Origin of the sequence: Blastomonas sp. CCH9-A1 (assembly GCF_001557175.1) — a bacterium.
Lineage (GTDB): Bacteria > Pseudomonadota > Alphaproteobacteria > Sphingomonadales > Sphingomonadaceae > Blastomonas > Blastomonas delafieldii_A.
Window position 1 is genome coordinate 1 of record NZ_LSHM01000016.1, and the last position, 50,891, is coordinate 50,891.

62 protein-coding genes, 2 tRNA genes and 1 riboswitch are annotated in these 50,891 nt (G+C 64.0%); of the genes, 41 read left to right on the forward strand and 23 right to left on the reverse strand.

The window, feature by feature from the left end:
* Positions 1-239, reverse strand: a 239-nt coding sequence (locus AX725_RS05715; protein WP_156458490.1) for an AAA family ATPase, incomplete at its 3' end; no start/stop codon positions are given.
* A 258-nt stretch (positions 240-497) separates the two neighbouring features.
* Between AX725_RS05715 and AX725_RS21620 the strand changes: the two genes are divergently transcribed.
* Both AX725_RS21620 and AX725_RS05725 read left to right on the forward strand, forming a co-directional pair.
* Entirely contained in the window at positions 498-626 is a 129-nt protein-coding gene (locus AX725_RS21620) for a hypothetical protein (RefSeq protein WP_269454088.1), read from the forward strand.
* 46 nt (positions 627-672) lie between these two features.
* Positions 673-861: a PspC domain-containing protein gene (locus AX725_RS05725; RefSeq protein ID WP_060977982.1), complete on the forward strand. Its 189-nt coding sequence runs from the start codon at positions 673-675 to the stop codon at positions 859-861.
* A gap of 22 nt (positions 862-883) precedes the next feature.
* Here AX725_RS05725 and AX725_RS05730 read toward each other — a convergent pair whose 3' ends face one another.
* Entirely contained in the window at positions 884-1,642 is a 759-nt protein-coding gene (locus tag AX725_RS05730) for a queuosine precursor transporter (protein ID WP_208597894.1), read from the reverse strand.
* Positions 1,643-1,708: 66 nt separating this feature from the next.
* Here AX725_RS05730 and AX725_RS05735 point away from each other — a divergent pair.
* Positions 1,709-1,785: transfer RNA gene (locus tag AX725_RS05735), tRNA-Arg, on the forward strand.
* 47 nt (positions 1,786-1,832) lie between these two features.
* Here the strand turns inward: AX725_RS05735 and AX725_RS05740 are convergent.
* The gene (locus AX725_RS05740; protein ID WP_060977983.1) at positions 1,833-3,230 is read right to left on the reverse strand and encodes a methyl-accepting chemotaxis protein; all 1,398 of its coding nucleotides are present in this window, start codon (positions 3,228-3,230) and stop codon (positions 1,833-1,835) included.
* A 607-nt stretch (positions 3,231-3,837) separates the two neighbouring features.
* On the opposite strand from AX725_RS05740, the gene AX725_RS05745 reads away from it, so the two are divergent.
* Complete coding sequence (locus tag AX725_RS05745; protein WP_060977984.1) at positions 3,838-4,590, forward strand: ferredoxin--NADP reductase; 753 nt, start codon at positions 3,838-3,840, stop codon at positions 4,588-4,590.
* A gap of 3 nt (positions 4,591-4,593) precedes the next feature.
* Here AX725_RS05745 and AX725_RS05750 read toward each other — a convergent pair whose 3' ends face one another.
* The 6 genes from AX725_RS05750 to AX725_RS05775 all read right to left on the reverse strand — a co-directional run bounded on the left by AX725_RS05750 (position 4,594) and on the right by AX725_RS05775 (position 9,606).
* Complete coding sequence (locus AX725_RS05750) at positions 4,594-5,028, reverse strand: acyl-CoA thioesterase (protein ID WP_060977985.1); 435 nt, start codon at positions 5,026-5,028, stop codon at positions 4,594-4,596.
* Complete coding sequence (locus AX725_RS05755; protein WP_060977986.1) at positions 5,025-6,569, reverse strand: TLP1 C-terminal extension domain-containing protein; 1,545 nt, start codon at positions 6,567-6,569, stop codon at positions 5,025-5,027. Before AX725_RS05755 ends, AX725_RS05750 begins: the two co-directional genes overlap by 4 nt.
* Positions 6,570-6,728: 159 nt before the next feature.
* Positions 6,729-7,448 (reverse strand): type II secretion system protein N, encoded by a 720-nt coding sequence (gene gspN / locus AX725_RS05760; protein WP_066115008.1) that lies wholly within the window; start codon positions 7,446-7,448, stop codon positions 6,729-6,731.
* Positions 7,445-7,924, reverse strand: coding sequence for a type II secretion system protein M (locus AX725_RS05765; protein ID WP_060977988.1), 480 nt, complete (start codon positions 7,922-7,924; stop codon positions 7,445-7,447). The genes gspN and AX725_RS05765 overlap by 4 nt, the downstream gene beginning before the upstream one ends.
* Positions 7,921-9,039, reverse strand: a complete 1,119-nt coding sequence (gene gspL / locus AX725_RS05770; RefSeq protein WP_060977989.1) for a type II secretion system protein GspL — start codon at positions 9,037-9,039, stop codon at positions 7,921-7,923. The genes AX725_RS05765 and gspL overlap by 4 nt, the downstream gene beginning before the upstream one ends.
* Before the next feature lie 90 nt (positions 9,040-9,129).
* On the reverse strand, positions 9,130-9,606 hold the full coding sequence (locus AX725_RS05775; RefSeq protein WP_060977990.1) for a DUF4345 family protein: 477 nt from the start codon (positions 9,604-9,606) through the stop codon (positions 9,130-9,132).
* Between the two features lie 226 nt (positions 9,607-9,832).
* Between AX725_RS05775 and AX725_RS05780 the strand changes: the two genes are divergently transcribed.
* From AX725_RS05780 to AX725_RS05800, 5 genes are read left to right on the forward strand one after another with little or no spacing between them, the layout of a single operon-like run.
* Entirely contained in the window at positions 9,833-10,597 is a 765-nt protein-coding gene (locus AX725_RS05780) for an SDR family NAD(P)-dependent oxidoreductase (protein WP_060977991.1), read from the forward strand.
* A gap of 20 nt (positions 10,598-10,617) precedes the next feature.
* The gene (locus AX725_RS05785) at positions 10,618-11,259 is read left to right on the forward strand and encodes a glutathione S-transferase family protein (RefSeq protein ID WP_066115005.1); all 642 of its coding nucleotides are present in this window, start codon (positions 10,618-10,620) and stop codon (positions 11,257-11,259) included.
* Positions 11,256-12,227, forward strand: a complete 972-nt coding sequence (locus tag AX725_RS05790; protein ID WP_060977993.1) for a thiamine pyrophosphate-dependent dehydrogenase E1 component subunit alpha — start codon at positions 11,256-11,258, stop codon at positions 12,225-12,227. Before AX725_RS05785 ends, AX725_RS05790 begins: the two co-directional genes overlap by 4 nt.
* Positions 12,224-13,261, forward strand: a complete 1,038-nt coding sequence (locus AX725_RS05795) for an alpha-ketoacid dehydrogenase subunit beta (protein ID WP_060977994.1) — start codon at positions 12,224-12,226, stop codon at positions 13,259-13,261. The genes AX725_RS05790 and AX725_RS05795 overlap by 4 nt, the downstream gene beginning before the upstream one ends.
* A complete protein-coding gene (locus AX725_RS05800) occupies positions 13,261-13,491 on the forward strand; it encodes a biotin/lipoyl-containing protein (protein WP_060977995.1) in 231 nt (76 codons plus the stop codon). The genes AX725_RS05795 and AX725_RS05800 overlap by 1 nt, the downstream gene beginning before the upstream one ends.
* On the opposite strand, the gene AX725_RS05805 is transcribed toward AX725_RS05800, so the two are convergent.
* A complete protein-coding gene (locus AX725_RS05805; RefSeq protein WP_060977996.1) occupies positions 13,492-14,355 on the reverse strand; it encodes a sterol desaturase family protein in 864 nt (287 codons plus the stop codon).
* 422 nt (positions 14,356-14,777) lie between these two features.
* Positions 14,778-15,953 (reverse strand): lycopene beta-cyclase CrtY, encoded by a 1,176-nt coding sequence (crtY, locus tag AX725_RS05810; protein ID WP_060977997.1) that lies wholly within the window; start codon positions 15,951-15,953, stop codon positions 14,778-14,780.
* Positions 15,954-16,041: 88 nt separating this feature from the next.
* On the opposite strand from crtY, the gene AX725_RS05815 reads away from it, so the two are divergent.
* The 5 genes from AX725_RS05815 to AX725_RS05835 all read left to right on the forward strand — a co-directional run bounded on the left by AX725_RS05815 (position 16,042) and on the right by AX725_RS05835 (position 20,231).
* A complete protein-coding gene (locus AX725_RS05815; RefSeq protein ID WP_060977998.1) occupies positions 16,042-16,821 on the forward strand; it encodes a sterol desaturase family protein in 780 nt (259 codons plus the stop codon).
* Positions 16,822-16,834: 13 nt separating this feature from the next.
* Complete coding sequence (locus AX725_RS05820; RefSeq protein ID WP_060977999.1) at positions 16,835-17,272, forward strand: DUF2141 domain-containing protein; 438 nt, start codon at positions 16,835-16,837, stop codon at positions 17,270-17,272.
* 187 nt (positions 17,273-17,459) lie between these two features.
* Positions 17,460-18,728, forward strand: a complete 1,269-nt coding sequence (locus AX725_RS05825) for a glycosyltransferase family 87 protein (protein WP_060978000.1) — start codon at positions 17,460-17,462, stop codon at positions 18,726-18,728.
* Positions 18,729-19,141: 413 nt separating this feature from the next.
* Positions 19,142-19,864: a hypothetical protein gene (locus tag AX725_RS05830; RefSeq protein ID WP_066044300.1), complete on the forward strand. Its 723-nt coding sequence runs from the start codon at positions 19,142-19,144 to the stop codon at positions 19,862-19,864.
* A gap of 1 nt (position 19,865) precedes the next feature.
* Positions 19,866-20,231, forward strand: a complete 366-nt coding sequence (locus AX725_RS05835; RefSeq protein ID WP_060978589.1) for a hypothetical protein — start codon at positions 19,866-19,868, stop codon at positions 20,229-20,231.
* 13 nt (positions 20,232-20,244) lie between these two features.
* Here the strand turns inward: AX725_RS05835 and AX725_RS05840 are convergent, their stop codons facing one another.
* The 5 genes from AX725_RS05840 to thiC form a co-directional block, all read right to left on the reverse strand.
* Positions 20,245-20,679, reverse strand: coding sequence for a hypothetical protein (locus AX725_RS05840; protein ID WP_067511911.1), 435 nt, complete (start codon positions 20,677-20,679; stop codon positions 20,245-20,247).
* 314 nt (positions 20,680-20,993) lie between these two features.
* Positions 20,994-21,335 carry a cystatin family protein gene (locus tag AX725_RS05845; protein ID WP_066114772.1) on the reverse strand — a complete coding sequence of 114 codons (342 nt, stop codon included), beginning with the start codon at positions 21,333-21,335 and terminating at the stop codon, positions 20,994-20,996.
* A 148-nt stretch (positions 21,336-21,483) separates the two neighbouring features.
* On the reverse strand, positions 21,484-21,744 hold the full coding sequence (locus AX725_RS05850; RefSeq protein ID WP_060978592.1) for a DUF2442 domain-containing protein: 261 nt from the start codon (positions 21,742-21,744) through the stop codon (positions 21,484-21,486).
* Positions 21,728-21,961: a DUF4160 domain-containing protein gene (locus AX725_RS20425; protein ID WP_066044302.1), complete on the reverse strand. Its 234-nt coding sequence runs from the start codon at positions 21,959-21,961 to the stop codon at positions 21,728-21,730. Before AX725_RS20425 ends, AX725_RS05850 begins: the two co-directional genes overlap by 17 nt.
* Before the next feature lie 6 nt (positions 21,962-21,967).
* Positions 21,968-23,857, reverse strand: coding sequence for a phosphomethylpyrimidine synthase ThiC (thiC, locus tag AX725_RS05860; protein ID WP_066114774.1), 1,890 nt, complete (start codon positions 23,855-23,857; stop codon positions 21,968-21,970).
* Between the two features lie 47 nt (positions 23,858-23,904).
* Positions 23,905-24,009: riboswitch (TPP riboswitch) on the reverse strand.
* 77 nt (positions 24,010-24,086) lie between these two features.
* Here thiC and AX725_RS05865 point away from each other — a divergent pair.
* From AX725_RS05865 to AX725_RS05875, 3 genes are all read left to right on the forward strand, one after another.
* Positions 24,087-24,722 (forward strand): ATP-binding cassette domain-containing protein, encoded by a 636-nt coding sequence (locus tag AX725_RS05865; RefSeq protein WP_060978595.1) that lies wholly within the window; start codon positions 24,087-24,089, stop codon positions 24,720-24,722.
* Positions 24,719-26,128 (forward strand): hypothetical protein, encoded by a 1,410-nt coding sequence (locus tag AX725_RS05870; protein WP_060978596.1) that lies wholly within the window; start codon positions 24,719-24,721, stop codon positions 26,126-26,128. Before AX725_RS05865 ends, AX725_RS05870 begins: the two co-directional genes overlap by 4 nt.
* A gap of 127 nt (positions 26,129-26,255) precedes the next feature.
* Complete coding sequence (locus tag AX725_RS05875; RefSeq protein WP_060978597.1) at positions 26,256-27,053, forward strand: TIGR00266 family protein; 798 nt, start codon at positions 26,256-26,258, stop codon at positions 27,051-27,053.
* A 49-nt stretch (positions 27,054-27,102) separates the two neighbouring features.
* On the opposite strand, the gene AX725_RS05880 is transcribed toward AX725_RS05875, so the two are convergent.
* Positions 27,103-28,050: a MipA/OmpV family protein gene (locus AX725_RS05880; RefSeq protein WP_060978598.1), complete on the reverse strand. Its 948-nt coding sequence runs from the start codon at positions 28,048-28,050 to the stop codon at positions 27,103-27,105.
* Between the two features lie 279 nt (positions 28,051-28,329).
* Here AX725_RS05880 and AX725_RS05885 point away from each other — a divergent pair, with 279 nt between their 5' ends.
* The 5 genes from AX725_RS05885 (at position 28,330) to AX725_RS05905 (ending at position 32,214) form a co-directional block, all read left to right on the forward strand.
* Positions 28,330-29,922: an isocitrate lyase gene (locus AX725_RS05885; protein ID WP_060978599.1), complete on the forward strand. Its 1,593-nt coding sequence runs from the start codon at positions 28,330-28,332 to the stop codon at positions 29,920-29,922.
* Positions 29,923-30,092: 170 nt separating this feature from the next.
* A complete protein-coding gene (locus AX725_RS05890) occupies positions 30,093-30,476 on the forward strand; it encodes a VOC family protein (RefSeq protein ID WP_060978600.1) in 384 nt (127 codons plus the stop codon).
* A 60-nt stretch (positions 30,477-30,536) separates the two neighbouring features.
* Complete coding sequence (locus AX725_RS05895) at positions 30,537-31,109, forward strand: hypothetical protein (protein WP_060978601.1); 573 nt, start codon at positions 30,537-30,539, stop codon at positions 31,107-31,109.
* 40 nt (positions 31,110-31,149) lie between these two features.
* Complete coding sequence (locus AX725_RS05900; protein WP_060978602.1) at positions 31,150-31,554, forward strand: DUF2177 family protein; 405 nt, start codon at positions 31,150-31,152, stop codon at positions 31,552-31,554.
* Positions 31,555-31,647: 93 nt separating this feature from the next.
* The gene (locus tag AX725_RS05905; RefSeq protein WP_066270850.1) at positions 31,648-32,214 is read left to right on the forward strand and encodes a peptidoglycan recognition protein family protein; all 567 of its coding nucleotides are present in this window, start codon (positions 31,648-31,650) and stop codon (positions 32,212-32,214) included.
* Here the strand turns inward: AX725_RS05905 and ung are convergent.
* Complete coding sequence (gene ung / locus AX725_RS05910) at positions 32,211-32,939, reverse strand: uracil-DNA glycosylase (RefSeq protein WP_060978604.1); 729 nt, start codon at positions 32,937-32,939, stop codon at positions 32,211-32,213. The two genes, AX725_RS05905 and ung, sit on opposite strands and share 4 nt — an antisense overlap.
* 120 nt (positions 32,940-33,059) lie before the next feature.
* Here ung and AX725_RS05915 point away from each other — a divergent pair, with 120 nt between their 5' ends.
* On the forward strand, positions 33,060-33,440 hold the full coding sequence (locus AX725_RS05915; protein WP_066209308.1) for a VOC family protein: 381 nt from the start codon (positions 33,060-33,062) through the stop codon (positions 33,438-33,440).
* Between the two features lie 6 nt (positions 33,441-33,446).
* Here AX725_RS05915 and AX725_RS05920 read toward each other — a convergent pair whose 3' ends face one another.
* Both AX725_RS05920 and AX725_RS05925 read right to left on the reverse strand, forming a co-directional pair.
* The gene (locus AX725_RS05920) at positions 33,447-34,202 is read right to left on the reverse strand and encodes an SDR family NAD(P)-dependent oxidoreductase (protein ID WP_060978606.1); all 756 of its coding nucleotides are present in this window, start codon (positions 34,200-34,202) and stop codon (positions 33,447-33,449) included.
* Positions 34,199-35,383, reverse strand: coding sequence for an acyl-CoA dehydrogenase family protein (locus tag AX725_RS05925; RefSeq protein WP_060978607.1), 1,185 nt, complete (start codon positions 35,381-35,383; stop codon positions 34,199-34,201). Before AX725_RS05925 ends, AX725_RS05920 begins: the two co-directional genes overlap by 4 nt.
* 353 nt (positions 35,384-35,736) lie before the next feature.
* Between AX725_RS05925 and AX725_RS05930 the strand changes: the two genes are divergently transcribed.
* Complete coding sequence (locus AX725_RS05930) at positions 35,737-36,417, forward strand: phytanoyl-CoA dioxygenase family protein (protein WP_060978608.1); 681 nt, start codon at positions 35,737-35,739, stop codon at positions 36,415-36,417.
* A 103-nt stretch (positions 36,418-36,520) separates the two neighbouring features.
* Here AX725_RS05930 and AX725_RS21625 read toward each other — a convergent pair whose 3' ends face one another.
* A complete protein-coding gene (locus AX725_RS21625) occupies positions 36,521-37,291 on the reverse strand; it encodes a cold-shock protein (RefSeq protein ID WP_066044305.1) in 771 nt (256 codons plus the stop codon).
* Positions 37,292-37,773: 482 nt separating this feature from the next.
* Between AX725_RS21625 and AX725_RS05940 the strand changes: the two genes are divergently transcribed.
* From AX725_RS05940 to rpoN, 6 genes are all read left to right on the forward strand, one after another.
* On the forward strand, positions 37,774-38,589 hold the full coding sequence (locus tag AX725_RS05940) for a TerC family protein (protein ID WP_060977975.1): 816 nt from the start codon (positions 37,774-37,776) through the stop codon (positions 38,587-38,589).
* A complete protein-coding gene (locus AX725_RS05945) occupies positions 38,586-39,203 on the forward strand; it encodes a ribonuclease D (RefSeq protein ID WP_060977976.1) in 618 nt (205 codons plus the stop codon). The genes AX725_RS05940 and AX725_RS05945 overlap by 4 nt, the downstream gene beginning before the upstream one ends.
* Before the next feature lie 68 nt (positions 39,204-39,271).
* Positions 39,272-39,910: an LPS export ABC transporter periplasmic protein LptC gene (gene lptC / locus AX725_RS05950; RefSeq protein WP_060977977.1), complete on the forward strand. Its 639-nt coding sequence runs from the start codon at positions 39,272-39,274 to the stop codon at positions 39,908-39,910.
* Positions 39,911-39,936: 26 nt separating this feature from the next.
* Positions 39,937-40,506: an LptA/OstA family protein gene (locus AX725_RS05955; protein WP_060977978.1), complete on the forward strand. Its 570-nt coding sequence runs from the start codon at positions 39,937-39,939 to the stop codon at positions 40,504-40,506.
* Positions 40,507-40,765: 259 nt separating this feature from the next.
* Complete coding sequence (gene lptB / locus AX725_RS05960) at positions 40,766-41,548, forward strand: LPS export ABC transporter ATP-binding protein (RefSeq protein ID WP_060977979.1); 783 nt, start codon at positions 40,766-40,768, stop codon at positions 41,546-41,548.
* 30 nt (positions 41,549-41,578) lie between these two features.
* Positions 41,579-43,126, forward strand: coding sequence for an RNA polymerase factor sigma-54 (rpoN, locus tag AX725_RS05965; RefSeq protein WP_060977980.1), 1,548 nt, complete (start codon positions 41,579-41,581; stop codon positions 43,124-43,126).
* A 201-nt stretch (positions 43,127-43,327) separates the two neighbouring features.
* On the opposite strand, the gene AX725_RS05970 is transcribed toward rpoN, so the two are convergent.
* Positions 43,328-43,945 (reverse strand): LON peptidase substrate-binding domain-containing protein, encoded by a 618-nt coding sequence (locus AX725_RS05970; RefSeq protein ID WP_060978097.1) that lies wholly within the window; start codon positions 43,943-43,945, stop codon positions 43,328-43,330.
* 14 nt (positions 43,946-43,959) lie between these two features.
* On the reverse strand, positions 43,960-44,865 hold the full coding sequence (locus tag AX725_RS05975; protein WP_060978096.1) for a tetratricopeptide repeat protein: 906 nt from the start codon (positions 44,863-44,865) through the stop codon (positions 43,960-43,962).
* A 245-nt stretch (positions 44,866-45,110) separates the two neighbouring features.
* Between AX725_RS05975 and AX725_RS05980 the strand changes: the two genes are divergently transcribed.
* The 11 genes from AX725_RS05980 to AX725_RS06025 all read left to right on the forward strand — a co-directional run bounded on the left by AX725_RS05980 (position 45,111) and on the right by AX725_RS06025 (position 50,758).
* A tRNA-Gly gene (locus AX725_RS05980) sits at positions 45,111-45,185 on the forward strand.
* A 424-nt stretch (positions 45,186-45,609) separates the two neighbouring features.
* A complete protein-coding gene (locus AX725_RS21225; RefSeq protein ID WP_165362082.1) occupies positions 45,610-45,774 on the forward strand; it encodes a hypothetical protein in 165 nt (54 codons plus the stop codon).
* Positions 45,775-45,879: 105 nt separating this feature from the next.
* A complete protein-coding gene (locus tag AX725_RS05990) occupies positions 45,880-46,335 on the forward strand; it encodes a hypothetical protein (protein ID WP_066117303.1) in 456 nt (151 codons plus the stop codon).
* A 403-nt stretch (positions 46,336-46,738) separates the two neighbouring features.
* Positions 46,739-47,056 carry a DUF736 domain-containing protein gene (locus tag AX725_RS05995; protein WP_066114776.1) on the forward strand — a complete coding sequence of 106 codons (318 nt, stop codon included), beginning with the start codon at positions 46,739-46,741 and terminating at the stop codon, positions 47,054-47,056.
* Between the two features lie 165 nt (positions 47,057-47,221).
* Positions 47,222-47,368 carry a helix-turn-helix domain-containing protein gene (locus AX725_RS06000; protein ID WP_231733281.1) on the forward strand — a complete coding sequence of 49 codons (147 nt, stop codon included), beginning with the start codon at positions 47,222-47,224 and terminating at the stop codon, positions 47,366-47,368.
* A gap of 226 nt (positions 47,369-47,594) precedes the next feature.
* The gene (locus AX725_RS06005; RefSeq protein WP_066114778.1) at positions 47,595-47,858 is read left to right on the forward strand and encodes a DNA -binding domain-containing protein; all 264 of its coding nucleotides are present in this window, start codon (positions 47,595-47,597) and stop codon (positions 47,856-47,858) included.
* Positions 47,859-47,993: 135 nt separating this feature from the next.
* Positions 47,994-48,191, forward strand: coding sequence for a transcriptional regulator domain-containing protein (locus AX725_RS06010; RefSeq protein ID WP_066114780.1), 198 nt, complete (start codon positions 47,994-47,996; stop codon positions 48,189-48,191).
* A gap of 97 nt (positions 48,192-48,288) precedes the next feature.
* The gene (locus AX725_RS06015; protein WP_066114781.1) at positions 48,289-48,765 is read left to right on the forward strand and encodes a DUF2285 domain-containing protein; all 477 of its coding nucleotides are present in this window, start codon (positions 48,289-48,291) and stop codon (positions 48,763-48,765) included.
* 118 nt (positions 48,766-48,883) lie between these two features.
* Positions 48,884-49,135: a helix-turn-helix transcriptional regulator gene (locus AX725_RS20430; RefSeq protein WP_081097054.1), complete on the forward strand. Its 252-nt coding sequence runs from the start codon at positions 48,884-48,886 to the stop codon at positions 49,133-49,135.
* The gene (locus tag AX725_RS06020; protein ID WP_066114784.1) at positions 49,135-50,001 is read left to right on the forward strand and encodes a replication initiator protein A; all 867 of its coding nucleotides are present in this window, start codon (positions 49,135-49,137) and stop codon (positions 49,999-50,001) included. Before AX725_RS20430 ends, AX725_RS06020 begins: the two co-directional genes overlap by 1 nt.
* A gap of 247 nt (positions 50,002-50,248) precedes the next feature.
* Positions 50,249-50,758, forward strand: a complete 510-nt coding sequence (locus AX725_RS06025; protein WP_066114786.1) for a DUF2840 domain-containing protein — start codon at positions 50,249-50,251, stop codon at positions 50,756-50,758.
* Positions 50,759-50,891 lie beyond the last annotated feature (133 nt).

Sequence of the window (50,891 nt, forward strand, 5' to 3'; positions counted from 1 at the left end):
GGCAAGACCAATATCCTCGAGGCGATCTCGCTGCTCGCGCCCGGCCCGCCCTGCCGCGCCATCTGCTCGATTGCCGCTCGGCGCATGCCCCGACCGGGCGCGAGCAGCGAGATCGCCTCGAGGATATTGGTCTTGCCCGCGCCATTATCGCCCCAGATCACGTTGAACCGCGCCCCCGCCTGAAGCCGGGTCGCCTCATGGTTGCGAAACTGGGTCAGCGAGAGGGAAGAAAGCGCCATCTGTGGCCCGCTATAGCGGCTTGGACGGACCCATGCGCGCAAAATCGGCGCGGCGCGGCAACGAGCAAATGGCGTCGCGCCAAAACATCGTGGATATTCCCAAGATTTCGCATTCAGCTGCGGGCAAGAATTGCTTCATCGTGTATAACGTGTTGAGAAGCAATGATCTTTCAGTTTGGCACGCGCTGTGCAGAGTATCTGGCATCTCCCGACGGACAGCCCGGAGGGACACACAGACACTCTGAAAGGACCCGCATCATGTTCTCGCTCTCGCAATTCAACACGAACCTCGTCGCTGCCATCTGCGCTTTCGCTACCTCGGCACTTTTCATCGGCCTGAGCGTAGTTCCGGCGGAAATTGGTACGATGTCGGCGATGATCGTCTGATCGCCGGCACGCCGCCATCACATTCAAGGTTTAAAGGGGAACCATCATGAACAACCGCTCTTTCCATCTCGACAAGTCGAACGGCAAGCTGATGGGCGTGTGCTCAGGGCTAGCCAATTATTTCGACTGGGATGTGAACCTGATCCGCATCGCCTTCGTGCTCGCCGCGCTGTTCGGCATCGGCGCGCCGGTGCTGATCTATCTGGTCATCGGCCTGATCGCCTCGGACCGCTGACCGGCGAGGGCAGGATGCCGGGTCAGACTTTGGTGCTGAACGGCGTGAAATCGGTGGCGGTATCGAACACCTCCACCCCTTCGCGCCGCTTCAGCCAGCCGACCACGGCATAGGTCACCGGCGTCAGCACCACTTCCCAGCTCACCTTGAGCAGCCAGTTGGTGATCATCACGGTGATGACTTGGGCGGTCTCCCATTCGCCGTAAAAGGCCAGCGGATAAAAGATCAGGCTGTCGACGCCCTGGCCGACCACCGTCGAGCCGATGGTGCGGGTCCAGAGCAGCTTGCCCGCCGTCCAGATCTTCATCCGCGCCATCACGTAACTGTTGACGAATTCGCCTGCCCAGAAGGCGACGATCGAGGCGAGCACGATCCGCGGGACCTGGCCGAAAACCGATTCATAGGCCGCCTGACCGTCCCAGCCCTCTGCCGGTGGCAGGCTCACCACCACCCAGCTCATGAACGCCATGAACAGCAGCGCGCCGAAGCCTGCCCAGATCACGCGGCGCGCGCGGGCATAGCCATAGATTTCGGTCAGAACGTCGCCGATGACATAGCCCAGCGGGAAGAACAGGATGCCCGCGCCATAGACCCATTGCTGTCCGGCGATGGTGATGAAGGTCGGCTTGGCCGCGCCGATCACGTTCGACAGCAGCAGCACCGTGACGAACGCCGCCATCACGAAATCATAATAGCGGAAGCGGTGCGTGGCGGGGTCGAAGCCCAAGCCCGGTTCGAGGCTGTGGCTGATGGCGGCGGGTTCGGCAGGGGGGCTTTGCATCGCGCGCAGCCATATCGCGGTTTGCACCCACCTGCAAAGCCCGCTATTGCGCCCTCACCAAGGCGCGCGCCCTTAGCTCAGCTGGATAGAGCACGAGACTTCTAATCTTGAGGCCGCAGGTTCGACTCCTGCAGGGCGCGCCAATCGCCTGGATGGCCCGTTGCGCCGGTCGATAAGTCCCAGCGGGCCCTCAGAATTCCGACCAGTCCTCTGCATCCGCCTTGAGCGCCAGATTGCCGGTCACCATCGGCACGCGGGCGGCAGGTGCCGGGCGGGGCATCGGCCTGGACATGGCGGGTGCGCCGGATTTCTGGCCGGCATTGAACTGATCGACGACCTGCGACAGGTTGGTGGCCTCCCCTGCCAGGCTGCGTGCCGCGGCGTTGGTTTCCTCGACCATCGCGGCATTCTGCTGGGTCATCTTGTCCATCTCGCCGACGGCAATGTTGACCTGCTGCAAGCGCGCGGCCTGCGCCTGGGCCGAGGTGGAGATCTCCGAAATGCGCGTGTTGATCGCGGCGACGCGGTCGCTGATCTGCAGCAGGACCGAACCGGTCTCATCGACAAGGGCAACCCCATCCGACACCCCGGTGGTCGACGCGGTGATGAGTTCCTTGATGTCCTTGGCGGCATCGGCGGAACGCTGCGCGAGCGCGCGCACCTCGTTGGCAACCACGGCAAAGCCCTTGCCTGCGTCCCCGGCACGCGCGGCTTCGACCCCGGCATTGAGTGCAAGCAGATTGGTCTGGAAGGCGATGCCGTCGATCACGTCGATGATGTTGGTGATCTGGCCGGACGATTTCTGGATCGCGTCCATTGCCTGCACGGCTCTGCGGACAACCGCACCGCCATTGTCGGCTGCGGCATGCGCCTCCCCGACCTGCTTGCCGACCTCTGCCGCATTCTGCGCGGTCTGCTGCACCATGGTGGTCACCTCGCGCATGGCGGCCGCGCTTTCCTCCAGGCTGGCCGCCTGCTGCTCGGTGCGGCTTGCAAGATCGTCCGAGGCCGAGCGGATCTCGGTGGCGCCGGTCAGAACGTGCGAGGCGGCGGACGCGGTCTGCGTCAGAAGCTCGCTGAGCCTCGAAGTGGTATCGTTGAAGCTGGTCCGCAGGCTGTCATGGTCGGCATCGAAGGCGCGCTCGATCCGATACGCGAGATTGCCGCTCTTCATCTGCTCCAGCCCGGTGGTGATCTCGGACACGACCGTGTTCAGGCTCATTTCCGCGCGGTTGCGTTCTGCGGCATTGTCGCGGAACACCAGCATCGAACGGTTCATCCGGCCGACGCAATCCTGGTGTTCGGTAAACGCGAGCGGACTTTCGATATCCCCGGCAGCAAGCCCCTCCATGCGGACAACGGTGCTGACATAGGGGTCACAGATCAGCTGCTTGGCCTTGAGCAGGAGAAGCGCGATACAACCCATCGCGGCAAGCGAAAGGCCCGTCTGGCCAGCACCCGGAGCCGCGCCAAGCCCGCCCGTCAACCCGGCCGCGATCGGGATCGCCATCAATCCCAGCACCAGGATTATGATCCAGTCGAATTTCTTGCGGATCGGCATGTGAGCGTAGAACTGGTGGATCATCATGAACCTGTGCTGCGAAACGTGGATGAGGTCGCATGCCGTTCATCGACTGCAATCGATAAGCACTGGTTAACGAAGAGGCCGTTGACATGGCACCCGGATGGCGATTGAACGCCGGAATTGGGAGGCGCCACTGCGTATTACTTCACCATTACTTGAGCATCGGCGCATGCGGTCATGTTCCTAAATGGCGAGAATACCGGCAAATTCCGACCGGTATGCTGTGCTTGCCGCCAGGGCTCCACTGATATCCGTGTAGCGATTCAAATATATATACCTGCAGTGACTTGCAGCTTTAGATGTGACCGATGTTAACCGCTGGCGACTGTCCACAAAATTGGACACCTGCGAAACTGACATCTTTGCGGGTTTCGCAACTGCGCTTCCCCCACGGCCCGTCTTCGCCCGGGCAGCGATTGCCCAAATTTTTTTTTCGATATTTGCAGGATGCCGGGCGGGTCATCGTCGCATCAGCGCTCTAGCGCAGTTCCGGTTTGCCGAATCGCCAATCCGCCAAGCCAAAATTTTGCCGCGGATAACAATCCTTCCTCACACTTTGCGATTCATGCTGCTAGAGGGCACGCATTCACATCAGTTAATCGGACGGATAATGGCTTTCACCCCCGCCAAGGTTTTGACCACGCATCATTGGAACGAAGGGCTTTTCTCCTTCACCGTCGAGCGGCCCAGCTCGTTCCGGTTCGTCAGCGGACAGTTCGTGATGCTGGGGCTGATGGTCGATGGCAAGCCGCTGCTGCGCGCCTATTCGGTCGCCTCGCCGATGTGGGACGAATCGCTCGAGTTCCTCAGCATCATCGTGCCCGATGGCCCGCTGACCAGCCGCCTCTACAAGATCCAGCCCGGCGACGAGATCCTGCTCGGCGGCAAGCCCACCGGCACGCTCACGCTCGATGCGCTGCTGCCCGGCAAGCGGCTGCACCTGATCGGCACCGGCACGGGGCTTGCGCCCTGGATGTCGATCATCCGCGATCCGGAAGCCTATGAGCGGTTCGAGCAGATTACCGTGCAGCACACCGTGCGCCAGATCCAGGACCTGGCCTATCGCGACCTGCTCGAAAGCAAGCTCAAGGACGATCCGCTGGTCGCCGAGGAAGCCGCCAAGCAGCTGGTCTATGATTGCTCGGTCACCAAATGCCCGACCTGGGTGGACGAGAACCGTCGCATCACCACGCGCATCGAGGCGGGCGATTATCCGCTTGATCCGGCGACCGACCGCGTCATGCTGTGCGGCAGCATGGCGATGATCAAGGAAACCGGCGCGCTGCTCGAATCGCTCGGGTTCGAGGAAGGGGCCCAGTCCAAGCCCGGCACCTATGTGCTCGAGCGCGCGTTCGTCGGCTAATCCTCAAGCCCGGATCGCCTCCAGCGCGGTGCGCAGCGCATCGGGCAGGGGCACCGGGCGCCGGGTTTCGCGGTCGACATAGACATGGGTGAAATGCCCCGCTGCGGCGGCGGCATCGTCATCATTCGCAAACAGCCCCACCGCATAGCGCACCGAGCTGGTGCCGATATGATCGACGCGGACCCCGGCATGGATCAGGTCGGGAAAGGCGGTGGGCGCGAAATAGGCGCAGCCGGTTTCGACCACCAGGCCGATCACGCTGCCACCATGAATGTCGAGCGCGCCCGCGCGGATCAGATATTCGTTCACCGCCGTGTCGAACCAGAAATAATAGACCGAATTGTTGGTATGGCCGTAAATGTCATTGTCCGACCAGCGCGTGCTGATTTGCGTGAAGTGGCGGAACTGGGCGCGGTTCGGGCGGACGGGGCGGCTCATGCCGCCACCGTGAAGCTGTTGACGCCGTCCGCGTGCCGGATGCTGACGGTGCGCCCGATCGGATCATGCGCCGGATCGGCCAGCGCGGCGAGCTGGCCCGCCTTGTCGGCATCGTCGGGACGCGCGACGATGCGGCCCTTGTCGGTTCTTGCGATCACCACCGCGCGCGCGGGCACGCCCTTGGCATAGCCGATGGTATAGCTCTCTATCGTGCCGGTCGCGTCTTCCTCAAGCCGCTCGGGCGACGGCTGCGCATCGACCTCGGCCTGCATCGGGGTGTGATCGACCGGTGACCAGGTTTCGGGCGCGGCCGTGCTGTAGATGCCCACCGCCTCCTTGGAGAGGAAACCGCCATTGGCGAGGACAAGGCCATAGCTGCCCGGGTCGGCGCGCAGCGTCTCGGCCATCGCGGCGATGGCGTGCATCGAATAGTTGTTGCCCGCCCCGCCCGAGAAAGGCAGCCCGCCGGTCAGCGTCAGGGGCGTGCTGCGCCAGTCGACGCCCAGCGCTTCGGCGGCGAGCAGCACCGCGACCGGGAAGCAACTGTAGATGTCGTAATGCGCGATATCGGCAGTGGTCTTTCCCGCGCTGGCGAGCGCCCCGTTCAGCGACACCTCGATCGCGCGCGAGCGCGACAGGTCGGTTCGCAGGCTGACCGGCTTGTCCATCGCCTCGCCGCTTCCGTGCAGGAACACCCACCGCGCGCGCGGTACGCCCATGGCTTCGGCTTGTCCGACGCTCGTCAGAATCACCGCTGCACCCTGGTTCACCGCATCCTGCGCGACATGCCATTTGAGATAGGGATCGGCGACCGGATAGTTGGAGTCCGATGGCGTCGCGAGATAGTCGGCGCTCATCGCTTTCGGAAACTGCGCATAGGGGTTCTTGGCGGCGACCGCGCTGAACCCCGCCCAGAGTTCGGACATTTCGGCGACATGCTCGGCCTTGCTCCGGCCGAGCCGCGCGCGCAGGGCATTCTCGAAGAGCGGATAGGTGAGGATCGGCGCGCCGATGCCGTTATTGAGCTCGTGCCGGTCGAGCAACATGGGGCCAAGGCCGCGATCCTCCATTGCGCCTTCGATCGCCTCGTTCCAGTCGAGCGCCACGCCCTTGCGCGCGGCGGTCTTGGCGGCCGCGATCGCTTCGGAGCCCGAGAGCAGCACGCAGCGCGCCTCACCCGCATGGATCGCGGCGGCGAATTCGTTGACCAAAGATTGCGGGCTCTGGCCGCCGACGATCGAATAGATCGCGCGCGCCGGCGTCACGCCGAGGCGCTTTGCCAGTCCCAGCGGCGGCTTGTCGCAACCGCCAAAGCCCTCGGGCACCATGCCGGGCGCGCTGTCGGCGAAATGGCGCACGACGGTGACGACATCGATCGCGGCGCGCACCGCATCGACAGCGCCGGTATCGGTGAGCACTGCCTCGGCGGCGCGCTGCATCAGCGATTGCGGGCTGGGTGCAGCGGCGGCATCGCTGCCGTCCCAATGATCGACCGCCTGGCCGACACCGATCAGGACGGGGGTGCTGGGGTCAAGGGTCATATAGGGCTCTCCTGTCGTGTTTTTGGCTTCATTGTTATGCGTTCGTCATTCCCGCGAAAGCGGGAATCCCGCTTGTTCGCCGAGGCTGAGAGGAAGCGGGATCCCCCGCATGCGCGGGGGTGACGATGAAGGGATGGTCGAAGCCCAATCCGTCACCCATCAGAACCGGCCGTCGATCCGGATCGCCATCGCATCGCCCTGCTGCCGGAAGCCCAATGCAGACAGCGCGGGCCCGGCGCTTGCCGCGAAGCCGCCGAGGCGGAAATCGGCGCTGTAGCGGCCATTGCCCCGGATGCGGATGTCGAGCTGCTCGAGCCCCGACTGGCCCTTCAAGGGCACCAGCAGGTCCGCGCCGTCGCAACGCAGATTGCCGCTGAGCCCGCGTTGCAGCGTCAGCCCGAACAGGCTCTGTTCGATATTCACCCGCACCGCGCCCGAGGCAATGGCGCAGCGGCGACCGTCAAAGCCGATATTCACCCCTTCCAGGCTGACGGAGCGCAGCGGCAGCGGCGCGAACAGGTCCGCGGTCGCGATCTCGCCGACCGCTTCGCGCATCGCGATGCTGTCGCCGCTCTTGGCCAGCCTGAAGGCCAGCGGGGGCTGGCCCGGCGCATCCTGGGCGCGGGTCATGGCGAGGACAAGCTCGCCGCCGAGCAGCCCGGCAGGCGAGAGGCCGGCATCCAGATCGCCAAGGCTGAGCTTGCCGATGCGAAGATCGCGCACCGTGCCCGACCAGATCGAGCCCTCGACCGCGCGCGCGCTGACTCCGCGCGCGCCCAGGCCCGCAGCATCGAACACGATGCGCAGCGGCAGCAGCACGATGAGCGCGAGCAGCAATGCCAGCGCGATCATCACCGCACGCTTGGTGCTGCGGCTCATGCGCCGATCTTCACCAGCCGCGCCGAGACCGAGACGGTGCCATTGTCCATCCGCCGGATCACCAGCGTTTCGGGCACCACGCCGCGCCGTTCGAGATCGGCGAGCCAGGCGAGGAACGCGGTCGAGCGCGCCGAACCGATCGCGATTTCGGCGCGGTCATTGCCCTGCGGCGTGTTGGCATCGAGCGTGAAGCCGCGCTCGCCGGCCTCGCTGGCGAGCAGCAGATGCAGCGCGGCGATCGCTTCGGCAGGACGCTTGTCGGCGGGGAGTGAAAGCGCCTGCGCCTTGGCCTCGATCCGCCCGGCCTGCATCGTCGCCTCGTAGAAGCTGCGCTTTGCATCGGTCGCGAGGCCGTAAAGCGGGGTGTAGATGCCGAAAAAGCCGATGACGCCGGCGGCGAACAAAGCGGCGATGCCGACCAGGATCTGCTCGCGCCGCGTGAGCGTAATGAACCAGTTCTTGGCCGCTTCGGTCATGGCGCCAACACCGTGATATCGGCGACCGCCTGGCCGGTCGCATCGCTGCGATTGGCGGCGGTCACCTTGTAGCCGTTGTTCTGCAGCGCGATGAGCACCGCGTTCAGGTCCTCGACGCGGGGGGCGGCGATCATCGCGCCGACAATGCCGCCAGGGCGATAATCGGCCTGGCGGATGACGACCCCGGGTACTGGCTGCATCGCGGCGAGCAGCCCGGACATCGGCACGCTGACCACGCTGTTGCCGGTGCCGCGCGCGGCGAGCTTTGCGTCGAGCTGCGCTTCGGCCTGGGTCGCATCGATCGCGCCGGGAACATGGCGCTCGGCGCTGGCGAGCGCGCGGCGTTCGGCGAGATCGGCGCCGAGATAGTTCTTGCCGATCTCGAGCAGGGGGATGGCGAGGCTGACCAGCAGCAGCGCCCCGAACAGCCAGGCGAGCGTCCGCCCCTGGCCGGGCGCGAGCGCGAACAGCGGCGTGCAGCGCGCAAACTCGCCCTGGCGCAGGTTGAGCGGAGGCTCTGCCAGCGCGGCGATCATGCTGGCATCGCGTGCATCGCTATCAAGTGACACCGGCGCGGCTTCGCCGAGCAGCAACGCGCCGAGCGCCTCGTCGGGCGGCAGGACGAGGTCGCCGAAACGGTCCGCGCCGAGATCGCCGAACGTAGCGCTGACCGGATGGTCGGCCGCAGGCAGCAACAGCCCAACGGGCAGGATGACATCCGGATCGAGCCCACGCAGCGCCAGTTCGGCGAGGTGATCGGCCAGCGCCGCGCGCGCAATCGTCGCGCACAGCACGCGCATCCCGCCATCGTCCATGGCCCGGCCCAGCGCGCGCACCGCGACGAAGACATCGCCGCCGATGCTGAGATCGGCTGCCCGATAGCGTGCGGCAGCCTCGGCCTGGGGTGCGCTCATGTCGCCCATGTCGAGCGTGCGGATCACCGTATCGGCGGCAGGGACGAGCGCCATGACGGGCGCATCGCCATCGCGCGCAGCCTGGGAAGGCGGGGTGAAATCCTGACCCCGCGCCACGATATGGCCACCTTCCCCGCGCCACCAGTGCAGCGCGGCATCGGGGCCTGACGGGCAGGTGACGATCAGGCCGCTATCAACCATGATAGCGCGCCATCAATGGGGAGTCGGGCGAGCAGGTCCAAGGCAAGATCGCGAAACCCCCGGTCAGCGACAGAATCAACTGACCTCCCGTTAGCCAATCGGGCGGGCCGAGTCACCGGTCGTTTGCGGCTCGAACGGCTCGGGAGCAAGATTTTCGTCGCGGGTCTCTGTCACCGGCGCAGGCGCCAGGCGGCGCGGGCTGAGGATCGCGAACGAGGCGACGAGCAGCACCACCGAAATCGCCTCGATGATCATCGACTGCGCGATATTGGCCGTGAGCGGATCACTGATCAGCCCGAAAACGCGTCCGGTAAAGGCCAAAGCCACCATCGCCGCGGCGCCGAGCAGCCATTCGCGCTTGCCCGGCATCAGCCCGATCAATGCGGCAAGCCCGGTGCCGATGAAGAACGCGCCCATATCGGCGCGGATGGCGGAAAGGCCTGTCGCGTTCTGCTGGCCCAGCTCGAACTGCGCGATGATCGTCTGCGGATCGAGCAGCGCGCGCGCGCCGATAAGCACGAACAGCGCGGCAAATCCGGCGACGAGCAGGCGAATGACCCAGACCATGTGCTATCGATCCCTTCCCAGAGGCTTTCACGGCCTTGTTATGGACAGGCGGCAGGCGTGTCCAGCTTGGTCCATGAACGGATGGGCAGTGCAATCGATCCGGCAGGCCGATGTAAACTGGTGCAAGCAGCACGCGCATGGCCAAGCTGTCACTTTTGCTGGTTATCGCCGCAACGGCTTTCCGATAGCGTTGCCGCCTGCAACAAAACCGGCGAGGAGAGCGGCGATGGATCTGGGGCTGACCGGCAAGAAGGTCATCATGAATGGCGGCGGGCACGGCCTGGGTCTGGCCTCGCTGCGCCATTTCGCCGCAGAGGGTGCCGATGTCGCCTTCCTCTCGCGTGATCCGGCCAAGGTGGAGGCTGCGGTCAGGGAAATCGATGCCGCAGGCCCGGGCAAGGTGCACGGCACCGCGATCGACATCACCGGCGATGCCGAAGGCTACAAGGGCTGGCTGAACGGCTGTCTCGAAGCGCTGGGCGGCTGCGACATCTTCGTCCACACCGCCAGTGCCTCGGGCCAGGGCGCGACCGGCGACTGGCAGCGCTGCCTCGACATGGACATCCTGAACGCGGTGCACGGGGTCGAGGTGCTGACCCCGGCGCTCACAGAATCGGGCAGCGGATCGATCGTGTTCATGTCCTCGACCGCCGCGCTCGAGACCTTCGTTGCGCCCCAGGCGTTCAACGCGCTCAAGGCCGCGCTGATCACCTATGGCTCGCAGCTCAGCCAGGCGCTCGCCGCGCAGAACATCCGCGTCAACTGCATCTCCCCCGGCGCGATCTATTATCCCGGGGGCAATTGGGAGATGATCCAGAGCGCCGTGCCGGCGCTGTACGAGGCAACGCTGGCCAAGATGCCGATGGGCCGGTTTGGCGAGCCCGAAGAGGTCGCGAAAGCCATCGTCTTCGTCGCCAGCCCCGCTTGCCCGTACATGACCGGCGCGAACATCGTCATCGATGGCGGCTTCACCCAGCGCGTCCAGTTCTGAGTTTCAGCGAAAGGCTCCCCATGAAGCTCTATCAATCGATCGGCCCCAATCCGCGCGTCGTGCTGATGTTCCTCGAAGAGAAAGGCGCGGTCATCGATCGCGCCTTTGTCGACATCATGAAGGGCGAGAACCGCACGCCCGATTTCGTCGCCAAGAACCCGTTCGGCCAGGTGCCGCTGCTCGAGATGGACGACGGTACGTACCTGTCGGAGAGCACCGCGATCTGCACCTATATCGAGGAGAAATTCCCGACGCCTGCGCTGATCGGCAGCACGGCGGAGGAGCGTGCGGTGACGAACATGCTGGTGCGCCGCCTCGATTATGATGTGGTTGCGCCGATGACCATGGGCTTTCGCGGATCGGAAGGCCTGCCGATGTTCCAGAACCGCGTCCGCTGCCTGCCCGAGGCCGCCGATGGCCTGAAAGCCTGCGCGCGCGATGGCCTTGCTGCGTTCGATGCGCTGCTCGAGGGCAAGACCTGGCTGGCCGGGGATCGCTTCACGCTCGCCGATATCATGCTCTATTGCCTCACCGAATTCGGCAAGATGGTAGGCCAGCCGCTGCCCGAGGGTCTTGCGAACCTCGCCGCCTGGTCCGAGCGCGTCGCCGCGCGGCCCAGCGCCGCCGCCAGCATGGATGCCAAGAAGGGGATCGCGCAATGAGCCTCGACCGCGACACTTTGCTCGACATCTACACCCGCACGATGAAGGTCGCGCGGTTCGACGAGAAGATGCGCTCGCTGCTGATGAGCGGCAAGCTCGCCACCATCTATTACACGATGCGCGGGCAGGAGCTGGTCACCTCGGCGATGATGGCGGCGCTGAACCAGGACGACTATTTGGTCACCACCTATCGCGGTCAGCACGACCAGATCGCCAAGGGCGTGCCGCTCGATCTGCTGATCGCCGAGATCGCAGGCCGCGCCACCGGCACCTGCAAGGGCAAGGGCGGGTCGATGCACATCACCCATCCGGCGACCGGCGTTATGGTGACCACCGGCGTGGTCGGCTCAGGGCTCCCGATCGCCAACGGCCTCGCGCTTTCCAGCCAGAACCGCAAGGACGGCAAGGTCACCGTCACCTGTTTCGGCGATGGCGCGACCAATATCGGCGCGTTCCACGAGGCGATGAACATGGCGCAGCTTTACAGGCTGCCAGTGATCTTCCTGTGCCAGAACAACCGCTATGGCGAGCATACCGCCTTTGCCGACCATACCAAGGTGGACTCGATTGTCACCCGCGCTGCGGCGTATGGGATGAAGGGCGTGAAGGTCGACGGCAATGACGCGGTGGCGATGTACACAGCGGCCAAAGAGGCGGTCGATCGCGCCCGCGCCGGCGAAGGGCCGACGCTGATCGAGGCGATGTGCTACCGGATGATGGGCCATTTCTTCGGCGCGGACTTCTCGTACATGCCGCCAGACCATATCGAGGAAATGAAGGCGGAAGACCCGCTGCCCAAGCTGCACGCGCTGATGCTCGAACACCAGTTCACGCAAGCCGAGCTTGATGCGATCGTCGCGAAACTGGAGGCCGAGATCGAGGCGGCGGTCGCGTTCGCCTTTGCCAGCCCGTTCCCCGATGCCGACGAAATCCGCAAGGACGTGTTCGAAGAGGAGATCGCTGCATGAGCGACACCGAAACACTCGAAGCCGCTGCGCCCAGGGCGAAAAAGCCCAAGCAGATCACCATGGTCCAGGCCTTGAACGCTGCGATCGATGAGGCGATGGCGGCGGACGAAGGCGTGATCCTGCTCGGCGAGGATGTCGGTGCCAAGCAGGGCGGCGGCGTGTTCAAGGTCTCGTCGGGCCTGACCGAAAAATATGGCGAGCATCGCATTCGCGCGACGCCGATTTCGGAGCAAGCGATCATGGGCGCGTGCGTCGGCGCGGCGCTCACCGGCATGCGGCCGATTGCCGAGATCATGCTGATGAACTTCGTCACCGTGGCGATGGACCAGATCGTCAACCATGCCGCCAAGCTGCGCTTCATGTCCGGCGGGCAGACCAACGTGCCGATGGTCATCCGCACCACCACCGGCGTCGGAGTCGGCTTTGGTGGCCAGCATTCGGACATGCTGGAGGCCTGGTTTGCGCATGTGCCGGGCTTGAAGATCGTCACGCCTTCGAACGCTGCCGATGCCAAGGGGCTGATGCGCAGCGCGATTGAATGCAACGACCCGGTGATCTTCATCGAGAATATCCTGTGCTACGGCCTCAAGTCCGACGACCCCGGCACCGATTACCGTGTGCCGCTGGGCAAGGCGGCGGTGGCGCGCGAAGGCAGCGACGTCTCGCTCATCACCTATGGTCGCACCGTGCTCGACGCGCTGGAGGTGGCCGAGACGCTGGCGGGCGAGGGCGTGTCGGTCGAGGTGATCGACCTGCGTACCATCGCCCCCTATGACGAGGCGACCGTCACCGCATCGGTGCGCAAGACCGGCCGCGCCGTCGTGCTGCACGAGGCAGTGCGCGCCTATGGCACCGGCGCGGAAATCGCCTCGCGCCTGCACGAATCGCTGTTCAACGAGCTGAAAGCCCCTGTCCAGCGCATCGGCGGCGCCTTCTCCGCCGTGCCGATGGCGAGCGTGCTCGAACAGGCCTGGATCCCCAAGAAGGAAGAGATTGCCGCCGCAATCCGCACGACGATGGACTGGAAGCGCTGATGGCATCCGAAATCCGCATCCCCAAGCTGGGCATGAGCGTCACCGAGGTCACCCTGGTCGAATGGATGTTCGGCGATGGCGAGACGGTAGAGAAAGGCGACGTACTCTACACCGTCGAGACCGACAAGAGCACCACCGAGATCGAGGCGCAGGACTCGGGCGTGCTGCGCGTCACCGGCGAGGAGGGCGAAAGCTACAGGATCGGCGATGTGATCGGGACGATCGGTTAGCTAGTCCCTCGCGGGCTTTCCCCGTTCGAGCCACGGGCGCAGCGGGAAGAGCCACTGCTCGCGAATGGAAAGGCGCTGGCGGTCATCCTGCCCGACGATCGCGCTCTCGCCTTCCTTGTAGGTGCCGAACAGCCGGTCCCAGAAAATCACCGAATTGCCATAGTTGCAGCGCGTGTCCTCATAGCTCGTCGCGGTGTGGTGCAGCGAATGGTTGCGGATGGTGGTAAAGAAGAACCCGTACCAGATCGGCGGGTCGGCGCGGACATTGGCATGTGCATAGATCGCTATGGCACCGCCCACGGTGATGCTGGCGAACAATGCGTTGAGGTCGATATCGAGCAGCGCGATCACCCCGATGCTGATCAGGAACAGTTCGATCGGGTTGCCGATATAGCCTTTCATCGCATTGAGCTGCGTCAGGTGATGATGCGGCGCATGGGTCAGCCACAAGGGCGTCCAGTTGTGCATTGCTCGGTGCATCCAGTACTGGCCCAGCTCGAACACGAACAGCGCGATCATCGCCTGCACCAGAAAGGGCAGCTCGGCCAGCCAGGGCGTGCCGATGCCCCATGCCTCCTTGAGCTCACGCAGCGGCGAGTTGATCAGCGTGTCCGAAAGCCAGCCGATCACGAAGAAGAAGAAGCCGAAATAGAACAGATCGGTGCCGAACTCCCGCCAGTTCATCCGCCAGCCCGCATGCCGCTCGAAGACGAATTCGAGGCATTGCACCAGCACGACCGTACCCACACCGACGGCAGGCAGCGACCATGGCGCTTCTACCCATGCGGCGGGTGCAAGGCCCCAGAAGGCAAGGATCGCAGCCAGCGTGATGGGCGGCAGCAGGTTGACGAGCGACTGTTTCACCGGATCCCTCCCCAAGCGGTGGACGCTGTCGCGAGACGCCGCGTTCCCACCCTCGTTGATCGTGACTGACCCGTTCTTTTCCATGCTCTTGGCGGCATTCCAGGCACACAGAATATGCGATTCGCGGCGGTGCGTCGAGGGGTGGGAGGGTGAAAGCGGCGCAGGCAGGTTCGGGTGGCGGGGCTCAAGGCATTCCGAAACGCGGTCAGCAACACTGTTCTTGCTGCCAATCGGTCCCCTGCGCAGGCAGGGGCCCATCTCCCGGCCTCAATGCCGGGTGCAAGCGCAGGAGATGGATGCCTGCCGTCGCAGGCAAGCGGGTTGGGGTTGCATTTTGGGGTCACCGTTGGCTCGGGGGCTTCGACGGGCTCAGCCTGAGCGGGGTTGGGTAGGCCGCGCTTGGTGCCCGGCTCGCGCTTACCTCAACTGAACAACCCCCGGATCGCCCGCCAGATCGGCATGGGCGGGCGGCCGGCCAGCACGCGCATCTTGTCGAGCAGCGTGGATTTGCCCGCATAGAAGCGCGCGATCAGGCCGTCGGGCAGGGTGTAGAAGCGTTCGAGCACGCGGTAGCGTTCATCAGGTCCGGCGGCCTTGAACAGCATCTTGGTGAGCATGCGGTAGAAGCCATCTGCCTGCCAATGGTCGAGGCTGGTCTTGCGGCTCATCTCGGCAAGCGCGGCGCCCGACAGGTCGGGCATCTCGGCGATATGCGCGGCGAGGCGCACCGCATCGGGCAGCGAATAGCCGGTAAGGCCGTGGAACAGCGCCGCGCGCGTGCCCGCCTTGGCGACATCGCCGCCGGTCGACTGCCAGTATCCGCCGAAATCGCCGCCATAGACCACCGGCAGCGCGCCGGTTTCGGTGCGGCTGACGCGCTCGACCTGCCAGCCCTTGGAGTCCGCATAGGCACTGATCCGCGCGGACAGCGCCTGGGTGTCTAGGTCCGAGGTGTCGCTGTAATAGGTGTCCTCGACGAAAATCTCCATCGGGCTCACCGGCAGGCAATAGACGAAACGGTAGCCGTCGATCTGCTCGACTGTTGCGTCCATCACGATCGGGCGGGTCAGGCCGTGCGGTTCGGACAGGTGCAGCATCTGCCCCATGAACTTCTGCCAGCCGCAGCGCAGGTGGCGCACATTGCCCCCGCCACGCGCATCGATGACCCCGCCCGCCTCGATCCGCGCGCCGTTTTCCAGCACGACATTGGTCTGGCTCGCCGCGAGCGCGCGCACCCCGGTGACGATGTTGTGAGCCGGGATCGCCTCGCGCAGATAGGCATCGAACCGGTCGGAGAGGATCGAATAATAGCTTTCTTCGAGCGCGCGTTCGTGCCCGGGAAATTTCACGTCATAGCCCCGCCAGCCATGGCAGACGAGCGGTGCGACCAGCCAGCGGTGCTCGCCTGCGACATCGGGGCCGAAGAACGACCAGATATGGTTGCCGCCCAGCGAAGCGCTTTCCTCGATCAGCAGCACCTCGAGCTCGGGCCGCTTGCGGCGCAGCGCGAGCGCAATCAGCCCGCCGGCAAGACCTCCGCCGAGAATCGCGACATCGCATTTGAGCGTCTTGCTGGAAATATTGCGCGGGGATTTCATGTTCGTTCCGCCCTAGCGCAGGCGACACTGCGATGGAAGGGCGGAAGGGCCGCTTTGCAGCGCAGGCGAAGCACGCTACAGCAGGCGGATGCTGGGTTCCTCGCATATCGTGCTGTCCGCCATCGCGATGACGCTGATCGTCGGGGTGCGCTATCTGATCACCAGCGGGCTGTTCGCCTGGCTGACCGACAAGGTGCGTCCGGGGCTGTACCAGGGATTGAAGCCGCAGATCGGCCGGGAAATCCGCTGGTCGCTCTACAGCGCGGCGATCTATGGCATCCCCACGGGCATCGTTGCCTGGGGCTGGCAGAACCGGGGGTGGACCGAGATCTATACCGACTGGAACGCCTGGCCGCTCTGGTATCTCCCGCTGTCGGTGCTGCTCTATCTGTTCGCGCACGATACCTGGTTCTACTGGACGCACCGCTGGATGCACGTGCCGAAATGGTTCCGCATCGCGCATGCGGTGCATCACGACAGCCGCCCGCCGACCGCCTGGGCGGCGATGAGCTTCCACCCCATAGAGGCGCTGACCGGGGCAGTCGTCATCCCGGCGCTGGTGTTCCTCATCCCCATTCATGCCGCGATGCTGGGCCTCGTCCTGTTCATCATGACGCTGATGGGGGTGACCAACCATATGGGCTGGGAGCTGTTTCCGCGCTGGCTGGTTCAGGGGCGGTTAGGCAAGGGGCTGATAACCGCGAGCCATCATCAACTGCACCACGCCCGCTATACTTGCAATTATGGACTTTATTTCCGCTTCTGGGACAGGCTATGCGGGACCGACAAAGGGCTGGGGGCCTTTCAGGACAGAAAGTCGCGACCGCGCGAGGACGCATCGCTCAGCGATGCCACCCGTTCGGCCTGATCCGGAGAAAGACATGGGTAAGCTGCTTCCTACGTGCGCAATCGGTTTCATCGCGCTCGCCACGTTGCCGGGCGCCGCGCCGCTGAGCACGGTCGAGATTTCGGTCGAGAACCTGCGCTCGGCCAAGGGGCTGCTGCAGCTGTGCCTGACCGCGAACGAGAAGAGCTTTCCCGATTGCGAGAAGGACAGGAACGCCCACCGCCTGACAGCGCGGGCCAAGGACGGCATGGCGCGGTTCGAGAACCTGCCCGCGGGGCAATATGCGCTGGCGATCGTCCATGACGAGAATGGCAACAACAAGCTCGATACCTTTGCCGGCATTCCCAAGGAAGGCATCGGCTTTTCGCGCAACCCCAGCTTCAGCTTTGGCCCGCCGCGCTTTTCGCAGGTCGTGTTCGTCGCACAAGGCAGCGGCACCAGCCAGCGGGTGAAGATCAAATATTATCTGTGAGCCAGACCTCGGGGCGGCCACCGTCCTGTCCGAAATGGTGACAGCGCGTTAACCAAATTGAAGCCCCGTCCCCTGCATGCTGGCGCGCGCAAGCCAGCGGGGACCGATCAATGCGCCAGACTGAACCGGCTCAAGAGCTGCCGCCCGCCCGGCGGGCCGTTCGGCTGCCTGGATGAGGCACACGCCGATGCCCGTGCCCGATCTGACCCCGACGCATGTTCCCCCGCGCGGCCTCGCCACGCGCCCATGGTTGCTCAAGGGGGTGCTGACGCTGATCGCGATGCTGCTCGTCTTCGCCGCGATATCCTATCAGCGCCCGGTCGCCGAAGGCGGCAGCCCCGCTGTGGTCGATTTTCACGCCTTTCACGTGGCGGGCACGCTGGGCCTGCAGGGCCGCGCGGCGGATGGCTATGACGCCCGCAAGATGGCCCGCGCGCAGAAGGACGCTACAGGGGTCAAGGTGTTCATGCCCTGGACCTATCCGCCGCCCTTCACCCTGTTCGTGACCGGATTGGCGGCCTTGCCGCTCGGCCTGGCCTATGGCCTGTTCACGGGGCTCACCCTGGCGCTCTACGTCACGGTGCTCCGCCGGATCGCGGGGCCTTTCCTCCCCGGCGTCATCCTCGCCATGACCCCGATCATCGTGCTGACGGTGATGACCGGCCAGAACGGGTTCCTGACCGGCGCCCTGACCGGGTGGTTCCTGCTCGCGCTGCTGGCGCAAAGGCCGGGTGCGGGCCTGCCGCTCGGGCTGATGGTGATCAAGCCGCATCTCGCCGCAGGGCTGGCGCTGCTCGCATTGGCGCATCGCCGCTGGCAGACGGTAGCGATCGCGGCCGTCACGGTCGCTGCCGCGCTTCTCGCCGCGACCATCGCCTTTGGCCCCTCGATCTGGATCGCGTTCATCGACGGCGTGCGCGAATCCGGCGTGTTCCTGTCAGAGGGGCGCTATCCGATGTACCGCATGATTTCGCCCTATGCGTCGGCCTTCCGCTTTGGCGCGGAACCGGGGCTCGCCTTTGCGATCCAGGGTGCGGGGGCCGTGATCGCCCTGGGGTTACTGCTGATCGGCTGGTATCGCGCGCTGCCCCCGCGCTGGCTCGCCGCCTCAGCCTGCGCGGCAACCGTGTTCGTCAGCCCCTATGCCTATGATTACGATCTGTGCCTGCTGGGCGTGGCGCTGGCCTTCATCCTGCCCGATCTGCTGGCTCGCACCCGCTTATGGGAGCAGGCCGTGCTGCTGCTGCTATGCTGGGTCGCGACAGGTTACGGCTTTGTCGCATCCTATCTGCCCGATGGGCTTGCGCCTGCCAGGAACGGACAGACGCTCTCGCTGATGGCGCCGCTGGTGGTGACCCTGATCGCCTGGGTCGTGGTGGCGATGCGACGCAGCGTTGCCGATGCGGACATTCGAGCACCGTCAATCGGCAAGCGATCGCAGCCTCTGGTTAGATAATGCTCAGAGAAATAACCAAATCGGTAAACTGGGTTGAAGTGTAGGATTTGTTCATGAATTGTTCCCTTGGTGAAAGGGAGCAATTCATGAACGCCTGTCCCCCACTCGATGCTCGGGCCTACAGCTATCGGCGCGCTTTTGAACTTTATCTGAGGACGGGCAGAGGCCCCGATATCGCCGCGACGCGGCATCGCCTGGAGCGCAAGTTCAACCCGTATCACGATCCCGACAACGGGTAGTTCACCTTCGCTCCGGGCGGCAAGCGATCGGGTACTGCGCGTCGCTCGCTGCGCGGACGTGCCGCTCCAAACTCCAGTGCACCGGCGGCGCAGCCGCAGCTGACGCTCGCCAATTACAAGCCCAATCCGCGAGCCCGAATCGGTGGCAACCAGCGCCGGCCCAGCTACGACCCGATGACGCTGGAGCAGACCTTTCCGGGTCTGAGCAACGCTCCGGGCGGAGCGATCATCGCGCTTGCCGACAATGCGCTCGACATTACCGGCCCCTCGCGCCGCCTGACGACCGAGCTGGCGGATGCCGAGGTTAAGAAGCTGATCGCGCAGATCAGGCAGGTGGATCCCGATTTCCGCTACCAGAGCCTTGGCCCTGCGACCACGTTGGAGGGGCAGATCAACGAGATCCGGAACCTCAGGATGCATCGGGCGGCGGCGCGCTACACCAAGCTGGGGGATATGGGGCCGCTGCAGGTGGAGGTAGCTCAGCGCATGCAAGCGAGCGTCGATCGGGCCTATGCAGAGGGGCTTGAGCTCCTCGCTGCTCGCCGTCTCACAACACGGCTTTCGCCAAATGAACCGCTCGGCAATTACATCGACCGTACCGTCAGGAAGGATATGAAGCAGTTGTTTGCCCAGCACGGGATTGAACAGGGAGCAGGGAAGCAGGTCCGGGTTGTTGGGCGCGAATATGATACATCGGGAACGGACAGAACTTACCGCATTCCGGATTTACGTGTGGGAAAGATTGCGTATGACTCCACGATTGCGAGAAAGCTGCCCTCTACCCCACAAATTCGCGGGTTTTTTCGCTCTGACTTTCAGCCGGATGCTGTCGTGATTTTGCGCCCCACTCGGCTCGGATCAGGAAGCAGCTACGTCATAAAGAAACCGGGGAAGTGACATGTCCAGGCCAGTTCTGCCACTTGATAAGCTTTACATCCCGCAGAGCGTTGGCGATGTCGTGCACCAACTCGGTTCGATGATGCTGTCCGCGCCAAAGTTCAAATCCAGACTGCCTTGGGATTTTGAAGAGGATATCGACACGAACTTCCACCAGCTCAATGAGGGGCTGAAGGTCATCCGCCGCCAGCTCGGTGAGGAAACCTATGCCCGGCTGGTCGAGATGTCGGACAGGATGCGCGCGCATTTCGAGGCGGACCCGGACGACAAGACCGAGGATGGGATCAAGGGCCGCGAGTTGATCGACGAGATGACAGACATCCTCCGCGCCAGCCGCCGCCGCAAGGCTCCACGCAGCGCGGGGTAATCGGGCGAAACCGTCACCAGATGTCGATGCTGATCGTGATCGGCGGCTTGTCCGGCGCGCCGTGGCAGACATAGGTGATCGCCGTGAGCACCTTGCTCTTCCCGCGATATTCCGGCTTCACGGTCATGCGATCGATCGCTTTCAGATCGATCAGCCCGCTGATCCGGTCATGCGCGAAATCGAGCGCGACTTCGGTGCCCGCGGGGACATAGCCGATATTGTACTTGTCATTCGGCCCCCCGAACCTTTTGGGATAGAGCCAGATCTTCACCAGCTCGCCGCGCTCGACCAGTGCATCGGCCTGGGCGCGGCTTGTGACGTGCGAAAAGTCCATCGGCCTTGCCTCTGCCTTGGGCGCTGCGTCGGCGACCAGGCCCGATGCCGTCTCCGGGGCGAGCATGGCGGATGCCAATGCGATCGATAGCAGCAATGACTTCGAGTCCGCCATGGCAAATCCCCGCCAGGTGCAGCTTGTGCGTCGGATAGCATAGCGCGCGCAGCGAGTGGCGGGGAGCCAGACAAGGTAAAATGCATCCGGAACGGATCATTTAGCTCTCGGCCGGCTGCCAGTCCCGCGGGCGCATCGCCTGCTCGACTGCCCTTGCGCCGGTAATGGGCAAAGGCGAGCGCCATCAGCCCGATCAGCGCACTCATCGATCTGTGCAGAAGAAGATCACCCCGGGGGGACGCGTGCCGGCCCGCTGGCGCGTCAACAAGCCCGTGACTGGCGGGCACGACCGATGCACATGGGCGCCGCTGCGGCTATTTCACCGCCTGTGCGCTGGTCAGGCTGCGCTCGCCCGCGAGGTTCTGGTACACCTGCACCCGCCAGCGGCGGCCATCGGTGAACACCAGGTCCATGCGATAGTTCATCCCCGCCACGACCTGCTGGCTGATATTCTCGATCTCGGCCAGTTCCGCGCCGGGCACGTCCATCGCGTTGAACGCCCATACCGCCACCGCCTCGATCTCGGGGGTGAGCGCAGCCTTGCTCCAGCCGCCGGTAATGACCGGCGTCTCGCGCTCGGCGGTCGGCGGCGCGTCCTGTGCGCAGGCGGTGACGGGAAGGGTGGCAAGGGCGAGGGTAAGCAGGGTGCGGGTCATGCGGGAACTCGGGGCTGGAAAAAAGGGGAAGGTTATTCGTGATTTGGGGCCGGAAAGGCAACTTGATCCGGATGGCATTCCTGCGCAACTTGAGTACAGAGAGCAGCGCATTCCTCACACGATTCTGACATCATGTGCGGGCACGTGGCTATGCCGCCTTTGCCGCAGGTGCCCCCCGCAACAGGCCTTCGGTGCTCAAATCCTCGTCGAGTTCGGGCCAGTGGATGCCATATCCGCCTGCGCACGTCTCCCACACTGTCCGCTGCCTGGCACTGGCATTCAACAACCTGGGATACCAGGCCAGCGGAGCAGAAATGGTCCGGCCGTCCATCAGATCCACGATCAGGCTGTGATCGTCAAAGCGCACGTCCAGCACGCGCTCGTCGGTGAGCTTAGCTGAAATATTCATGCCATTTCTCCAGAAACATCGTGCGATGCTCTTCCACGACGGCAATTATGCCACCGATCTCGTGCGCACGAAAGCCCCGGCTCCGTGCAACGGAAACCGGGGCCAGCCAAAGCTTGATGGTCGCCGCTCCCTTGTCCACGTGGACATGGGGCGGCTCGTTCGGTTCGTGACTGAAGAAATAGAACCGAAAACCATCAAGCCTTAGCAGGGTAGGCATTCCGCCTCACTCGGCCGGAAGATACAGTTCCCCGCCCTCCTGCTTGAAGCGCTCGCTCATCTCGGCCATGCCCTTGAGCGCGGCCTCGCGGCTCGCGGCTGCCGTTTCCGCGCCGCTGGGGCCCGTTGCGATAAAGCCTTCCACGCCCTGGTTCTGCTTGGTGGCAAAGTCGCGCACCTCCTGGCTGATCTGCATCGAGCAGAATTTGGGGCCGCACATGCTGCAGAAATGCGCGGTCTTGGCGCCTTCCGCCGGCAGGGTCTGGTCGTGGAATTCCTCGGCGGTATCGGGATCGAGCGAGAGGTTGAACTGGTCGCGCCAGCGGAATTCGAAGCGCGCCTTGCTCAAGGCATCATCGCGCACCTGCGCCGCCGGATGGCCCTTGGCGAGGTCCGCCGCGTGCGCCGCAAGCTTGTAGGTGACCACGCCGACCTTCACATCGTCGCGATCGGGCAGGCCCAGATGCTCCTTGGGCGTGACATAGCAGAGCATCGCCGTGCCATACCAGCCGATCTGCGCCGCGCCGATGCCGCTGGTGATATGGTCATATCCCGGCGCGATATCGGTGGTGAGCGGGCCCAAGGTGTAGAAAGGCGCTTCGCCGCACACTTCCAGCTGCTTTTCCATATTCTCCTTGATCTTGTGCATCGGCACATGGCCGGGGCCTTCGATCATCACCTGCACGTCTTCCTTCCACGCGCGATGGGTGAGTTCGCCCAGCGTGTAGAGCTCGCTGAACTGCGCCTCGTCATTGGCATCCGCGATCGATCCGGGGCGCAGGCCATCGCCCAGCGAATAGGCGATGTCGTACGCCTTCATGATCTCGGTGATCTCGTCGAAATGCTCGTAGAGGAACGATTCCTTGTGATGCGCCAGGCACCATTTGGCCATGATCGAGCCGCCGCGCGAGACGATGCCGGTGACGCGTTTCGCCGCCATCGGAATGTACGCCAGCCGCACGCCGGCATGGATGGTGAAATAGTCGACGCCCTGCTCGGCCTGCTCGATCAGCGTGTCGCGGAAGATTTCCCAGGTCAGCTCCTCGGCAATGCCGCCGACCTTTTCCAGCGCCTGATAGATCGGCACGGTGCCGATCGGCACGGGGCTGTTGCGCAGAATCCATTCGCGCGTGTCGTGGATATTGCGTCCGGTGGAAAGGTCCATCACCGTGTCCGCGCCCCAGCGGATCGACCAGACCATCTTGTCGACCTCGGACGCGACGTCCGATGCGACCGCGCTGTTGCCGATATTGGCGTTGATCTTGACCAGGAAATTGCGGCCGATCGCCATCGGTTCGGTTTCGGGATGGTTGATGTTGCTGGGGATGATCGCGCGGCCGCGCGCCACCTCGTCGCGGACGAACTCCGGCGTCACGTAATCGGGGATCGACGCACCGAAGCTGTTGCCGTCGCGGCGATATTCCTTGAGCCGCTCGCGGCCCAAATTCTCGCGCTCGGCGACATATTCCATCTCGGGGGTGATGATGCCGCGGCGCGCATAATGCATCTGGCTGACATTCATGCCGGGCTTGGCGCGCAGCACGGTCTTGCGGACATTGGGGAAGGGAGGCACCCCGCCCGAACGATCGGGGCCGAGCCGGCCATTGTCCTCGGGGCGAACCTCGCGCTGCGGGACATGATCGACATCGCCACGCGCCAGGATCCAGTCGCGGCGCAGCTCGGGCAGACCCGCGGAAATATCGATATGCGCATGGGGGTCGGTATAGGGGCCCGAGGTGTCATAGACGCGGACCGAAGGCTCGCCACCGGCGAGATCGATCTCGCGCATCGCGACGCGGATGCCGCTGCCCGATTTGGTTGCGACATGGATCTTGCGGCTGCCGCGAATGGGCCCGGTGGTCACGCCGATTTCGGTGCGGGCATGGATATCAGCCATTGTCTTGCTCTCCTTGTACGGCGGGAGAGCGGATGCGGGCGCATGGATGAACAACGCCGCTCCCTCCCTCCGCCGGTATCAGCCGGTTCAGGTTCAACGGGTCGTGGGGCGCAAACCCACCTCTCAGCCGCTCGGCTCCCCGGGGATGGGGCTCAGATTAGGACGGTGCGCGCGGCATGGCCAGCGAAATCCGCTTGCGACATGTGTATTGCTGCTATAATACACCACCATGCTGACGTTGACCGACATCTCCCGATCCTATGGCCGCAAGCGCGTGCTTGACGGCATTTCCGCCACCTTTCCCACCGGCCTGACGCTGCTGGTCGGGCCGAGCGGGGCGGGGAAGTCTACCTTGCTCAGGCTGCTCGCTACGGCGGAGAAGCCCAATGCGGGGACGATCGCGTGGGACGGGGCGGCGCTGCCGGGCGCGCGCAAGGCTCTGCGCGCGACGCTGGGCTATGCGCCGCAGGCGGTCGATCTGCCCGAGGACCTGACCGCGCGCGAATTTGCGCTGCACATGGCGGCGTTGAAGGGACTCGATGCGCGCTCTGCCGACCTGCAGTTCGGCGCGATTACCGAGCGGATTGGGCTGCATGCCGATATCAACAACCGCATTTCGACCTTTTCCGGCGGCATGCGGCGGCGGCTGGTGTTTGCACAAGCCATGCTCGGTGCGCCGCGGCTGCTCGCGCTCGATGAGCCGACGGCAGAGCTCGATGGCGAGACGGCGGCTTCGGTCAGCTCGCTGATCGTCGAGCGGGCGCGCGAGGCGGTGGTGGTGATGACCACGCATCTGGCCGATGCGCTCGCACCCCAGGCGGTGCAGGTGCTGCGGGTCGATCAGGGCCGGGTCGCGCCGCAATGACGCCGGTGCCACAACCGGCGGCGGTGCTGCGTTCCTCGTTCGCCACTAGCCTGACGCGCTATCGGCGCAGCTGGGGGCTGTGGCTGCTGCTGCTGATCGCGCCCATCGGCGCGCGCTTCATGATCTCGGACGAGAGCGGCCGGGGTGTGGCAATCGCGGTCGCCGACCAGCTGCCGGTGCTGACATCGGCGATGCTCGGCGTGTGGCTGGGTATCGTGGTGACGACGCTACTGCTGCCCGCCGGTTACATTTACCTGCGCGCCAATACCAATCGCCGCCAGCCCTGGCAGGTGGAAGAGGTGACCGCCGCGCCGCGCATCGCGATGCTGCTGGGGCGGTTCGCCGCCGATGCGGCGGTGATGCTCGGCACGCTCGGCGCGTTGACGCTGGCGGGCTGGTTCCTCGGCTGGCTGATGGTAAGCGGGCCGTACAGCCCGTGGCAGATCGCCTATCCCTTGTGGTTGATCGCTGCGCCGCCGCTGGTCGCGCTCGCCGCCCTGCGCATCCTGTTCGATGCCGTGCCTTGGCTGCGCGGTGCGCTGGGGGATCTTGCCTATTTCTTCGTGTGGATGACCTCGATCGTCATGCCGATCGTCGCGGCGGACCAGCCATCGTCCTTCACCGCCAATCTGCTCGACCATCCCGGCTTCGTCCGCCCGCTTGCCGGGCCTGCGCCAGCGGGCGAGATGAATGTCCAGATCGGCGGAGTGGACCCGGCCACGCTCAAGCCGGGGCGTATCGATCTGGACGTTGCCGCCGGGTTGCACGCACCGGGCTATATGGCCGCGCGGCTGGCCTGGATCGGGATTGCGGTGGTGCTGGTGCTGGTCGCGGGGCTGATCTATCGCCCGCACCGGTCGGGGCGCAAGCAGGCCGGACAGGGGCGCATTGCGAAGCTTCTCTCCGCCGGGCCACCGCCGGCCGCGCGCGCCGATGCGCCGCCCGCTCGTGCGGCGCGATCGGCGCTGCCGGGGCTGGTACTGGCCGAATTCCGGCTGATCGGGGCGGGGCGGCTGTTTCTTGTGCTCGCGATGGCAGCGGCGCTCGCAGGGATTTCCGGCGACTATCGGCACATCGGCAGTCCGGCGGCGCTGCTGCTGCTCGTCTTCGCGCTGAGCGCGCATGCCGGGCGCTGCGAAGCGCGCGGGCTGCTCAAGCTCACGGCAACGACGGCGACCCCGCCGATGCTGCGCCGGGCGGCGTTTGTGGTTGCGGGGCTGGCATGGTCGCTGCTGCTCGCGCTGCCCGCCGCGATCGTGCGGGGATCGGGCGAGCCGCTGCTGTTCGCGCTGGGCACCGGCGCGTCTGCAGCACTGGCCGCGATAACGCTGGCGGCGGCGACCGGATCCTCCTTTGCCCCCCGCGTGGTGCTGCTGATTGCCTGGTATGTCTATTTCTCGAGCTGACGCCAATTCATGGCACCATGGCGCGCCCCCTCGACCCTGAACAATCGACAGGCCTATGACCTGTCGCATTGCTGCTGTCACAGGCGGCGATTAGGATCGCGCTACCCAGCATCAACAGGAGAGAACCATGCCCGCGCACGAGATAGATTACGAGATCAAGGGCCAGGAACTGCAGTTTGTCGAGATCGAGCTCGACCCCGGCGAGAGCGCGGTGGCGGAGGCCGGGTCGATGGTCTGGAAGGACCCGTCGATCGAGATGACCACGGTGTTCGGCGATGGCAGCGACGATCAGGGCGGCGGCTTCATGGGCAAGCTGCTCGGCGCGGGCAAACGTCTGGTCACCGGCGAGAGCCTGTTCACCACCGTGTTCACGCATACCGGATCGGGCAAGGCGCGCGTCGCTTTTGGTGCGCCGGTGCCGGGATCGATCCTGCCGATCGACCTGTCGCGCTACGGCGGGCGTCTGATCTGCCAGAAGGACAGCTTTCTGGCCGCGGCCAAGGGCGTGTCGATCGGCATCCACTTTCAGAGGCGCATCCTCACCGGGCTGTTCGGCGGCGAGGGCTTCATCATGCAGAAGCTTGAGGGCGATGGCATGGTGTTCGCGCAGATGGGCGGCACGATCGTCGAACGCGAGCTGCGGGCGGGCGAGGAGCTGCATGTCGATACCGGCTGCATCGCCGCGTTCACCGGCAATGTCGATTTCGACCTGGTCTCGGCGGGCGGCATCAAGACCTCGCTGTTCGGCGGCGAGGGTCTGTTCTTCGCGCGGCTGCGCGGGCCGGGCCATGTGTGGATCCAGTCGCTGCCCTTCTCGCGGCTCGCCGGGCGGATGCTGGCCGCCGCAGGACCGCGCGGCGGTCAGAACCGGGGCGAAGGCTCTGCGCTCGGCGCGTTTGGCGACCTGATCAGCGGTAACAACTGAGGGTGAATGGCCCCGCGCGTCGTGCCGGCGCGCGGGGCCATTCCGAAAATCAGAAGGTGTAGGTCACGCCGACGCCGCCGAAATACTGGTTGGCATCGCCGCGGATCGACACGATCGGGCTGTCGGCAAAATCGCCCTGCAGCCGCGAATAGCTGGCGAGCGCGAACACGCCCCAGCCGCCATCAAGCGCGTTGCCCGACAGGTCGAGGCCGAGCAGGACCGAGGTCTGCAGCGACTTCAATCCGCCATCGGCACGGAAGCGCGGCAGACCCGATGCAGCGCTGCCGGCAGCATCAATGCTGAAATAGGTATTGGCATAATCGCCATCGACGAAATCGGCCGAGGCGGAGACGTTGACCACGCCCTTGGTGCCGAGCAGCCGGTTATAGCTGACCTGCGGCGTGACGATCGCGCCCGAATGCACGCCGGTCACGTCGAACAGCGCGTCGGTGGTGAAGGTCATGCTGTCGAAACGGCCGAAGATGCGGTTGATCTTGACCCCGCCCGATGCGCCGAGCTCGAGCGCGATCGGAAAGTCGCCCAGCCGTTTGACCACGGCATCGCGGATGCGGTTGTTGCGCTCGGGCCGGACGCGGAACATCGGGCCGGCGATGAATTCGACCTTGGGCAGCACCGGGTCCTTGACCAGATCGACGAACAGGCCCGGGCCGCGCGCAGCGAAATTATAGCCCTTGTAGCTGCCCTGGATGATCGGCGCAGGGAAGAAGACATACTGGTCCGAACCTTCGTAGCTGGGCACCATGCCCGCCCCCAGGCCCACGGTCATGTAGAAGTCCTTGGCGAACACCGACTGCGACATCGCCGCAGCGGTCGCCAGAAGTCGGAGCTGTTCGGGTGTCGGTCCGGGCTTGGCGGGCGCCTGCTCCTTCTTTTCTTCCGCGGCAGGCGCGGGCGGCTGGTCGGCTACGGCCTGGGCAAGCGCGGGCGTGCTGATGCTGGCAAACAGGGCAAGGCTCGCAAGGGTTCTGGCGATCATCGGATGAATTCCATGAAGGATGGTGCTCCGCCGGGGCGAGAGCATGTGGGGGGACACCGCGCGGCCCGATATAATGCTGCGGTGCAACAGATCAAGACGATTGCGCGAAGCTCGGATTGTTGTGAATAAATTTACACAATGACAAAGCAAGGCCTTCGCACTTGCCGCAATTAGACAAGATTCTTGCAGCAATGATGCGGTGATCCGGCTCATGTCGCGTAAATCAGCAGCATCAGCTGTCAATTTATGACACTGCCTGATTCGCAAGAGGAAAGCCCCATGTCCTATACCGATCACATCCGCGCCAACGAACAGCTCGTTGCCAGCAAGCAGGGCCGCTGGACCGGCATCAATCCGGAATCCGTCGCGCGCATGCAGCTGCAGAACCGGTTCAAGACCGGTCTCGACATCGCTCGCTATACCGCGAAGATCATGCGCGAGGACATGGCCGCCTATGATGCCGATCCGTCGCAATACACCCAGTCGCTGGGCTGCTGGCACGGCTTCATCGCGCAGCAGAAGATGATCGCGATCAAGAAGCATTTCGGCACCACCAAGCGCAAATATCTGTACCTGTCAGGCTGGATGGTCGCCGCGTTGCGCAGCGAATTCGGTCCCCTGCCCGATCAGTCGATGCACGAAAAGACGAGCGTGCCCGCGCTGATCGAGGAACTCTATACCTTCCTGCGTCAGGCCGATGCGCGCGAGCTCGACCTGCTGTTCAGCGGAATCGACAAGGCGCGCGCCGCTGGCGACACCGCGAAGGAGCAGGAACTGCTGGGTCAGGTCGAGAATTTCCAGACACACGTCGTGCCGATCATCGCCGATATCGACGCCGGTTTCGGCAATGCGGAGGCCACCTATCTGCTCGCCAAGAAGATGATCGAAGCAGGGGCCTGCGCGCTGCAGATCGAGAATCAGGTGTCGGACGAAAAGCAGTGCGGCCACCAGGACGGCAAGGTCACCGTGCCGCACGAGGACTTTCTCGCCAAGATCCGCGCCTGCCGCTATGCGTTCCTGGAACTGGGCGTCGAGGATGGCGTCATCGTCACCCGCACCGACTCGCTGGGTGCCGGCCTGACCAAGCAGATCGCGGTCAGCCACGAGCCGGGCGATATCGGCGACCAGTATAACAGCTTCCTCGACTGCGAGGAGATCGACCCCGCCACCGCGCGCAACGGCGATGTCATCCTCAACCGCAACGGCCGCCTGCTGCGCCCGAAGCGTCTGCCCAGCAACCTCTTCCAGTTCCGCGAAGGCACTGGCGAGGACCGCTGCGTGCTCGACAGCATCACCTCGCTGCAGAACGGCGCGGACCTGCTGTGGATCGAGACCGAAAAGCCGCATGTCGAGCAGATTGCTGGCATGATGGACCGCATCCGCGAAGTCGTTCCCAATGCCAAGCTGGTGTACAACAACTCGCCATCGTTCAACTGGACGCTGAACTTCCGCCAGCAGGTCTATGACGCGATGGTCAAGGAAGGCCTGGACGTCTCCGAATATGATCGCAGCGCACTGATGGATGCGAAGTATGACGATACCGAACTCGGCATCGCCGCCGACAAGCGCATCCGCACCTTCCAGGCCGATGGTGCGCGCCGCGCCGGCATCTTCCACCACCTGATCACGCTGCCGACCTATCACACGGCTGCGCTCTCCACCGACAACCTCGCGAAGGAATATTTTGGAGAAGCGGGCATGCTGGGTTATGTACTCGGCGTCCAGCGGCAGGAGATCCGTCAGGGAATCGCATGCGTGAAGCACCAGAACATGTCTGGCAGCGACATCGGCGATGCTCACAAGGAATATTTCGCTGGCGAGGCGGCGCTGAAGGCCGGCGGCGTCAACAACACGATGAACCAGTTCTCTTGAGCAGTCGGTTCATGGTGATCGGTACTGCGTTGTTAAAACATGTCTGACCGATAAAGTTTTCCTGGGGAGGAAAAAGGTTACCCCGCCGGTGGCAACATCGGCGGGTTTCCTTTTTTCTGGCATCGACTTCATGATATCTTGGACTCCGACTCGCGATACGGAGGCGGCATATGGGCAAGGTCATCGGGCTGGGCGGGCTGTTCTTGAAATCGCCGGACCCTGATGCGTTGCGTGCCTGGTACAGCCGCGTGCTGGGCCTTGCCTTCGATGACTGGGGCGGGCTCGTCTTTTTGCCGCAGGACGCCGCGAATCACCCTGGCGCTGGCACGGTGTTTTCGCCGTTCGCGCAAAGCAGCGAGTATTTCGCGCCCTCGACCAAGGAGTTCATGTTCAACCTGATGGTCGACGATCTCGAGTCCGTGCTCGCCCGCTGCGCCGCCGAAGGGGTGGAGCCGGTCAAGACCTTCCCCGCCGAGGCGAACGGGCTGTTCGCGCACATCATGGACCCCGAAGGCCGCAAGATCGAACTGTGGCAGCCCAAGCCGATGGAATGAGCGGCGCATCTGCGCAGGCGATGGTCGCGTAGCTGGCCCAGCAACACACAAAAGGGGGCCATGATGTTCCGATATGCCTTGCTTGCGCTCAGTCTGGTTCCCGTTTCTGCGGCAAGTGCCCAGCCAGCGTCCTCTTCCGCCCCTAATGCCGCCGCCGCCCGTGCCAGCCTGGCAGGGTCGTGGGAAGGCGAGCTGGGCTATCTCGATTATTCGGCCAATCGCTGGTTCAGTATTCCGGTCAAGACGCGCGTCATCGATCAGGGCGATGGCGCGACGATGCTGCGCGTGTCCGATTTCGACGATGGGCCCAAGGTCGGCAACGTCCGCATCACGACGGGCGAGCTTTTCGATGGAAAGGCGTCGACGGTCGCGGTCGCATTGTTGCGCAAGGGGCGAGCGGTCGAGGTGACGACCTATGCGGTGCGCATCGATCCGGCCTCGCGCGATGCGACGCACTGGACGATGATCGAGGAAACCAAGGGCAGCGACGACGATCGTCCCGCAACGCTCAGGCTCACCACCGTGCGCGATGGCGATAAGGTCGAGACGCTCAAAGAGGTCGATTTTCTCGACGACGACAAGAGCGAGTGGCTCACCCGCAACCGCACCCGCTTGACGCGCGTTGGCGCCTGACCGCATCGTCCGACCTATCCCTCTGGCCGAAAGCCTCGCCATGCTCCGCTATGCCGCCGCCTATCTGTTCACCGGGCTCGCCTTTGCGCTGATCGACAGCGTGTGGCTGAAAACCATGGCCCCGCGGCTCTATCAACCACTGCTCGGCGATCTGCTCGCGCCCTCGTTCCGGCTCGCGCCCGCCGTGGTCTTCTATGTGCTCTACATTGCGGGCATCCAGATATTCGCGGTCGTGCCCGCGCTCGCCGATGGCCGTTGGCAGACCGCTTTGGTCAAGGGCGCGCTGCTCGGCTTTTTCTGCTACATGACCTATGATCTCACCAACCAGGCGACGCTCGCCACCTGGCACACGAAGATCACCGTGCTCGACATCATCTGGGGCACGTTCCTCACCGGATCGTCGGCGCTGGTCGGATTTGCTGTCACGCGGGCGGTGTTCCGATAAAATGATGATGAACGACCGATAATGTGACTCGCGCCGCCTGTTCGCTCTAGCCTGCGTCCGCTGCTCCAGACAGCCTGCGAAGGAGAGACCGCCATGCCGACCCGAGGTGAACTGGGCAGAAGCCTGATGCTGTCGATCAGCCATATCCCGCAAGGTCGCAGCAATCGCAGCGGATCACCGCTGCTGCCAAGGTACATCACGGTGCACAATACCGACAACTCGAGCATCGGAGCCGATGCCGAGGCGCACGCAAATTTCCTATCGAAGACCGGATATTATATCCATAACGGTAGCAAGCGCTGGGTATCCTGGCATTTCACCGTGGATGACGACAGCTGCGTCCGGCATCTGCCGCTCAACGAGGTCGGCTGGCATGCCGGATCGAGCCAGGGCAATGCCCAAAGTCTGGGCATAGAGATCTGCATGAACAAGGGCATCAACCAGAACAGGGCGTTCGACCGGGCCAAGACCTTGATCGCCTGTCTGTGCTACGACCTGAACCTCGAACCCGAGACCCGGGTGGTGACGCACCGGCACTGGTCGGGCAAGAACTGCCCCCGACTCTTGCTGAACAATGGCCAGGAAGGCGCAATCTGGCAGGATTTCATTGCCGATGTTCGCGCGATCCTGAACAGCATTGACGATCCGGCGCAGGTTTAGGCGCTGTCGATACTCTCGGGTAACCGCCAATCGATCGGCTCCTGCCCCTGCGCCATCAGAAACGCATTGGCCTGGCTGAAATGGCCGCAGCCCAGAAAGCCGCGATGTGCCGAGAGCGGCGAGGGGTGCGGGGCCTTCAGCACCAGATGCCGTCCGCCGCGATCGACGCTATCGACGCCCGCCGCCTTCTTTTGCGCATGACTCCCCCAGAGGAGGAACACGACCGGGCGCTCCAGCGCATTGACCCGGGCGATCACTGCATCGGTGAACCGCTCCCAGCCCTTGCCCTGGTGCGACCCGGCATCGCCCATCTCGACGGTGAGCACAGCATTGAGCAGCAGCACGCCCTGGCCGGCCCAATGTTCAAGAAAGCCGTGGCGCGGCGGTGCGATGCCGAGATCGCGCTGCAGTTCCTTGTAGATATTCGCCAGCGAGGGCGGCACCGGCACACCGGGGCGGACGCTGAAGCACAGGCCATGCGCCTGGCCGGGGCCGTGATACGGGTCCTGCCCCAGAATGACGACGCGCACCTTGTCGGGCGGGGTCAGATCGAGCGCGCGGAACCAGTGGCTGCCCGGCGGAAAGATGCGCGCGCCCGCCGCCTTGCGCTCGAGCAGGAAGCGCTTGAGATCGGCCATATACGGCGCGGCGAACTCACCGGCCAATGCCTCTCGCCATTGCGGATCAAGCCGGATGGCCGCTTCGGTGCTTGCGTTTTCGATCATGCAGCGAAGCTTGGCGCGGCGCTGGTCATGGCGTCAAGCCAGGGGTTTTCGCCGGGAGCTGTTTTGATGGTATACGCGGCAGGTGTCGCGAATCGCGACGCCACAGCAGGGGTTGCCATCATGCCGCTCACCCACGCCAAGCCTGTCACCTTCATCAACACCGCCAACCGCCGCGCCGCCGAAAGCTTCTATCGCGACGTGCTCCAGCTTGCGTTCGTTGCCGATGATGGCTTTGCCGCCGTGTTCGATCTGGGCAGCGCGGTGCTCCGCATCACCGAGCTCGAAGGCTATGCCGCCTCGCCGCACCCGGCGCTTGGCTGGTCGGTCGAGGATATCGAGCAGACCATGGAGCATCTGGTCAGCCGCGGCATCGCGCCCAGGATCTATGAAGGCTTCGGCCAGGACTCGCTCGGCATCTGGACCGCGCCCGATGGAGCGGCACGTGTCGCCTGGTTCCAGGACCCGGACGGCAACCTGCTCAGCGTCGTCCAGAGCGGCTAATCTGCCTCAGAGCGAATGCACCAGATGCCCGCCATCGACCGTCAGGATGCTGCCGGTCATGAAACGGCTGGCGTCGGAGGCGAGCAGCAGCAGCGGACCGTCGAGATCGGGCAGCTCGCCATAGCGCCGCATCGCGATGCGCTTGCGCAATGGTTCGCCTGCCTCGCCAGAGAGCTGGTCGCGGTTGATATCGGTGAGGAAATAGCCGGGGGCGAGCGCGTTGACGCGGATGTTGAACCGCGCCAGCTCCATCGCCAGCTGCTTCGTCATGTGCAGCACGCCCGCCTTGGACACGGCATAGGGGCCGGTGCCCGCTGCGGGCTGAAAGCCGGTGATCGAGGCGGTGTTGATGATATTGCCGCCGCCGCGCTCGCGCATGCCGCGCGCCGCCTCGGTCGCGACATTCCACGCACCTTTGAGGTTGATGCCCATCACGAAATCGTAATCGTCCTCGGTCTGGTCGAGCGCACGCTTGGTGACGGCGACGCCTGCATTGTTGATGCAGGTGTCGATCGCCCCGGCGGCCGCCATGCCTTCGCGCACCGAGGCGAGATCGGCGACATCCATGCGGATCGCCTCGGCGCTGCCGCCGGCGCTGCGGATGTCCTCGACCAGCGCCTCGAGCGCGGGAAGGCGGCGCGCGGTGACGATGACATGCGCGCCGCTCTTTGCCAGCAGCCGTGCGAAATGCGCGCCAAAGCCTTCGCTCGATGCGCCGGTGACCAGGATGCGCTGGCCGGTCAGATCTGCGCTCAGGCTCATGCGGCGGCTCCTTCGGTCGCGTGCTTGTGGTCGCGCTTGATCTTCTTGGCGAGCGACCATTTGTGCACTTCGGTCGGGCCGTCATAGATGCGGAAGGCGCGGATTTCACGGAACACCTGCTCGACAATCGTGTCGCCGCTGACGCCCTTGCCGCCCATCACCTGCACGCAGCGATCGGCGACGCGCATCAGCGCCTCCGATACCGCAACCTTGGCCATCGAACTTTCGACCGTGCCGAGCTCGCCGGTGTCGAGCACGCCGGCGCACCAGGCGATCATCAGCTCGGCCTGTTTCAGGTCGATCAGGTTCTCTGCCAGCATGAAGCCGACGCCCTCGTGATCGACCAGGGGCTTGCCGAACGCATGACGGCGGCAGGCATAATCGCTCGCGATCTCGTGTGCGCGGGTCGCCGCGCCAAACCAGCGCATGCAGTGCGACAGCCGGGCAGGGGAGAGGCGCACCTGCGCGTATTTGAAGCCCTCGCCGCTATTGCCCAGCATCTGGTCGGCGGGGACGCGCAGGTTTTCGATGGCGATCACCGCATGGCCGCCGGGCATCGAGCTGTCGATGGTGTCGAGCACGCGCTCGATGCGGATCGCTGGATCGGGCAGATCGACCAGGAACATGCACGCGCCGTCATCCGATTTCGCCATCACGATGCCGACCTTTGCGCCTTCCGCCCCGGTGATGAACGCCTTGCGCCCGTTGATCACCCAATGGTTGCCGTCGAGCTTGGCGGTGGTCTTCATCATCGACGGGTCGGAGCCCGCGCCGCCTTCTTCGGCCGGTTCGGTCATGAAAAAGGCCGAGCGCGATTCGCCGGAGACGAGCTGGTTTAGGAACCGCGCCTTCTGCTCCGGGCTGCCGACCTTGCCGAGCAGATACATGTTGCCCTCGTCCGGCGCGGCGGTGTTGACGGCCACGGGGCCGAGCGGTGACAGGCCCGATTTCTGCAGCACGATTGCGGTCTGCGCCTGGGTGAGGTGGCGGCCGTCGGGCAGGATGTGCGGCGTCATCACGCCTGCTTCGCGGGCAAGCGCGCGCAGCTCCAGCACCAGCTCTTCCGACGGCCCATGCGCGCCGCAGCGCGGATCGCGTTCAAAGGGGGCGACGACATCGCGGATGAACCGTTCGACCTTCTCGGCAATGGCATCGACTTCGGCGGCGGACAGATGGGACATGGCAAGGCTCCCCGAAACGTTCATGGATTCGCCCAAGCGGGGTAAAGGAGCTGACGGTTTAATCAACTGATTAAAGTGGGGGAGGGGTGGCGATATCCCATCGCGCCGTCCCCGGACCGGTCCCCTGCGAACGCAGGGGCCCATCTCCTGCCGGTTGGTCTGCAGGCACGCTCCGGAGATGGGCTCCCGCCTTCGCGGGAGACCGGGATTGGGGTGAAAAGCGGAATCCTAACGCTCTCCGGCGAAAGCCGGAGTCCAGAAGCGATGTTGCGCTGTAGCCGCCCTGGATTCCGGCTTTCGCCGGAAAACTGGTAGCTGTTGCTCTGCACGAGGTGACATGCTTAGGAAGCAACATGCTGGACGCTAAAGCTGCATCCCATTTCGCAAAAAACGGTGCGCTACTTTTCAAAGCCGCCATGGCTGCTCAGATGGATCAAGTTCTGACAGCCATTTCGGATATTCCGGGAGGTCAGGCTGGCGTTCGTTTATGGGGCATCCCTGCACTGGAGCCTACTTTGGCTTGCGACGGGTTTTTGGGATCAATTGCCGAACAGATATTGGGGGGCTGTGCTCGTCCCGTCAGGGCGATTTTGTTCGACAAGTCAATGGACGCGAACTGGTCGCTTGGTTGGCATCAGGACAGGACGATCTGTGTAAAGCAACGACGCGACGCACATGGCTTCGGACCGTGGACAGTCAAAAACGGTATTATCCACGTCGCCCCGCCGTTTGAGGTGCTGGCCCGCATGGTGACCTTGCGGGCGCACATTGATGATGTTCCGGCTACAAATGCGCCTCTCCTTATAGCGCCCGGGTCTCACAAACTTGGCAGGATCGCGATTGGTCAGATAGCTAAAGTCGTATCAGAATGCGGCCAAATGCCATGTTTGGCCGAAGCGGGTGATGTCTGGGCCTATTCAACACCTATCCTCCATGCTTCTGACGCAGCGTCTGCACCGATGAACAGAAGGGTACTGCAGGTGGATTATGCCACTGACGACCTGCCTTTCGGGTTGGAATGGCTGGGCGTGTAACCAGCCAAGGCAGTATTGAAATCCAACAAAAAACCCCGCCGCGCCGAAGCGCAGGCGGGGTTTCATGTCTCTCATCCCGGCCCGTTCAGGCCCGGAGGTCCGGTCAGCCGTTATGGGCGACCAGATTGACGGCCGAGTGCTTGCCGCGGCGATCGACCTCGAGGTCGAACTCCAGACGGTCGCCCTGGTTGAGCCCTGCCATGCCGGCACGCTCGACCGCGCTGATGTGCACGAACGCATCGGGCTGGCCATCGTCGCGGGTGATGAAGCCGAAGCCCTTCATCGCGTTGAAGAACTTGACCGTTCCGGTCGCACGCTCGCCGGTCAGTTCGCGGCGCGGAGCCTCGCTGCGCGGACCGCGATCGCCACGATCGCCGCCGCCCGAACCTTCGGACACGGGGATCAGTTCACCATCGATCTTGAGGTCGCTGGCCGAAACCTTGCCGCCGCGATCGACCAGCGTGAATTCCAGGCCCTGGCCCTCGGCGAGGTTGGAAAGACCGGCACGCTCGACTGCGCTGATGTGGACGAACACATCGTCGCCGCCATCTTCGCGCTGGATGAAGCCGAAGCCCTTCTGGGCGTTGAAGAACTTCACCTTGCCCTTGGCTTCGCCGACCACCTGGGTGGGCATGCCGCCAAAGCCGCCGCGGCCACCACCGCCGCCGCCGCCGCGCGGGCCGCCGCCGAAGCCGCCGCCACCACCGCCGCCGAAGCCGCCGCGGTCCCCGCCGCCAAAGCCACCACCGCCGCCGCCGAAGCCGCCACGGTCACCATAGGAAGGCGGAGGCGAAAAAGCGTCGAAATCATCCTCGCCAAATCTGTCGCGTTTATCCCGGCCTCTGCCGCCGCGCCGACCCCTGTCAAAACTCATGCCGAACTATTCACTTTCAATGTCGTCCTGGATCACTCGCTCAAGAACAGGGCGGACGTAAACCCCATCACTCAAATTCAGGCTAGCATCCCGGCGAACCTGTCTGACTCCCTGCCAGCCGCCGCGAATACCGCGCAATTCTTTAAAACACCCCAACCCAAGTCAATGGAAGCAGGCGACTTTTCGACAGTGTCACCGGCCTTCCCCGACCAAAAACCTGTGGAAGATCGCATTTCCTGCCTTGCGCAACAGGACAAGCCCGCAAAAAGGCACGCACTTCCAAGTGATTCTCTTAAACCAAATTCGGATGCTTGGCGAACGATAAATGGCCGTGATCGTGGCTTTGCCGCACGTCCGAAGCGGCTGAGCCACAGCGATGATCGCCACCGGTGAGTGACGCGCCGCTCTACCTGCCGCAAAATCGATGCCGGGGGCATCCAGCAGGCCTTGCCAGACCCCGATGGCTGCGGCAATTGGGGCCGATGGACAGCATCATCCCGCTCTTGAGCGACCCCGCAGCCTGGGCCGCGCTCGTCACGCTCGTCGTGCTCGAAGTCGTGCTTGGCATCGACAACCTGATCTTCATCTCGATCCTGTCGAACAAGCTGCCCGTGCACCAGCAGCAGACCGCGCGCCGCGTCGGTATCGGCCTGGCGCTGGTGATGCGGCTGGCGCTGCTGTCGATGATCGCCTTCATCGTCTCGCTGACCACGCCGGTGTTCGATCTGGGCATCACCGGCACGCCCGGTCAGAATGGCGAGCCGACGTTCGAGACGCAGTTCTCGTGGCGCGACCTCATCCTGATCGCGGGCGGGCTGTTCCTTGTGTGGAAGGCGACCAAGGAAATCCATCACAGCGTCGATGACGAGCCCTCGGGCGAGGCGCTCGACAAGAAGGGCAGGGCGGCGATCGGCTTCGGCTCGGCGATCGTGCAGATCATCGCGCTCGACATGGTGTTCTCGATCGATTCGATCCTGACCGCGGTCGGGATGACCGACGAGGTGCCGATCATGATGGCGGCCGTGATCATAACCGTGGGCGTGATGCTGGTCGCGGCCGACCCGCTCGCCAATTTCATCAACCGCAACCCCACGGTGGTGATGCTGGCTTTGGGCTTCCTGCTGATGATCGGCGCGGTGCTGATCGCCGATGGCTTCGGCGTACACGTGCCCAAGGGTTATATCTATGCCGCCATGGCCTTTTCTGCGATGGTGGAAACCCTGAACATCTGGGCCCGTAACGGGCGCGAAAAGCGGCGCCTTGCATCGCCGACCAGCAATGACGGCGAGACAGCATGAGCGTTTATTTTCACGAGGAAGACCTGCCAGCGGACGTGCTGGCGCCCGGCCCGGTGGCCGTGGATACCGAGACCATGGGCCTCATCACCCCGCGCGATCGCCTGTGCCTGGTGCAGATCTCGGATGGGCGCGGTGACGAGCATCTGGTGCGCTTCATGCCCGGCAGCGAATATGCTGCGCCCAATCTGCGCGCGGTGCTGGCCGACCCCGAGCGATTGAAGCTCTACCATTTCGCGCGGTTCGATCTTGCGGCGATCAAGCATTATCTCGGCGTGATGGCCGCGCCCGTATTCTGCACCAAGATCGCCTCGCGCCTCATTCGCACCTATACCGACCGGCATGGCCTGAAGGAACTGGTGCGCGAGGTGCTGGGCAAGGAACTGAGCAAGGTGCAGCAGTCGAGCGACTGGGGCGCGCCCGAGATCAACGATGCCCAGCGCGACTATGCCGCAAGCGACGTGCGCTTCCTGCACGCGCTGCACGTGGCGATGGACGCGCGGCTGGTGCGCGAAGGTCGGCGCGAGATCGCGCAGGCCTGTTTCGATTTTCTCCCCGCGCGCGCCGAGCTCGACCTCGCCGGCTGGCCGGAAATTGATATTTTCGCGCACGCTTAATATATCGCGCCGCTCGAAGGACGTGCGATCAGCGTGCGTTCGCAGTCCAAAGGCCTGAACAGCATTTCATGACCCAGCGTGCCGACCAGATGCGTAACCGCCGCCAGCTGTTCGCCGCGCCCGGCAGCAGCCACGACAAGATGGTGCGCTTTCTCGGCATGTTCCTGCCTGCGGCGATCGGCGTGCTGGTCGCGTTCCTCGCGCTCGCGCCGCTGCTGCGCAATACCGAGGTCAGCTTCCTGCTCGACAAGAACCAGGTCGATATCGCGCGCGAACGCATGCGCGTGACCCAGGCCATGTATCGCGGCCAGGACAGCGAAGGCCGGCCCTTCTCGCTCGAGGCAGGTTCTGCGGTGCAGAAAAGCTCGCGCAACCCTGTGGTCGAAATGAACGATCTCGCCGCGCGCATCCTGCTGAAGGACGGGCCTGGCGTGCTCGAGGCGGGGCGCGGCAACTATAATATGGATACCGAACAGGTTTCGGTCGTTGGGCCGGTGCAGTTCAGCAGCGCCAATGGCTATCGCATGGTGACGCGCGATGTCGATATCGATCTGCCCAAGCGCAGCATGGTCAGCCGCGGCGAGGTGACCGGACGCTTGCCGACTGGCACTTTCCGCGCCGACCGGCTAAAGGCCAATCTTGCCGAGCGTACGGTCACGCTGGAAGGGCGCGCGCGGTTGCGCATGACCCAGGGCGGACTGCCATGACGGGTCGCAGGAAGACAGGACAGAAGATGCGGTTTTCGGGCAGGATTTTGGGGCACGCACGGCGCGCGCTGCTGGCGGTGTCGGCGGGCGGCATCGCGCTTGCCGGATTGATGCTTGCGCCTGCAGGCGTGACCGCGCAGTCGCTGATGAACCATAACAGCAACGCGCCGGTCGATTATGCCGCCGATCGCATCGAGTTGCAGGACCGTGCCAACCGCGTGCTGCTGTCGGGCAATGTCGACATCACCCAGGCCGGGCTTCGGCTACAGGCGGCGCGGATGACCGTGGCCTATCGCAACGCGGGCAGCATCGAGATCGAGCGGATCGACGCCAATGGCGGCGTGGTGGTCACCAAGGGCGACGAGCGCGCCAGCGGCAATGTCGGCATCTATGATTTCAACCGCCGCATCATCACGCTGATCGGCAATGTCGCGCTGCGCCAGGGCGGCAATACGCTGAACGGCGGACGCATGGTGATCGACCTGACCACGGGCCGTTCGACCGTCGATGGCCGCTCGGCCGGCGGCGCGCCCGGCCAGACCGGCAGCGCGGGCGGACGCGTGTCGGGCACGTTCTCGGTGCCCAAGCGGGATTGAGCTCCAGCCGATCCACGTTTCCGTCATCCTGAACTTGTTTCAGGATCCATCGCACCCCACCAGCCACAGCCGCGTGGGGAGAAATGGACCCTGAAACAAGTTCAGGGTGACGGACAAGGAAGCGGTGTTCCATCCCTGCCATGCATAAATCCTGCCAACATCCGATTATCGCCGGTTTTCATCGCCTTGTTCCGTGCTATGGGATAGGCAAGACACCAGCGGCGCCGAGCGTTGCGGGCAAGATTTGCAGGAAGTCAGAATGAACGATGTCGCCCCCCAGGGCCTGCTCAGCGGTACCGCGGCCGATCCGGCGACGTCGCGCGATGGCCTGAACGTCGTCTCGATCGCCAAGAGCTATGACAAGAAGGTCGTGCTCTCGGACGTGTCGCTGCAGGTTGCCAAGGGCGAGGTGCTCGGCCTGCTCGGACCCAATGGCGCGGGCAAGACCACCTGCTTCTATTCGATCATGGGGCTGGTAAAGCCCAATTCGGGCCGCATCATGCTCGATGGCGTCGATATCACCCAGCTGCCCATGTACCGCCGCGCGATCCTGGGCCTGGGCTATCTGCCGCAGGAAACCTCGATCTTTCGCGGCATGACGGTCGAACAGAATATCAGCGCGGTGCTCGAACTGGTCGAGCCGGTGGTGGAAGCCCGCGCCGAGCGGCTCGAGACGCTGCTCGACGAATTCGGTCTGACCCGGCTGCGGTCCTCGCCCGCGATGGCGCTGTCGGGTGGCGAGCGCCGCCGCTGCGAGATCGCGCGTGCGCTCGCGGCCAGCCCCTCGATCATCCTGCTCGACGAACCGTTCGCCGGCATCGATCCGCTGTCGATCGCCGACATCCGCGACCTGATCAAGCAGCTCAAGTCGCGCGGCATCGGCGTGCTGATCACCGACCACAATGTCCGCGAGACGCTCGACATCGTCGACCGCGCCTGCATCATCTATGACGGCAAGGTGCTGTTCGCCGGCACGCCCGAGGCGCTGGTGGCGGACGAGAATGTGCGCCGCCTGTATCTGGGCGAAGGCTTCGCCTTGTAATGGCACGCCGGGGGGCAAGAGGCTGATCCGATGGCACTGGGGCCACGCCTTGACCTGAGGCAGAGCCAGTCGCTGGTGATGACGCCGCAGTTGCAGCAGGCGATCCGGCTGCTCGCGCTGTCGAATATCGAGATCGAGGCGTTCATCGGCGAGGAGCTGGAGCGCAATCCGCTGCTCGAGCTGGGCGGCGACGATGGCGGCGGCGATATCCAGCTGGGCGGGGTCGATGCGGTGTTCGATGCACCCGCCGCGCCGCCCTCGGATGGCGAGCCCATCGGCAGCGACGAGCTGATCGGGGCCGGCATGGGCGAGATCGACCGCCCGCTCGACATGGACTTGAACGGCGAGGTCTTCCACCACGACAGCGTCAGCGACTGCCCCGAACGCATGGCTGGCGAAGCATCGGGCGGGCTCGACGGTGCACTGTCAATGAACGACATCGCCACCGGCGGCGGTGCGGACAGCGACGGCTGGGAGGATTCGCTCGAATATGACCTGTCCTTGCGCGAACATCTGCACGCCCAGGCGGGCATCGTGCTATCGGGCGTGCAGCTGTTCATCGGCCGGCACCTGATCGAGCTGATCGACGAGAACGGCTATCTGCGCGGCGACCTGCTCCAGGTCTCGCACCAGCTCGGCGTGCCGCTGGTCGAGGTCGAGGCCGCGCTGGCGGCGGTGCAAACGCTCGAGCCGACCGGGGTCGGCGCGCGCGACCTTGCCGAATGTCTGGCGCTCCAGGCGAAGGATGCAGACCGCTACGACCCGTGCATGGCGCGGCTGATCGACAATCTGGAACTGCTCGCGCGGGGCGCGCTGCCGCAACTCAAGCGCATCTGCCGGGTCGATGACGAGGATCTGGCCGACATGATCGCCGAGCTGCGCCAATATGATCCCAAGCCCGGCAGCCGCTTCGGCGGATCGAGCATCGAGGCGGTGGTGCCCGACCTGTTCGTGGTCGAGCGCGAGGGCAAATGGGTGATCGAGATCAACAGCGCCACCTTGCCGCGCCTGCTGGTCAACCGTTCTTATGCGGTGTCGCTCACCGGCGGGCGGCACGATGCCAAGTCCAAGGCCTGGCTCGGCGAATGCCTGGCCGAGGCCAACTGGCTGGTAAAGGCGCTCGACCAGCGCCAGCGCACGATCATCAAGGTGGCGAGCGAGATCGTGAAGCAGCAGGAGGGTTTCTTCCGCAACGGCGTCACGCATCTGCGCCCGCTGACGCTGCGCAGCGTTGCCGATGCGATCGAGATGCACGAATCGACCGTCAGCCGCGTCACCAGCCACAAATATCTCAGCTGCGCGCGAGGGCTGTTCGAGCTCAAATATTTCTTCACCAGTGCGATCCAGTCGACCGATGGCGGCGACGCGGTCTCGGCCTCTGCGGTGAAGAGCCATATCAAGGCGTTGATCGACGAGGAGGATGCCAAGAACATCCTGTCCGATGACCAGCTGGTCGACATGCTCAAGGAACGCGGCTTCGACATCGCGCGGCGCACGGTGGCCAAATATCGCGAGGCCTTGGGTCTGGGCTCCTCGGTCCAGCGCCGCCGCCAGAAGAAGCTGCAGGGCGCGCGGTGAGCCCCGTTATCTAGGGTTGGTCACAGGAATCGCCTCTCCCTCGATGGGAGAGGCAGCGAGACTTGGCGACGAAGGAGCCTTGTCGCAGCGGTGAGGGTGATGGTGCGGCTGGCCGCTGCGTTTCGTCCCGGAACCGACTGCGCAATCCGGCCCACTCACCCCCACCCAACCCTCCCCCATCAAGGGGGAGGGCTAGAACGATTATTGCAGCGTCACCCTGGGATCATCGCTGTCGCGCCGCCCGAAGAACTGCATCAGCTGCACCAGCAGGTCGGCGCGGACCTTGAGACCCTCGGCCTCGAGCAGCGCCTGTTTGGCCGCTGCATCGAACGGCGCGATCTGCGCGATGCCGTTGACCAGCGAACGATCGTCGAGCCGCGCCACCGAATCCCAGTCGACGCTATAGCCCTGCGCGTTGGCGAAGCGCTGCGATTCGCGCTCCAGGCTCGCGCGCTCGATGCTGGAGAGCGCCTGATCGTTCTCGTTCTCCTCGATCAGCTCGGCCTCGATCTGGCGGAACGGCGTGGTCACCTCGAGCTCGCGCAGCACGCGGAACCGGGCAAAGCCTTCCAGCACAAGATTGTAGCGGCCATCCTCGAGCGCCTCGACATCGATGATCCGCCCGACACAGCCCATGTCGAACAGCGGCGGCGGTTCGCCCGCCGCGCGCGGCTGGATCATCCCGATCTGCCGGTCGCGCGCCATCGCGTCGCTGACCAGCGCGCGATAGCGCGGCTCGAAAATATGCAGCGGCACCTGCAGCCCGGGGAACAGGATGACGCCGGTCAAGGGAAAGAGAGAGATGCGCTGTGCGACCATTGCGGATATCGCCCTCAGCCGAACAATGCGGCGGAAAGCTTGCGCCGCGTCGCCGAGACCCAGGGATCTTCGAGCCCGACCGCTTCGAAGATCTGCAACAGCCGCGCGCGCGCCGCGCCCTCGTTCCAGTCCTTGTCGGCGCGCACGATGGCGAGCAGATGATCGGCCGCCTCGTCGCGCGACCCGGCGGCGAACAAGGCGACCGCCAGGTCATAGCGCGCGGCATGATCGTCGGCATTCGCCTCGACCGCCGCGCGCAGCCCTGCAATCTCGCTGTCGTCGGCCTTGTCGGCGACCAGCGCCAGCGCCGATTTCGCGCGCTCCAGCAGCGGGTCGGAGGCGATTTCGGGCGGCAGGTCGTCGAGCAGCGCCTGCGCCTCTTCAGTCTTGCCGGCCAGGGTGAGCGCGCGCACGAGGCCCGCGAGCGCCGCGACGCTATCGGGCGCCATGTCCAGTATCTGCGCAAAGATGCCCGCAGCACGCTCGCCATCGCCGCTGGCCAGCACCTCTTCCCCCATGTCGAGCAGCGGCGCGATATCGGGTCCCTGCGGCTCGCCATCGCCCGCCTGGATCGGCAGCTTGTCGAGCAGCTGGTCGAGTATGCCCGCAAGCTGCGATTCGGTGCGCGCGTTGGTCAGATTGGCGACCGGCTGGCCCTGGAACATCGCATAGACGGTGGGGATCGACTGGATCTGGAATTGCGAGGCGATGAAGCGCTCTTCATCGACATTGACCTTGACCAGTACAACGCCGCGATCGGCATATTGCGCGGCGACCTTTTCCAGCACCGGGGTCAGCGCCTTGCACGGCCCGCACCATTCCGCCCAGAAATCGAGGATGACGAGCTTGGTCATCGAAGGCTCGACGACATTCTTGCGGAATGCCTCGACCGCCTTGTGCTCTTCGGTGGTCAAACCCATGCTTGCCAAGTTCCATGCTCCTGCTGTCCGGCGCGCCCGCTTGCATCGCGATAGGGCCATCGGGAGGTGCATCCTCCCCTGTCTCGCGCGCCCTTATCCGAAACCCCAAGATGGTGCGCAAGCCGCATATGCCAAGGGCTGCAAAAGGAATCGTCACGAATCGCAAATAGGGGCTTGCCGGACCAGAAAGCCGCTGCTAATTGCGCGCCTCACCCGCTGGACCGACACACCGGACCAGCCGCCGAGCGGGCGTAGCTCAGGGGTAGAGCACAACCTTGCCAAGGTTGGGGTCGAGGGTTCGAATCCCTTCGCCCGCTCCAGTTTTCTCCCAGAAAACCAATTGTTTGAACCTCGCGAAGCTCGCGAGGGCTTGGTGACAACAGTCAATTCCCCCGGGATTGTCACCACATTGTCACCAGTGCAATTCCAGCTTGGGACAATTCAGGCGTGCTCACGTCCCAGCCAGCCCAATCAATAACATCGATAATCACACGACCGGTGGTCGGGACAGGCCAATCTTGTTGGGGCGCCGGTTACGCGAATTGCCTGCACCCGGGCATGACCAACCACTCGCATTAGCCGCTGATCCCTGGGCTCGAAGCCTGTCCTCCTTCAATCAACCCGTGAAGGGTCCGCTACGCTAGCGCGTGCGGCCGCAGCCGAGCCGCGGTGATTGCGGCCAGCCCCCGGCCCTTGGGGCGACTGTCGAGCGGGGTGGTCCCGCTCCTCGACAGGAGCCGCATCATGCCACTTGCAACCGCACAATCACTTGGCTTGAACCTTTCCCGGACGCTGATGACGGTTATCGTCCTGATCAAGACCGGTCAGGGCTATTTTGTCATCCCTGCCGACGAATTTGACGGCGACCCCGATCAGGTCGTGCGCGAATATGACCCATTCGCCCGCTGACTTCAGGGACACTCGGACGTTTCGAACCGAGATTCATTGTGCTAATCTTGCCGCGCAGATTGCGCTGAGGTGGTGGTGGCGAGCGCGTCCAGACAAGGGGCGCCTATGACCATTCTTCTCATCCTCGGGAGCATCGCCGGCCTTTACATGCTCTCGCTCCTGTTCCGGCTCGCCAGCCTGGCGCTGCCAGTCTACGTCGCCATCGGTACGAGCTTTGCCCTGCTTCGCGGCGCGCACGGTTATCCTGCGGCAATTCTGACTGGCTTTTTCGCTGGAATCGCTACCCTGCTTATCGGCCGATTTCTGATCGCCTATATCCGATCACCCTCGGTTCGGCTTGGAATTGCGCTGCTCTTTGCGGTGCCGGCCGCCTTCGCCGGCTATCAAGCTGCCCACGGCCTGGCTTCACTAGCGACGAGCAGCGATCCCGCATTGGCGATTCTCGGAACGATCGCGGCTGTCGCCACATCCATCTCCGCCTGGCGAAACGTAATGAGTGGCAGCGATCTGTTCGACATGGCCTCAGCTACCGACCGATCAGATGGAAGCTATCCCCGATAGCGCTGCATTCGTCGGAAACGAATAGCAGGACGGCGTGGTCAGGGCGATTGCCTCCTGCAGCGTCATCGACTGACCAGGTTCGAGCTTCCTCTGGACCGGCCCTCCCGACGATTGACCTCGCGAACTGCGTACCGGGCTTCATTTCCAGACGGACAGCTCTAGGACGGCCTCCTTCGATCCGCGCCTATGTCAGCAAGATGCTACGCTTGGCAGGCTTGCCGCAACGGTGTGTTTCGGACTTTCTTCCCCCGGCGTTCCGCCGTTCCTCGCGAGACAAGAAAGACCGATCACCCCGTCCTTCGCTGACGCTGCGGGCTGACGCTGCGGCGCCTGCCACTGGCTGACCTTCATCCGCGCATCGAGGCCGCACTGGAGCGGTCCGACCAACGGAAAGGAAATACCCATGGCAAAGATCGGCAATTTCAAGAAGGTCTCGGGAGAATTCCGTGGCCAGATCGCCACTCTCGCACTGCAGGCCAAGTCGGTCCGTATCGCAGCAGAAGAAGGCGCCAGCTCGAATGCTCCCAGCCACCGCGTATTTGTCGGCGACATCGAAATCGGCGCGGCATGGGAAAAGCGCACCCAGGATGACCGGCACTACCTCTCGATCAAGCTCGATGATCCGAGCTTCGTAGCCCCCATCTTCGCCCAGCTCTTCGAAGCTGAAGACGGCAGCTACGATCTGGTCTGGAACCGCCCCGCACGACGCAGCGAAAGCTGACCCGGCCAAGTCATCGCCCGGGCAACACCGGGCGATGACGAATCCCTAGTATATTGGGTGGCAGTATATTAGGGTTCCGCCGACCCACGGAGCATGAAGCTTCGGGAGATTTTTGCGACGAATTTAAGGCGAATGCGTCACGCCAGTGGGCTTTCGCAGGAGGAATTGGCGCATCGTGCTGGGCTCAACCGCAACTATGTCGGCCTGCTTGAACGCGCAGCAAATTCGCCCACGCTCGACACGGTTGAACGACTGGCAGAGGAACTTGTCGTCGATCCGGCCCGATTCTTCGACAAGACTGGCGAACAGTGACCGCACAATAGCGCCCGTTCGCAGATTCGACGTTCCAACTTTACAATTTTTCAACGACAGAAAGCAGAAGCTTGTTCTTCGCAAGTGGTTGCGCAACCACAATCCGTCTCAGCTTATGCGGGAAAGCGCATAATGCCCTACGGATTTAGGGGGAAATGTGGCCTGCTTCACCACTCGTGTTGCGGCGTTAACGCGACTATTATGGCTCCACACTTAGGAGGGACCCATGTCGGCTCCTGACTTCGAAGATCAACCACCGCAGATGGACCGGCTAAGCGCTTATGACGAGCGCCACCTCGTGACCTATTTGCGTCTGCTGGACGCCGAAAAAGAGGGTGCGCACTGGGAAGAGGCGGTAGCGATCATCTTCGCCATCGATCCCAAAAAGGAGCCCGAGCGGGCCAAGCTGGTTTACGACGGCCACCTCGCTCGTGCCAAATGGATGACACAGAGCGGATACCGTCATTTGCTGGATCCTCGCACAAACTAAACTCCCGACTTTCCACGATTGTGGCGCAATCGATTGTGCATTTCGCGCTGATAGCGTGCCACTGACTCCGGCACTTCTCGGAGCTTGCCGGTAACATGATCGTCCGACTCCAAAAAACCTCACAGGAGAGCTGTGATGGAAGAGAAGCCCGACTGGCGTTCGGAGAGTTACGCCAAAGCCTTTGAAGCACACGACCGTGCGGACTTCGCGCAGGAATTCCTGCGCCGCAATCCCGATTATCGTGCCCAATATGCTCGTGCCATCGACGCAGCGCCCATAGCGCGCAAACGTCTGGCCAAGCACTGGGGGTTGGTCTTTCGCGGCCGACCCTGAACATACCGCCACGCAAAGCCCCGCCATCTGGGACCCTTTCGCATCCGCTACAATCATCCGGCTGCAACCGGATCCAGCCACGACCGGCAGCTTCAATATGCTTTCCGCTGGCAAAGGTGCGACGGTCATCGCCAGCCATATTGCTGATCAAGCATCACATCTGGTGCTGACGTCTAGCGGACGACGCTATCGGTTGACCGTCCCAACAGGAGCATCCGACACTGGCCCGCTCACCTATATGCTGCCTGCGGACACGTTCTGGGAACTGCGCCGGGCTGCCATGTCAGCTTTCCATGAGCATATTCACTTTGGTCGGCTGCGTCCGCGACCAGTTTCTCTCGACCCTGGGCCATCCGAACGCTGGCGTTTGGTGCAATGGTTGAGGTTGCTCGATGCCTTGCCTGAAGGTGTCAGCGCACGCGAACTCGCAGTTGACCTGATTGCCAACGACGCGCGCCACTACTCCGCAGCTGAATGGGATAGCTCAAGCGAGCGCAAGCGGATTGCACGCTGGCACCGCCACGCGCTCGCAGTCCGCGACGGCGGCTACCGCCGCCTGCTGAACGGCAACTGATCGGGACAATCCAGACCGTCGCGGTATGTCCGTTCACCCAATCCCCTGAAAATCCGATCTCTCGCCTCCTGCTCGCCGGTCAATCCCCGTGTGTCCGGCACTTCACAGGAGGACAGTCATGGATGGAGAATTTGTACCCGTCGTTCCGCGCTACGTTCGAACACCAGACGCTGCCGTTCACCTTGGGCTTTCCGCTCGCACGCTGGAGAAGCATCGGTGCTATGGGACAGGGCCCGCCTTTCATAAGCTGGGGCGCCGGATCGTCTATGCCATCGCAGACCTCGACGCCTGGGCACAGAATGGACGCCGGAATTCGACGTCGGACCCCGGAAAAGGCATCTGTCTCTCCGCTCGACCGGTGCGGCGCTGATGCGGCCCTTTGCGCCCGCCACGCAACTGGAGCTGTTCCGGCCGATCGGCGGCGATATCGCCGCGCGGGACGCACAGGATCTCATGGCGTGGCCCTTTTTCAGCCTCGCCAAATCGCGCCGCTGCACACCAATCGATTTCACGATGGGCGCGACGTGGATTTCGGTCGAGGCCGTGCCGGAGCATGGCATGGCGACCATCTGGGACGCCGACATCCTGATCTGGGCGGCTAGCCAACTCGTCGAGGCCCGCGATGCAGGAAGACCCACGTCACGCCTTGTTGCAGCTCGACCGCACGAAATCCTGAATTTCATCGGGCGCGGGACTGGCAAAGACCATTATGAGCGGCTGCGCGCGGCACTTGACCGACTGCAATCCACCACCGTTGCGACCTCAATCCGGCAACAGCACCAACGTCGCCGTCACCGTTTCTCCTGGATCAACGAATGGCGGGAAACACTGGACGATCGTGGCCGGGCGACCGGCATCGAGATGATCCTGCCTGACTGGTTCTATGAAGGCGTGCTGGACAGAGGGCTGATCCTGACCATCGACCGGGCCTATTTCAGCCTGACTGGCGGCGTCGAGCGCTGGCTTTACCGGATTGTGCGCAAGCATGGCGGCCATCAGCGCGGTGGCTGGAGCTTCGACGTTCCACACCTGCATCTCAAATCAGGCGTGCTCTCGCCGCTCAAGCAATTCGCGTTCGAGCTGCGCAAGATCGTCCGGCAGCAGTCGCTTCCGGGCTACCATTTGAGCCTCGAGCACAGCTTCGGCCGCGAGCGGCTGATTTTCAAACCCATTCCCGTCGACTCGTTCGTCGCTGCGGCCCGGCGCGTTGGCTTGCCTGTGGAGAAGTTGCCATGACGCTCGGCCTATCGAAAACCGCCAGACTCGGCCCATCAGAAACCCGATCCTCGGCCTATCGGAAACCCGATAGTGCCAGAAACCCGCAGAAATCCGCGACAAATCGACTGCTCTCTAACTTTGCTAATAGAACAGAATCCTTCGGATTCTTGCTAACGGCCCGGCCACCTGTGGAAAACGCTGGCGCAGCGCCGACGCTTCCAGGCCTTGGGACCGCCGCTTTGCGCTCGGGGTCGGGACGGCAATCATGAGCAGTCCGGCATTGCAACGGTCTGCATCCAGACCGCAACCACGCAGCGCGTTGACCGAGGTGGAACTGACCTGGATCGAGAAGCGCTACGAGCAATGGATCCGCTTCGGCCGCATGGCGACGGATCGGATCATCAACCGTCGCACACGCATCGTCGGCTTCCGTCCTGGGACAACCTTCGCGTTTGTGCGCTGGTTGTCGAGCGACTTCGGAACGGTTTACTCCAGCATCGACATCATCACCGCCGTCAAACCCGGCGAGCCTTACACGACGCTGCCATTCGTGCGCCCGGGCGGTGAAATCCTGTTGCATATCGAAGGCTGGCCCAAGGTCGCACAAGTGCTCCAGGCCATCGATGCCGTCGAAGCGGCTGGGGTCGATCCGTGCGACGCATCACCCGATCACTGGCGCCATGTCTGCAACCGCTTGAGCGCCGGAATGCCGGCTCGCGCCTATACGGCTGAGCGCCATGCAGCCTGGCTTCGCCGTAAGGCGCTCGAAGCGTGAGCCGCCGTCCCTATCTGCACGCGACGCTGCTGTCGGCATGCCTGTTCAGCGCCGGATTTGCCGCAGTCGCTGTGCTGGTGTCAATCGGCGTTCAATCGGGACCCCCTATCGGCGCGCAAAAGGGACCCCCTTG

Coding starts and splice junctions, on each gene's coding strand:
- AX725_RS05780 (WP_060977991.1), top strand. CDS start 9,833: ATGGATCTGGGGCTGACCGGCAAGAAGGTCATCATGAATGGCGGCGGG.
- gspN (WP_066115008.1), bottom strand. CDS start 7,448: ATGAGCCGCAGCACCAAGCGTGCGGTGATGATCGCGCTGGCATTGCTG.
- AX725_RS05740 (WP_060977983.1), bottom strand. CDS start 3,230: ATGATGATCCACCAGTTCTACGCTCACATGCCGATCCGCAAGAAATTC.
- AX725_RS06020 (WP_066114784.1), top strand. CDS start 49,135: ATGCGGCCCTTTGCGCCCGCCACGCAACTGGAGCTGTTCCGGCCGATC.
- AX725_RS05970 (WP_060978097.1), bottom strand. CDS start 43,945: ATGGTCGCACAGCGCATCTCTCTCTTTCCCTTGACCGGCGTCATCCTG.
- AX725_RS05870 (WP_060978596.1), top strand. CDS start 24,719: ATGACGCCGGTGCCACAACCGGCGGCGGTGCTGCGTTCCTCGTTCGCC.
- AX725_RS05890 (WP_060978600.1), top strand. CDS start 30,093: ATGGGCAAGGTCATCGGGCTGGGCGGGCTGTTCTTGAAATCGCCGGAC.
- AX725_RS05750 (WP_060977985.1), bottom strand. CDS start 5,028: ATGAGCCGCCCCGTCCGCCCGAACCGCGCCCAGTTCCGCCACTTCACG.
- lptC (WP_060977977.1), top strand. CDS start 39,272: ATGACCCAGCGTGCCGACCAGATGCGTAACCGCCGCCAGCTGTTCGCC.
- AX725_RS05800 (WP_060977995.1), top strand. CDS start 13,261: ATGGCATCCGAAATCCGCATCCCCAAGCTGGGCATGAGCGTCACCGAG.
- AX725_RS05880 (WP_060978598.1), bottom strand. CDS start 28,050: ATGATCGCCAGAACCCTTGCGAGCCTTGCCCTGTTTGCCAGCATCAGC.
- AX725_RS05975 (WP_060978096.1), bottom strand. CDS start 44,865: ATGGGTTTGACCACCGAAGAGCACAAGGCGGTCGAGGCATTCCGCAAG.
- AX725_RS05925 (WP_060978607.1), bottom strand. CDS start 35,383: ATGTCCCATCTGTCCGCCGCCGAAGTCGATGCCATTGCCGAGAAGGTC.
- AX725_RS05940 (WP_060977975.1), top strand. CDS start 37,774: ATGGACAGCATCATCCCGCTCTTGAGCGACCCCGCAGCCTGGGCCGCG.
- AX725_RS20425 (WP_066044302.1), bottom strand. CDS start 21,961: ATGCCTACCCTGCTAAGGCTTGATGGTTTTCGGTTCTATTTCTTCAGT.
- AX725_RS21620 (WP_269454088.1), top strand. CDS start 498: ATGTTCTCGCTCTCGCAATTCAACACGAACCTCGTCGCTGCCATCTGC.
- AX725_RS21625 (WP_066044305.1), bottom strand. CDS start 37,291: ATGAGTTTTGACAGGGGTCGGCGCGGCGGCAGAGGCCGGGATAAACGC.
- AX725_RS05755 (WP_060977986.1), bottom strand. CDS start 6,569: ATGACCCTTGACCCCAGCACCCCCGTCCTGATCGGTGTCGGCCAGGCG.
- AX725_RS05900 (WP_060978602.1), top strand. CDS start 31,150: ATGCTCCGCTATGCCGCCGCCTATCTGTTCACCGGGCTCGCCTTTGCG.
- AX725_RS05825 (WP_060978000.1), top strand. CDS start 17,460: ATGCCCGTGCCCGATCTGACCCCGACGCATGTTCCCCCGCGCGGCCTC.
- AX725_RS21225 (WP_165362082.1), top strand. CDS start 45,610: ATGCCACTTGCAACCGCACAATCACTTGGCTTGAACCTTTCCCGGACG.
- AX725_RS05990 (WP_066117303.1), top strand. CDS start 45,880: ATGACCATTCTTCTCATCCTCGGGAGCATCGCCGGCCTTTACATGCTC.
- AX725_RS20430 (WP_081097054.1), top strand. CDS start 48,884: ATGGATGGAGAATTTGTACCCGTCGTTCCGCGCTACGTTCGAACACCA.
- AX725_RS05775 (WP_060977990.1), bottom strand. CDS start 9,606: ATGGTCTGGGTCATTCGCCTGCTCGTCGCCGGATTTGCCGCGCTGTTC.
- AX725_RS05820 (WP_060977999.1), top strand. CDS start 16,835: ATGGGTAAGCTGCTTCCTACGTGCGCAATCGGTTTCATCGCGCTCGCC.
- AX725_RS05875 (WP_060978597.1), top strand. CDS start 26,256: ATGCCCGCGCACGAGATAGATTACGAGATCAAGGGCCAGGAACTGCAG.
- AX725_RS05835 (WP_060978589.1), top strand. CDS start 19,866: ATGTCCAGGCCAGTTCTGCCACTTGATAAGCTTTACATCCCGCAGAGC.
- AX725_RS06010 (WP_066114780.1), top strand. CDS start 47,994: ATGGAAGAGAAGCCCGACTGGCGTTCGGAGAGTTACGCCAAAGCCTTT.
- AX725_RS05790 (WP_060977993.1), top strand. CDS start 11,256: ATGAGCCTCGACCGCGACACTTTGCTCGACATCTACACCCGCACGATG.
- AX725_RS05885 (WP_060978599.1), top strand. CDS start 28,330: ATGTCCTATACCGATCACATCCGCGCCAACGAACAGCTCGTTGCCAGC.
- AX725_RS06005 (WP_066114778.1), top strand. CDS start 47,595: ATGTCGGCTCCTGACTTCGAAGATCAACCACCGCAGATGGACCGGCTA.
- AX725_RS05850 (WP_060978592.1), bottom strand. CDS start 21,744: ATGAATATTTCAGCTAAGCTCACCGACGAGCGCGTGCTGGACGTGCGC.
- AX725_RS05765 (WP_060977988.1), bottom strand. CDS start 7,924: ATGACCGAAGCGGCCAAGAACTGGTTCATTACGCTCACGCGGCGCGAG.
- AX725_RS05955 (WP_060977978.1), top strand. CDS start 39,937: ATGCGGTTTTCGGGCAGGATTTTGGGGCACGCACGGCGCGCGCTGCTG.
- AX725_RS05945 (WP_060977976.1), top strand. CDS start 38,586: ATGAGCGTTTATTTTCACGAGGAAGACCTGCCAGCGGACGTGCTGGCG.
- AX725_RS05930 (WP_060978608.1), top strand. CDS start 35,737: ATGCTGGACGCTAAAGCTGCATCCCATTTCGCAAAAAACGGTGCGCTA.
- thiC (WP_066114774.1), bottom strand. CDS start 23,857: ATGGCTGATATCCATGCCCGCACCGAAATCGGCGTGACCACCGGGCCC.
- AX725_RS05845 (WP_066114772.1), bottom strand. CDS start 21,335: ATGACCCGCACCCTGCTTACCCTCGCCCTTGCCACCCTTCCCGTCACC.
- lptB (WP_060977979.1), top strand. CDS start 40,766: ATGAACGATGTCGCCCCCCAGGGCCTGCTCAGCGGTACCGCGGCCGAT.
- AX725_RS05895 (WP_060978601.1), top strand. CDS start 30,537: ATGATGTTCCGATATGCCTTGCTTGCGCTCAGTCTGGTTCCCGTTTCT.
- AX725_RS05830 (WP_066044300.1), top strand. CDS start 19,142: ATGACGCTGGAGCAGACCTTTCCGGGTCTGAGCAACGCTCCGGGCGGA.
- AX725_RS05905 (WP_066270850.1), top strand. CDS start 31,648: ATGCCGACCCGAGGTGAACTGGGCAGAAGCCTGATGCTGTCGATCAGC.
- AX725_RS06015 (WP_066114781.1), top strand. CDS start 48,289: ATGCTTTCCGCTGGCAAAGGTGCGACGGTCATCGCCAGCCATATTGCT.
- AX725_RS05840 (WP_067511911.1), bottom strand. CDS start 20,679: ATGGCGGACTCGAAGTCATTGCTGCTATCGATCGCATTGGCATCCGCC.
- AX725_RS05725 (WP_060977982.1), top strand. CDS start 673: ATGAACAACCGCTCTTTCCATCTCGACAAGTCGAACGGCAAGCTGATG.
- AX725_RS05730 (WP_208597894.1), bottom strand. CDS start 1,642: ATGCAAAGCCCCCCTGCCGAACCCGCCGCCATCAGCCACAGCCTCGAA.
- AX725_RS05920 (WP_060978606.1), bottom strand. CDS start 34,202: ATGAGCCTGAGCGCAGATCTGACCGGCCAGCGCATCCTGGTCACCGGC.
- AX725_RS05795 (WP_060977994.1), top strand. CDS start 12,224: ATGAGCGACACCGAAACACTCGAAGCCGCTGCGCCCAGGGCGAAAAAG.
- AX725_RS05815 (WP_060977998.1), top strand. CDS start 16,042: ATGCTGGGTTCCTCGCATATCGTGCTGTCCGCCATCGCGATGACGCTG.
- rpoN (WP_060977980.1), top strand. CDS start 41,579: ATGGCACTGGGGCCACGCCTTGACCTGAGGCAGAGCCAGTCGCTGGTG.
- AX725_RS05745 (WP_060977984.1), top strand. CDS start 3,838: ATGGCTTTCACCCCCGCCAAGGTTTTGACCACGCATCATTGGAACGAA.
- gspL (WP_060977989.1), bottom strand. CDS start 9,039: ATGGTTGATAGCGGCCTGATCGTCACCTGCCCGTCAGGCCCCGATGCC.
- crtY (WP_060977997.1), bottom strand. CDS start 15,953: ATGAAATCCCCGCGCAATATTTCCAGCAAGACGCTCAAATGCGATGTC.
- AX725_RS05865 (WP_060978595.1), top strand. CDS start 24,087: ATGCTGACGTTGACCGACATCTCCCGATCCTATGGCCGCAAGCGCGTG.
- AX725_RS06025 (WP_066114786.1), top strand. CDS start 50,249: ATGAGCAGTCCGGCATTGCAACGGTCTGCATCCAGACCGCAACCACGC.
- ung (WP_060978604.1), bottom strand. CDS start 32,939: ATGATCGAAAACGCAAGCACCGAAGCGGCCATCCGGCTTGATCCGCAA.
- AX725_RS05995 (WP_066114776.1), top strand. CDS start 46,739: ATGGCAAAGATCGGCAATTTCAAGAAGGTCTCGGGAGAATTCCGTGGC.
- AX725_RS05915 (WP_066209308.1), top strand. CDS start 33,060: ATGCCGCTCACCCACGCCAAGCCTGTCACCTTCATCAACACCGCCAAC.
- AX725_RS05785 (WP_066115005.1), top strand. CDS start 10,618: ATGAAGCTCTATCAATCGATCGGCCCCAATCCGCGCGTCGTGCTGATG.